The 55,573-nt window shown below is 40.6% G+C and carries 64 protein-coding genes, 2 tRNA genes and 2 pseudogenes (1 of these 68 cut by a window edge); 52 read left to right on the top strand and 16 right to left on the bottom strand.

Annotated elements, in window-relative coordinates:
* From dxs to RMB06_RS08250, 9 genes are all read left to right on the top strand, one after another.
* Positions 1–1,304, top strand: the 3' portion of a protein-coding gene (gene dxs, locus RMB06_RS08290; protein ID WP_039766860.1) for a 1-deoxy-D-xylulose-5-phosphate synthase. The gene continues 601 nt to the left of window position 1, outside the view; the window shows 1,304 of its 1,905 coding nt (coding positions 602–1,905); the start codon falls outside the window, past its left edge; it ends in the stop codon at positions 1,302–1,304.
* A 121-nt stretch (positions 1,305–1,425) separates the two neighbouring features.
* Positions 1,426–2,256 (top strand): inositol monophosphatase family protein, encoded by an 831-nt coding sequence (locus tag RMB06_RS08285; protein WP_002117045.1) that lies wholly within the window; start codon positions 1,426–1,428, stop codon positions 2,254–2,256.
* A gap of 405 nt (positions 2,257–2,661) precedes the next feature.
* A complete protein-coding gene (locus RMB06_RS08280) occupies positions 2,662–4,524 on the top strand; it encodes a DEAD/DEAH box helicase (RefSeq protein ID WP_016143582.1) in 1,863 nt (620 codons plus the stop codon).
* Positions 4,525–4,630: 106 nt separating this feature from the next.
* Positions 4,631–4,840 (top strand): hypothetical protein, encoded by a 210-nt coding sequence (locus RMB06_RS08275; protein WP_311079043.1) that lies wholly within the window; start codon positions 4,631–4,633, stop codon positions 4,838–4,840.
* Between the two features lie 90 nt (positions 4,841–4,930).
* Positions 4,931–5,749 carry an ABC transporter ATP-binding protein gene (locus tag RMB06_RS08270; RefSeq protein WP_002116999.1) on the top strand — a complete coding sequence of 273 codons (819 nt, stop codon included), beginning with the start codon at positions 4,931–4,933 and terminating at the stop codon, positions 5,747–5,749.
* Entirely contained in the window at positions 5,746–6,522 is a 777-nt protein-coding gene (mlaE, locus tag RMB06_RS08265) for a lipid asymmetry maintenance ABC transporter permease subunit MlaE (RefSeq protein ID WP_002117010.1), read from the top strand. Before RMB06_RS08270 ends, mlaE begins: the two co-directional genes overlap by 4 nt.
* Positions 6,522–7,202, top strand: coding sequence for an outer membrane lipid asymmetry maintenance protein MlaD (locus tag RMB06_RS08260; protein ID WP_005067241.1), 681 nt, complete (start codon positions 6,522–6,524; stop codon positions 7,200–7,202). Before mlaE ends, RMB06_RS08260 begins: the two co-directional genes overlap by 1 nt.
* Before the next feature lie 26 nt (positions 7,203–7,228).
* Positions 7,229–7,870: a phospholipid-binding protein MlaC gene (locus RMB06_RS08255; protein ID WP_002116826.1), complete on the top strand. Its 642-nt coding sequence runs from the start codon at positions 7,229–7,231 to the stop codon at positions 7,868–7,870.
* Between the two features lie 11 nt (positions 7,871–7,881).
* A complete protein-coding gene (locus tag RMB06_RS08250) occupies positions 7,882–8,169 on the top strand; it encodes an STAS domain-containing protein (RefSeq protein WP_311079042.1) in 288 nt (95 codons plus the stop codon).
* 72 nt (positions 8,170–8,241) lie between these two features.
* Here RMB06_RS08250 and RMB06_RS08245 read toward each other — a convergent pair whose 3' ends face one another.
* Positions 8,242–9,255, bottom strand: a complete 1,014-nt coding sequence (locus RMB06_RS08245) for a magnesium and cobalt transport protein CorA (RefSeq protein ID WP_002116978.1) — start codon at positions 9,253–9,255, stop codon at positions 8,242–8,244.
* 158 nt (positions 9,256–9,413) lie between these two features.
* Between RMB06_RS08245 and RMB06_RS08240 the strand changes: the two genes are divergently transcribed.
* The gene (locus RMB06_RS08240) at positions 9,414–9,995 is read left to right on the top strand and encodes a TIGR00730 family Rossman fold protein (RefSeq protein ID WP_311079041.1); all 582 of its coding nucleotides are present in this window, start codon (positions 9,414–9,416) and stop codon (positions 9,993–9,995) included.
* Between the two features lie 14 nt (positions 9,996–10,009).
* Complete coding sequence (locus RMB06_RS08235; protein ID WP_002116701.1) at positions 10,010–10,411, top strand: NUDIX domain-containing protein; 402 nt, start codon at positions 10,010–10,012, stop codon at positions 10,409–10,411.
* Between the two features lies 1 nt (position 10,412).
* Here RMB06_RS08235 and RMB06_RS08230 read toward each other — a convergent pair whose 3' ends face one another.
* Both RMB06_RS08230 and recG read right to left on the bottom strand, forming a co-directional pair.
* Positions 10,413–11,042, bottom strand: a complete 630-nt coding sequence (locus RMB06_RS08230) for a phosphoribosyltransferase family protein (protein WP_311079040.1) — start codon at positions 11,040–11,042, stop codon at positions 10,413–10,415.
* Positions 11,035–13,080 (bottom strand): ATP-dependent DNA helicase RecG, encoded by a 2,046-nt coding sequence (recG, locus tag RMB06_RS08225; protein WP_311079039.1) that lies wholly within the window; start codon positions 13,078–13,080, stop codon positions 11,035–11,037. The genes RMB06_RS08230 and recG overlap by 8 nt, the downstream gene beginning before the upstream one ends.
* Positions 13,081–13,100: 20 nt before the next feature.
* Here recG and RMB06_RS08220 point away from each other — a divergent pair, with 20 nt between their 5' ends.
* Together RMB06_RS08220 and RMB06_RS08215 are read left to right on the top strand one after the other, a co-directional pair.
* Positions 13,101–13,916, top strand: a complete 816-nt coding sequence (locus RMB06_RS08220; RefSeq protein WP_311079038.1) for an NAD-dependent epimerase/dehydratase family protein — start codon at positions 13,101–13,103, stop codon at positions 13,914–13,916.
* Between the two features lie 79 nt (positions 13,917–13,995).
* Positions 13,996–14,979: a putative solute-binding protein gene (locus tag RMB06_RS08215; RefSeq protein ID WP_002117028.1), complete on the top strand. Its 984-nt coding sequence runs from the start codon at positions 13,996–13,998 to the stop codon at positions 14,977–14,979.
* Between the two features lie 46 nt (positions 14,980–15,025).
* Here RMB06_RS08215 and plsB read toward each other — a convergent pair whose 3' ends face one another.
* The gene (plsB, locus tag RMB06_RS08210; RefSeq protein WP_311079037.1) at positions 15,026–17,599 is read right to left on the bottom strand and encodes a glycerol-3-phosphate 1-O-acyltransferase PlsB; all 2,574 of its coding nucleotides are present in this window, start codon (positions 17,597–17,599) and stop codon (positions 15,026–15,028) included.
* 276 nt (positions 17,600–17,875) lie between these two features.
* Between plsB and RMB06_RS08205 the strand changes: the two genes are divergently transcribed.
* Together RMB06_RS08205 and RMB06_RS08200 are read left to right on the top strand one after the other, a co-directional pair.
* Positions 17,876–18,748, top strand: coding sequence for an acyl-CoA thioesterase II (locus RMB06_RS08205; protein WP_002116924.1), 873 nt, complete (start codon positions 17,876–17,878; stop codon positions 18,746–18,748).
* Between the two features lie 109 nt (positions 18,749–18,857).
* Positions 18,858–20,123 (top strand): dicarboxylate/amino acid:cation symporter, encoded by a 1,266-nt coding sequence (locus RMB06_RS08200; RefSeq protein ID WP_311079095.1) that lies wholly within the window; start codon positions 18,858–18,860, stop codon positions 20,121–20,123.
* 45 nt (positions 20,124–20,168) lie between these two features.
* Here RMB06_RS08200 and RMB06_RS08195 read toward each other — a convergent pair whose 3' ends face one another.
* The 7 genes and pseudogenes from RMB06_RS08195 to RMB06_RS08165 all read right to left on the bottom strand — a co-directional run bounded on the left by RMB06_RS08195 (position 20,169) and on the right by RMB06_RS08165 (position 26,334).
* The gene (locus RMB06_RS08195; RefSeq protein ID WP_311079036.1) at positions 20,169–21,119 is read right to left on the bottom strand and encodes a metal-dependent hydrolase; all 951 of its coding nucleotides are present in this window, start codon (positions 21,117–21,119) and stop codon (positions 20,169–20,171) included.
* Between the two features lie 124 nt (positions 21,120–21,243).
* Positions 21,244–22,020 carry a ribosome biogenesis GTP-binding protein YihA/YsxC gene (gene yihA, locus RMB06_RS08190; protein WP_005067265.1) on the bottom strand — a complete coding sequence of 259 codons (777 nt, stop codon included), beginning with the start codon at positions 22,018–22,020 and terminating at the stop codon, positions 21,244–21,246.
* 100 nt (positions 22,021–22,120) lie between these two features.
* Positions 22,121–22,558, bottom strand: a complete 438-nt coding sequence (locus tag RMB06_RS08185; protein WP_032063095.1) for an Rrf2 family transcriptional regulator — start codon at positions 22,556–22,558, stop codon at positions 22,121–22,123.
* An 87-nt stretch (positions 22,559–22,645) separates the two neighbouring features.
* Entirely contained in the window at positions 22,646–23,410 is a 765-nt protein-coding gene (locus RMB06_RS08180; RefSeq protein WP_309165598.1) for a globin domain-containing protein, read from the bottom strand.
* A gap of 2 nt (positions 23,411–23,412) precedes the next feature.
* Positions 23,413–23,564, bottom strand: a pseudogene (locus tag RMB06_RS08175) (hypothetical protein).
* Complete coding sequence (locus tag RMB06_RS08170; RefSeq protein WP_017403247.1) at positions 23,554–25,101, bottom strand: helicase HerA-like domain-containing protein; 1,548 nt, start codon at positions 25,099–25,101, stop codon at positions 23,554–23,556. Before RMB06_RS08170 ends, RMB06_RS08175 begins: the two are co-directional and overlap by 11 nt.
* 42 nt (positions 25,102–25,143) lie before the next feature.
* Complete coding sequence (locus tag RMB06_RS08165) at positions 25,144–26,334, bottom strand: PLP-dependent transferase (RefSeq protein WP_032036725.1); 1,191 nt, start codon at positions 26,332–26,334, stop codon at positions 25,144–25,146.
* Between the two features lie 168 nt (positions 26,335–26,502).
* Between RMB06_RS08165 and RMB06_RS08160 the strand changes: the two genes are divergently transcribed.
* The 30 genes and pseudogenes from RMB06_RS08160 to RMB06_RS08015 all read left to right on the top strand — a co-directional run bounded on the left by RMB06_RS08160 (position 26,503) and on the right by RMB06_RS08015 (position 42,716).
* Complete coding sequence (locus RMB06_RS08160; protein ID WP_002116949.1) at positions 26,503–27,231, top strand: type 1 glutamine amidotransferase; 729 nt, start codon at positions 26,503–26,505, stop codon at positions 27,229–27,231.
* A 253-nt stretch (positions 27,232–27,484) separates the two neighbouring features.
* Positions 27,485–27,796, top strand: a complete 312-nt coding sequence (gene rpsJ / locus RMB06_RS08155; RefSeq protein ID WP_000070912.1) for a 30S ribosomal protein S10 — start codon at positions 27,485–27,487, stop codon at positions 27,794–27,796.
* Between the two features lie 58 nt (positions 27,797–27,854).
* The gene (rplC, locus tag RMB06_RS08150; protein ID WP_014207747.1) at positions 27,855–28,493 is read left to right on the top strand and encodes a 50S ribosomal protein L3; all 639 of its coding nucleotides are present in this window, start codon (positions 27,855–27,857) and stop codon (positions 28,491–28,493) included.
* 11 nt (positions 28,494–28,504) lie between these two features.
* Positions 28,505–29,107, top strand: a complete 603-nt coding sequence (rplD, locus tag RMB06_RS08145) for a 50S ribosomal protein L4 (RefSeq protein ID WP_002049755.1) — start codon at positions 28,505–28,507, stop codon at positions 29,105–29,107.
* Positions 29,104–29,424: a 50S ribosomal protein L23 gene (gene rplW, locus RMB06_RS08140; protein ID WP_002049693.1), complete on the top strand. Its 321-nt coding sequence runs from the start codon at positions 29,104–29,106 to the stop codon at positions 29,422–29,424. The genes rplD and rplW overlap by 4 nt, the downstream gene beginning before the upstream one ends.
* Before the next feature lie 11 nt (positions 29,425–29,435).
* Positions 29,436–30,260, top strand: coding sequence for a 50S ribosomal protein L2 (gene rplB / locus RMB06_RS08135; protein ID WP_002049686.1), 825 nt, complete (start codon positions 29,436–29,438; stop codon positions 30,258–30,260).
* A 13-nt stretch (positions 30,261–30,273) separates the two neighbouring features.
* Positions 30,274–30,549 (top strand): 30S ribosomal protein S19, encoded by a 276-nt coding sequence (gene rpsS, locus RMB06_RS08130; RefSeq protein WP_001138119.1) that lies wholly within the window; start codon positions 30,274–30,276, stop codon positions 30,547–30,549.
* Between the two features lie 11 nt (positions 30,550–30,560).
* Complete coding sequence (gene rplV / locus RMB06_RS08125; protein ID WP_001982638.1) at positions 30,561–30,890, top strand: 50S ribosomal protein L22; 330 nt, start codon at positions 30,561–30,563, stop codon at positions 30,888–30,890.
* A 1-nt stretch (position 30,891) separates the two neighbouring features.
* A pseudogene (gene rpsC / locus RMB06_RS08120) lies at positions 30,892–31,708 on the top strand (30S ribosomal protein S3).
* Complete coding sequence (gene rplP, locus RMB06_RS08115; protein ID WP_002049688.1) at positions 31,648–32,061, top strand: 50S ribosomal protein L16; 414 nt, start codon at positions 31,648–31,650, stop codon at positions 32,059–32,061. Before rpsC ends, rplP begins: the two are co-directional and overlap by 61 nt.
* The gene (gene rpmC / locus RMB06_RS08110; RefSeq protein WP_000849928.1) at positions 32,061–32,258 is read left to right on the top strand and encodes a 50S ribosomal protein L29; all 198 of its coding nucleotides are present in this window, start codon (positions 32,061–32,063) and stop codon (positions 32,256–32,258) included. The genes rplP and rpmC overlap by 1 nt, the downstream gene beginning before the upstream one ends.
* Complete coding sequence (gene rpsQ / locus RMB06_RS08105) at positions 32,255–32,512, top strand: 30S ribosomal protein S17 (RefSeq protein WP_002116661.1); 258 nt, start codon at positions 32,255–32,257, stop codon at positions 32,510–32,512. The genes rpmC and rpsQ overlap by 4 nt, the downstream gene beginning before the upstream one ends.
* Positions 32,513–32,604: 92 nt before the next feature.
* Positions 32,605–32,973 carry a 50S ribosomal protein L14 gene (gene rplN / locus RMB06_RS08100; protein ID WP_001982634.1) on the top strand — a complete coding sequence of 123 codons (369 nt, stop codon included), beginning with the start codon at positions 32,605–32,607 and terminating at the stop codon, positions 32,971–32,973.
* A gap of 9 nt (positions 32,974–32,982) precedes the next feature.
* The gene (gene rplX / locus RMB06_RS08095) at positions 32,983–33,300 is read left to right on the top strand and encodes a 50S ribosomal protein L24 (protein WP_002116820.1); all 318 of its coding nucleotides are present in this window, start codon (positions 32,983–32,985) and stop codon (positions 33,298–33,300) included.
* A gap of 15 nt (positions 33,301–33,315) precedes the next feature.
* A complete protein-coding gene (rplE, locus tag RMB06_RS08090; RefSeq protein WP_002116961.1) occupies positions 33,316–33,852 on the top strand; it encodes a 50S ribosomal protein L5 in 537 nt (178 codons plus the stop codon).
* Between the two features lie 9 nt (positions 33,853–33,861).
* Positions 33,862–34,167 (top strand): 30S ribosomal protein S14, encoded by a 306-nt coding sequence (gene rpsN, locus RMB06_RS08085; RefSeq protein ID WP_002049689.1) that lies wholly within the window; start codon positions 33,862–33,864, stop codon positions 34,165–34,167.
* 11 nt (positions 34,168–34,178) lie between these two features.
* Complete coding sequence (rpsH, locus tag RMB06_RS08080) at positions 34,179–34,574, top strand: 30S ribosomal protein S8 (protein WP_002049732.1); 396 nt, start codon at positions 34,179–34,181, stop codon at positions 34,572–34,574.
* 13 nt (positions 34,575–34,587) lie between these two features.
* Entirely contained in the window at positions 34,588–35,121 is a 534-nt protein-coding gene (gene rplF, locus RMB06_RS08075; RefSeq protein ID WP_002116801.1) for a 50S ribosomal protein L6, read from the top strand.
* A 14-nt stretch (positions 35,122–35,135) separates the two neighbouring features.
* Positions 35,136–35,486 (top strand): 50S ribosomal protein L18, encoded by a 351-nt coding sequence (gene rplR / locus RMB06_RS08070; RefSeq protein WP_002049741.1) that lies wholly within the window; start codon positions 35,136–35,138, stop codon positions 35,484–35,486.
* Between the two features lie 2 nt (positions 35,487–35,488).
* Positions 35,489–35,986 carry a 30S ribosomal protein S5 gene (gene rpsE, locus RMB06_RS08065; RefSeq protein ID WP_001141025.1) on the top strand — a complete coding sequence of 166 codons (498 nt, stop codon included), beginning with the start codon at positions 35,489–35,491 and terminating at the stop codon, positions 35,984–35,986.
* 6 nt (positions 35,987–35,992) lie between these two features.
* A complete protein-coding gene (rpmD, locus tag RMB06_RS08060) occupies positions 35,993–36,169 on the top strand; it encodes a 50S ribosomal protein L30 (RefSeq protein ID WP_000849088.1) in 177 nt (58 codons plus the stop codon).
* A gap of 3 nt (positions 36,170–36,172) precedes the next feature.
* Complete coding sequence (gene rplO / locus RMB06_RS08055; RefSeq protein WP_002116985.1) at positions 36,173–36,613, top strand: 50S ribosomal protein L15; 441 nt, start codon at positions 36,173–36,175, stop codon at positions 36,611–36,613.
* A 45-nt stretch (positions 36,614–36,658) separates the two neighbouring features.
* Positions 36,659–37,978, top strand: coding sequence for a preprotein translocase subunit SecY (gene secY / locus RMB06_RS08050; RefSeq protein WP_014207743.1), 1,320 nt, complete (start codon positions 36,659–36,661; stop codon positions 37,976–37,978).
* A gap of 20 nt (positions 37,979–37,998) precedes the next feature.
* The gene (gene rpmJ / locus RMB06_RS08045) at positions 37,999–38,115 is read left to right on the top strand and encodes a 50S ribosomal protein L36 (RefSeq protein WP_000867907.1); all 117 of its coding nucleotides are present in this window, start codon (positions 37,999–38,001) and stop codon (positions 38,113–38,115) included.
* Positions 38,116–38,221: 106 nt separating this feature from the next.
* Entirely contained in the window at positions 38,222–38,578 is a 357-nt protein-coding gene (gene rpsM / locus RMB06_RS08040) for a 30S ribosomal protein S13 (RefSeq protein ID WP_000090815.1), read from the top strand.
* A gap of 19 nt (positions 38,579–38,597) precedes the next feature.
* Entirely contained in the window at positions 38,598–38,984 is a 387-nt protein-coding gene (rpsK, locus tag RMB06_RS08035; RefSeq protein ID WP_001040166.1) for a 30S ribosomal protein S11, read from the top strand.
* 12 nt (positions 38,985–38,996) lie between these two features.
* Positions 38,997–39,623 carry a 30S ribosomal protein S4 gene (rpsD, locus tag RMB06_RS08030; RefSeq protein WP_000135204.1) on the top strand — a complete coding sequence of 209 codons (627 nt, stop codon included), beginning with the start codon at positions 38,997–38,999 and terminating at the stop codon, positions 39,621–39,623.
* Between the two features lie 17 nt (positions 39,624–39,640).
* Positions 39,641–40,648: a DNA-directed RNA polymerase subunit alpha gene (locus RMB06_RS08025; RefSeq protein WP_002116730.1), complete on the top strand. Its 1,008-nt coding sequence runs from the start codon at positions 39,641–39,643 to the stop codon at positions 40,646–40,648.
* Positions 40,649–40,666: 18 nt separating this feature from the next.
* Positions 40,667–41,044: a 50S ribosomal protein L17 gene (gene rplQ / locus RMB06_RS08020; RefSeq protein WP_002049717.1), complete on the top strand. Its 378-nt coding sequence runs from the start codon at positions 40,667–40,669 to the stop codon at positions 41,042–41,044.
* Between the two features lie 181 nt (positions 41,045–41,225).
* The gene (locus RMB06_RS08015) at positions 41,226–42,716 is read left to right on the top strand and encodes an NAD(P)/FAD-dependent oxidoreductase (protein ID WP_032006489.1); all 1,491 of its coding nucleotides are present in this window, start codon (positions 41,226–41,228) and stop codon (positions 42,714–42,716) included.
* A gap of 50 nt (positions 42,717–42,766) precedes the next feature.
* Here the strand turns inward: RMB06_RS08015 and RMB06_RS08010 are convergent, their stop codons facing one another.
* Entirely contained in the window at positions 42,767–43,939 is a 1,173-nt protein-coding gene (locus tag RMB06_RS08010; RefSeq protein ID WP_311079035.1) for an acyl-CoA dehydrogenase family protein, read from the bottom strand.
* A gap of 188 nt (positions 43,940–44,127) precedes the next feature.
* Between RMB06_RS08010 and RMB06_RS08005 the strand changes: the two genes are divergently transcribed.
* The 5 genes from RMB06_RS08005 to RMB06_RS07985 all read left to right on the top strand — a co-directional run bounded on the left by RMB06_RS08005 (position 44,128) and on the right by RMB06_RS07985 (position 49,675).
* Positions 44,128–44,385 carry a succinate dehydrogenase assembly factor 2 gene (locus RMB06_RS08005; protein WP_002117064.1) on the top strand — a complete coding sequence of 86 codons (258 nt, stop codon included), beginning with the start codon at positions 44,128–44,130 and terminating at the stop codon, positions 44,383–44,385.
* 6 nt (positions 44,386–44,391) lie between these two features.
* Complete coding sequence (locus RMB06_RS08000; protein WP_068530060.1) at positions 44,392–44,781, top strand: hypothetical protein; 390 nt, start codon at positions 44,392–44,394, stop codon at positions 44,779–44,781.
* A 770-nt stretch (positions 44,782–45,551) separates the two neighbouring features.
* Positions 45,552–46,640 (top strand): hypothetical protein, encoded by a 1,089-nt coding sequence (locus RMB06_RS07995; protein WP_014207738.1) that lies wholly within the window; start codon positions 45,552–45,554, stop codon positions 46,638–46,640.
* An 84-nt stretch (positions 46,641–46,724) separates the two neighbouring features.
* Positions 46,725–47,300: a rhombosortase gene (gene rrtA, locus RMB06_RS07990; protein ID WP_005078319.1), complete on the top strand. Its 576-nt coding sequence runs from the start codon at positions 46,725–46,727 to the stop codon at positions 47,298–47,300.
* 179 nt (positions 47,301–47,479) lie between these two features.
* Entirely contained in the window at positions 47,480–49,675 is a 2,196-nt protein-coding gene (locus RMB06_RS07985; protein WP_311079034.1) for a TRAP transporter large permease subunit, read from the top strand.
* 159 nt (positions 49,676–49,834) lie between these two features.
* Here the strand turns inward: RMB06_RS07985 and RMB06_RS07980 are convergent, their stop codons facing one another.
* From RMB06_RS07980 to rnr, 4 genes are all read right to left on the bottom strand, one after another.
* A complete protein-coding gene (locus tag RMB06_RS07980; protein ID WP_068613735.1) occupies positions 49,835–50,266 on the bottom strand; it encodes a hypothetical protein in 432 nt (143 codons plus the stop codon).
* Positions 50,267–50,277: 11 nt separating this feature from the next.
* Entirely contained in the window at positions 50,278–50,487 is a 210-nt protein-coding gene (locus tag RMB06_RS07975) for a YheV family putative zinc ribbon protein (RefSeq protein WP_002117042.1), read from the bottom strand.
* 40 nt (positions 50,488–50,527) lie between these two features.
* Positions 50,528–52,582, bottom strand: a complete 2,055-nt coding sequence (locus RMB06_RS07970; RefSeq protein WP_311079033.1) for a M3 family metallopeptidase — start codon at positions 52,580–52,582, stop codon at positions 50,528–50,530.
* Positions 52,583–52,716: 134 nt separating this feature from the next.
* Positions 52,717–55,134 (bottom strand): ribonuclease R, encoded by a 2,418-nt coding sequence (gene rnr / locus RMB06_RS07965; protein ID WP_005078314.1) that lies wholly within the window; start codon positions 55,132–55,134, stop codon positions 52,717–52,719.
* Between the two features lie 261 nt (positions 55,135–55,395).
* Here rnr and RMB06_RS07960 point away from each other — a divergent pair.
* Both RMB06_RS07960 and RMB06_RS07955 read left to right on the top strand, forming a co-directional pair.
* Positions 55,396–55,486: transfer RNA gene (locus tag RMB06_RS07960), tRNA-Ser, on the top strand.
* A 10-nt stretch (positions 55,487–55,496) separates the two neighbouring features.
* Positions 55,497–55,573 (top strand) — tRNA-Arg (locus RMB06_RS07955).

Below are 55,573 nucleotides of genomic sequence, written 5' to 3'. Positions count from 1 at the left end.
TAGCTGCAATTTGGGAAAAAGGCCATTTAGTTAATGTCGATGAACATGGCGAGGCGTATGTACAGCCACATCCGAAATGGACGTACAACTCTCGTTTACATCAATCGGCAACAGATGCGGCCGATAATTTATTTAAAGCGATTGGTTTTGATTACTTCGGTCCTTTCGATGGACATGATGTAAATCAACTTGTTCAAGTATTTAATGCTTTGAAAAAACGTAAAGGTCCACGCTTAGTCCACGTCTATACTAAAAAAGGTAAAGGCTTTACTCCGGCAGAAGCTGACCCAATTACCTATCATGCAATTGGCAAAATTAATGCAACTTCTGCAGGTAAAACACCACCAAAATATTCTGATGTATTTGGTCAATGGTTGTGTGACGAAGCTGCACAAGATGAACGTTTATTAGCGATTACCCCAGCCATGTGTGAAGGTTCGGGCATGGTTAAGTTTGCTAAAGAATTTCCAAAACGTTTCTTCGATGTTGCAATTGCCGAACAGCATGCAGTAACACTTGCAGCAGGCATGGCTTGTGAAGGGTTAAAACCTGTTGTTGCGATCTATTCAACATTCTTACAGCGTGGTTACGACCAGCTTATTCATGATGTCGCATTACAAAATCTTGATGTGACTTTTGGAATTGACCGTGCAGGCTTGGTTGGTGAAGATGGTCCAACTCATGCTGGTGCATATGACTATGCATATATGCGTACAGTTCCGAACATGGTCATCATGGCACCAAAAGATGAAAATGAATGCCGCCAAATGTTGCACACTGCCTATGCTTATAATGGACCAGCAGCAGTACGTTATCCTCGTGGTGCTGGGGTAGGCGTTGAAATTCAGCAAGAGCTAACTGCTATTGAGTTAGGTAAGGCAGAAGTAGTTGCTGAAATTAAATCTGCTTGTGATGAGCAGATTACGATTTTAGCGTTTGGTAGTCGCGTTATGGTTGCCATAGAAGCTGCTGAGCAGTTTGCACAAAAACATGATGTTGGCGTACGTGTTGTAAATATGCGTTTTGTGAAACCACTGGATGAAAAAATTATTCGTGATTTGGCTGAACATACACAATTATTTGTAACTGTTGAAGAACACGCAATTATGGGTGGTGCAGGCAGTGCGGTAAATGAGTTCATGGCACAAGAACAAATTGTGAAGCCTATTATCAATTTAGGTCTGCCAGATTTGTTCTTACAACAGGCATCACATGGTCAAATGCTACAAGATTGTGGGTTAGATGCTAAAGGTATTTTAAACTCAATTGAGCGAGCTTGGCTTAAGCTAAATCAGGTGGTTTAAGCCTTTAATAAAATTTTTGAAACATTTTTTCCCCTAAAGCGCATTCATTTGCTAAAATGTATGCGCTTTTATGCATTATTCTTTGTCAAAATCTTCAAATTTGTATTGTAGTGGGTGTTCAATGGAACCTATGGTGGTTATGGCTGCGCGTGCGGCTCAAACAGTTGGTCAAGAGCTTTTAAAAGCGCATCAAAATCGTCATAAACTCGATTTGCAAGTTGAAGAGAAAGGCATTGATGGCCCAGTAACACGTGTAGATCGTTATTTGGAACAATTGACGATTGATACATTACGTAAAAGTTATAAAAACCATAGCTTCTTAGGTGAAGAGTTCGGTTTGCAAGAAGGCAAAGGCCATGATGCAGACTGGTGCTGGGTAATCGACCCGCTTGATGGCACCCAAAACTTTATTAATGGTTTCCCTCATTTCTGTATTTCTATTGCAGTTCAGCATAAAGGCGTTACTCAACACGGCGTAATCTACGACCCAGTACGTGACGAATTATTCTCTGCAAGCCGCGGTCGCGGTGCGGTGATGAACCAACGCCGTATCCGTGTAAATGTAAAAGATACTTTAGAAAATACATTCTTGGCAGTAGGCCATCCTTACCGTGCTAAACGTGCTGGTGAGATTGTATCTTACGCAGAACAACACTTTGCTTCGTTATTAGCTGTTACTCAAGCTGGCGCACAAATTCGTCGTGGTGGTTCAGCTGCTCTAGATTTAGCATATGTTGCTGCTGGTCGTTTTGATGGTTTCTTTGAACTTGGTTTAAAACCATGGGATATCGCTGCCGGTGAGCTTATTATTAAAGAAGCGGGCGGTGTAGTGGTTGACGCACGTGGTGGTAATGAGTCTCTTGAAAACGGTCAAGTGCTTGCAAGTTCACTCAAAATGCTAAAACCTTTAATGCAAACTGTAGTTCCAGCTTGGGGTCAAGCTGCAAAATAATTTAATTATTTATAAATAAAACCCTCTATTATCAGAGGGTTTTATTTTTTAAGTAATTGGTAAATTTTACTTAGTTCAATAAATATGAAGAAAGTTGATTAAAACACATGACTTTTAATTTCTTTCTGCTATAATCCGCCCACGCACTTAAATTTCCGTTCATTACCTGAACATTCTGTTCTATTCATTGTAAGCGCACGCTGTCCATAGAGAGGACCATTTCTTGCGCCCCGATCGCTCAGCGATTCTTCAGGTTCGGCCGTAATCAAGCGTGCGTTTAGTCCACATCGTCGTTACTCGGATTGCTGCTGAAAAAACGTTTCAGCTAACTTTGCTTTGCCGCTTTGTGCCGATGTCTATTTTGTATTTATTAAAAATGGAGCACCCACTAGGGTGAAACTCTCTATGAGCAAAACTTTTGCCGAATTTTCTTTGCATGAAACCTTACAACAAGCGCTTGAAGGTTTAGGTTTTACTACCCCGACTCCTGTGCAAGAACAATCTATTCCTGCAGCTTTAGAAGGAAAAGACCTTCTAGTATCTAGCCAGACTGGTTCTGGTAAAACTGCGGCATTTTTATTACCGACATTACATAATTTAGCTGGTCAAGAAACTTTTGTTCCGTTCAAAGAACGTATGAAAGCTGTGACCCAACCTAACATTTTAGTTTTATGCCCAACACGTGAATTGGCTCAACAAGTTAGCCAAGATGCGATTGCTTTCGTACGTCACATGAAAGGTGTTCGTATTGCTGCAATCATGGGTGGTATGCCTTTTGGTAAGCAAATCCAACAACTTAAAGGCGCGCAAGTTATTGTTGCGACTCCTGGCCGTTTATTAGACTTAGTTAACCGTCGTCAATTAAAGCTAGACAAAGTTGAAGCTTTAATCGTTGACGAAGCTGACCGTATGTTAGACCTCGGCTTCTCTGAAGATTTAGAAGCGATCAGCGATTTAGCTGGTAACCGTCGTCAAACATTAATGTTCTCTGCAACTTTCGCTGACCGTATTATTCGTCTTGCTGAGCGTATGATGAATGAACCTGAGCGTATTGCAATTGAAACAGGTCACAGTACAAACACTGACATCACCCAAACTTTACACTGGACAGATGGTTTCGAACACAAGAAGAAACTTCTAACTCACTGGTTGGCTGATGAAACTCTTGATCAAGCGGTTGTATTCGCGAGCACTCAAGAAGATACAGATATGTTGGCTGAAGAACTTGCAGAAGCAGGTCACTCTGTAGTTGCACTTCACGGTGCAATGCCACAAACAGTTCGTAACCGTCGTTTACGTAGTATTCGTGAAGGTCGTGCAAAAATCTTGGTAGCAACTGACGTTGCTGCACGTGGTCTTGACGTACCGACAATTTCTCACGTAATTAACTTCGGTTTACCAATGAAACACGAAGACTATGTACACCGTATTGGTCGTACAGGTCGTGCTGGCCGTACAGGTCAAGCAATTACTTTAGCGACTTATCGTGAACGCGGTAAAATCCGTGCGCTTGAAGACTATTTAGATGCACGTTTAAGTGTTTCTGAAATTGAAGGCTTAGAGCCATCTCCACCTCCTGCTCGTTCAGGTCGTGATGGCGGTGGTCGTGGTCGTGGCGGCAACGGTGGTCGTGATGGTCGTCGTGGTGGCGGTTTTGGCGGTGGTCGTCGTTTTGAAGGCGAAAGCAACTTCAAACGCCGTGAAGGTGGTCGTGATGACCGTCCACGTCGTAGCTTTGATGACAAACCACGTGGTGAACGTCCATTCGGTGGTGAAGATCGTCCACGTCGCGAGTTCAATTCAGATCGCCCACGTCGTGAAGGTGGTTTTGAAGATCGTCCACGTCGTGAGTTCAACTCAGATCGTCCGCGTCGTGAAGGTGGGTTCAACGATAAACCGCGTTTTGACTCAAATGATGACAACCGTGGTAACCGCGTAGATTACAAACCACGTCGTGAAAATGGTTTTGGTGATCGTCCAAAACGTAGTTTCGGTGGTGAAGATCGTCCACGTCGTAGTTTTGATGATAAACCTCGTGGCGAGCGTCCATCATTTGGTGGCGAAGATCGTCCACGTCGTGAGTTCAACTCAGATCGTCCACGTCGCGAAGGTGGTTTTAACGATAAACCGCGTCGTAGCTTTGATGATAAACCACGTGGTGAGCGTCCAGCGTTTGGTGGCGAAGATCGTCCAAAACGTAGCTTCGGTGGTGAAGATCGTCCACGTCGTAGTTTTGATGATAAACCGCGTCGTAAATTCGACCGTTAATCAAAAGTTCGTTTAAAGAAAGGCCAGTAGAAATACTGGCCTTTTTTATTTTCCAGTTTTGTTATAAAATAACAAAGTGTGAATTGGTTCAATTTTTTATTAAATAATGAGTAAAAGTAAACGAAAAGAAACAATAGTGGCACAGTTGAAGAACTTATTAGTTCAGCACGGCTTGCCTTATCTTTTTATTGCACTTGTTTTGTGTAATGGGGTTTATTTTGCCTATGCTTTTATAACTGGAAGTTCTATTGAGCGGTTTCAAATTTCTGAATTAACCTCTTTTTACGAACATACCTCTTCTATTTCTACCAACTAAGTTAGCTTTGCTTTTGTCAAAATAACAACAAGTTTGCCAATTTTCAGTGTTATAGTATGCGTGCATAAAAGTGCAGGAACGATTGCCATTATGAATAATAAAACTCCTCTCTCGACTCAACCACTTATTGAAGTGAAAAATTTGAGTTTTAATCGAGGGGAACGCGTCATTTATGACAATATTAGTTTAAATATACGTCGTGGCCAGATTACGGCTATTATGGGACCTTCTGGTACAGGTAAAACAACATTATTACGTTTGATCGGTGGACAGTTAGTTCCTGATCAGGGCGAAGTTCTGCTCGACGGTAAAGATATTGCAAAAATGTCTCGTCAGGAACTTTTTTCAGCCCGTGCGCGTATGGGAATGTTATTTCAGAGCGGTGCTTTATTTACGGATATGTCGGTCTATGAAAATGTCGCATTTCCAATTCGAGCACATACCAAACTTCCTGAAAATCTAATTGCTGAACTGGTTGCATTAAAACTGGAATCAGTTGGTTTGCGTGGTTCTGAACAATTAATGCCTACAGAACTCTCAGGTGGTATGAACCGTCGTGTTGCTTTGGCACGTGCGATAGCGCTTGACCCTGATTTAATCATGTACGATGAACCTTTTGCGGGGCAAGACCCCATTGTAAAAGGTGTATTGACACGTTTAATACGTTCATTGCGAGAAGCTTTAGATTTAACCACAATTATTGTTTCGCATGATGTTCCCGAAACCCTTTCTATTGCTGACTACATTTATGTTGTAGCAGAAGGAAAAATTCAGGGGGAAGGGACGCCAGAAGAATTACAGGCATATGCTTCTCCATTTGTGCGCCAATTCTTAACAGGTTCGGCAGAAGGACCGGTTGAATACCAATTTAGTCATCAAGCCTATTTAGATAACGAGGTTCGTCCATGAATACGATTGCCTGGTTAGGTAGACTCGTTATTGAGCGGATTCGAGGGATTGGTGTTGCGGCACTAATGCTCTTACAAATTGTTTTTTCTTTTCCTTCATCTGGTGGGTTTGGACGATTTATTTACCAAATGCATCGGGTAGGGGTGATGTCTTTGTTAATTATCACTGTGTCGGGCCTATTTATTGGCTTGGTACTGGGTTTACAAGGATATTCAATTTTAGTGAACGTCGGCAGTGAATCAATGCTAGGCACCATGGTGTCTTTAACATTGCTGCGTGAATTGGCACCAGTGGTTGCTGCGTTATTATTTGCTGGTCGAGCAGGTTCTGCATTAACAGCAGAAATTGGTTCAATGAAGCAAAGTGAACAACTTGCCAGCATGGAAATGATCGGGGTTGACCCATTAAAACAAATCGTATCACCACGTCTTTGGGCGGGAGTGGTCAGTTTACCGATGCTAACTGTCATTTTTGCTGCGATTGGTATTGTGGGCGGTAAAATGGTAGGTGTCGATTTTCTTGGCGTCGATGAAGGCTCATTCTGGAGCGGTATGCAAAACAACGTGCAATTTGGGCATGATGTCGTAAATGGCATTATCAAAAGTATTGTGTTTGCTTTGTTATGTACATGGATTGCGGTATATCAAGGATATGCGTGTGATCCGACTCCAGAAGGAATCGCAACTGCAATGACGAGAACAGTTGTATATTCTTCATTATGTGTTTTAGGTTTTGATTTCGTGTTGACTGCGGTCATGTTCGGAGGGATTTAATGAAATCACGTAGTAGTGAGCTGGCCGTAGGTATCTTTGTTATTATCTTCGGTATTGCCTTGTTCTTTTTAGCCATGAAAGTTAGTGGCCTTGTTGGTACCAACTTAAATGATAGTTATACCATGAAGGCTCAGTTTGATAACGTCAATGGTTTAAAGCCTCGTGCTAAAGTAACGATGAGCGGTGTCACAATTGGTCGTGTTGATTCAATTACCCTTGATCCAGTTACGCGTTTGGCTACGGTAACCTTTGGTTTAGATGGAAAATTGACAAGTTTTAATGCTGAGCAGCTAAAAGAAGTTCAAAAAAATGCTTTAGATGAACTACGTTATAGTTCTGATTATACGCAGGCTTCTCCAGAGCAACAAAAAGCAATGGAACAGCAACTGATCAGTAACATGTCCTCCATCACCAGTATTGATGAAGATGCTTATATAATGGTTGCAACCAATGGTTTGTTGGGTGAGAAATATTTGAAAGTCGTTCCAGGTGGTGGTTTAAACTATCTTAAACGTGGCGATACAATTTCAAATACCCAAGGAACCATGGATTTAGAAGATTTAATTAGTAAATTTATTACTGGTGGTGGCGCAGGTAAAGTTGCCGCTGGTTCATCCTCAGCAGAAGAAAAAGCTCCTGCAAGTACCGACAGCAGTGCACAGCCGTCATTTGTTGAGTAAGAGTTTATTTGAAGGAGTGGTTCCAGGTGAATACGTTGTTTAAACAAACCCTGACAGCAAGTCTTTTGTCTACTATGATTGCAGGTACAGCTTTTGCTGCACCTTCAGAAGCACCACCTGATTTTATCAAGCGTGTTGCTGATGGCTTGATCGCTCGTTTAAAAGCAGATCATGCTAAGTTGCAGAACAATCCTGCTTTAGTAAAATCAATTGTACGTCAGAACTTAGACCCATATGTTGATTCACAAGCGTTCACTCGTATTGTGATGGGTACTTATGCGACGAATCAGTATAGTACAGCTGCACAGCGTGCTCAGTTTGAAACAAACTTCCGTAATACATTAATTGAAAATTACGGTAGCGCATTTGCTAAATATACGAATCAAAGCTATACCATGCGTCCTTACAAGGCAACTGCGGGTAAAAACCCTGTAGTGACATTGGACTTTAATCACAATGGTGAAAAAATTCCTGTTTCTTTCCAGTTGGCTGACAAAGGTACTCAATGGAAAATCCGTAATATCAATGTTTCTGGTATTGATCTAGGATTACAGTTCCGTAATCAGTTTGCTGCAACAGTGAAACGCAATGGCGGTGATTTAAATAAAGCAATTGCTACGTTCCAACCTGATGCAGACGCAGCTGTTAATCAAAACAAAAAGAAATAAGTAGGTGACGTGTGGTTCAGTATCTCAACCAACAATTGGTTGTTTCGGGAAAAATTGATTTTGAAAATACGGAACAACAGTATCAAGCAGGTTTGGCCATCATAAAGAAGCAGCAAAGCTTCCCACTTGTGGTGGATTTAACTGAGCTTGAGCATGGTAGTACTTTGGCATTGGCTGTTTTAGTTCAATGGTTACGAGAGACTCCAAAAAATACTGGTTTGCATTTTAAAAATGTCCCTGAAAAAATGCTGAAGATCATTCAAGCCTGTCATTTGCAGGATGATCTGCAAATGATCTGATGTTTTTGATGTAAAAAAGCACCTATATTTAGGTGCTTTTTTATGCTCGAAATTAGCATTTTATTACAAAGCTTAGATCCATTTTTTCCAGCGGAAATAAATGATCGGCCCAATAAAGAAACCCATAATAATCAGCAAAACAACGAAGAAACTGGTCGTACCATGTGCAAAAGGTAATACGTCTGTGTTCATACCGTAAATACTGGCAATAAGCATCGGAGGAGCTAACATACTTGGTAAGATCGAGAATCGACGAATCGTGTCATTCTGTTCTGTGTTAATGAATCCAGACGTCGTATCAAGTAAGAATCGTACTTTTTGGAATAAGAACGCATCATGTTCTACCAGTGAGCGCACATCTTCACTGAGCTCTCGAATGTCTGCATCATAAATATGACTGCCTAATGCACGTGGACGCGATAAGAAAGTAAGTACACGTCTTAAATCAATGAGACAAAGCTGCGCTTTCCCTAGCATGTCTTCTTGTTGAGCTAGGCGTGTAATCATGTCATCGAGATCTAGAATTTTTTCACGTTGGTGGTTATTAAGAACCTCGGTGGAGTATTTTTCTAAATCTTTGTGGATATCTTCTAAGATATCCGCAAGCTCATCGAGTTTTGCTTCAAGAAGGCCTAATAAAATCCACGTTGGATCTTTATAGTCCATGTCATAGTCATTTCGGCGAGCACGGGCACGAAAGGCACGAAACGCAACTAGTTTTTCTCCACGCATCGTAAAGAGGCGGTCTTTATGTAAAATGAAAGCTACGGTTTGCACCATGGCAAGCATATGTGATGACTCTTCAGCGTCTCCATCCACCTGATAATTTTTATTTTTCGTTAAAAAATAAGTACTGATGTGCAAAATACCGTCATCATCACGGTAAAATCGTGCAGAAGATGAAATGTCTTCAAGCGACTTTAGTGTTGGTAAATTTTGGTCATAGGCATCTAATACCCATTGTTGCTCTTCTTGCGAGGGTGCAATAAGATCAAGCCAGACTAATTCGGGATGTAGATCAAATCCACCATTGATGGTGGCATCTTCCAGACTTCCGCGTTCTGTGGCATAAAAGGCTTCAAGCATGTGTCTTTTTTCCTCACGCAGTCTGATGGAAATGGATGGGTGTATTTTAGACAAGGATTTGCCGAAAAACACTTGCCAATACGCTATTTTGCAAAAAAAAACTCTATCGATAGTTTAGTTTGTCAGCATGACAGTTCAATAAAACGGTTTTTTACACTATGAAATCAATTTGTATTTTCTGTGGTTCATCTCTTGGTTCAAACCCAATTTTCCAAAAAATTGCCCAAGCTACAGGCAAGGCTATTGCAAAACAAGGGAAGACCTTGGTTTATGGTGGTGGTCGCTCAGGCCTAATGGGTGTGGTGGCCGATAGCGCCTTACAAGCAGGTGGACAAGTCATTGGCGTGATCCCTCGTGCTTTAGTTGATCGTGAGTTAGCTCATCCGGGCTTAACCAGATTATATGTGGTTGAGAATATGCATGAGCGTAAAACCAAGATGGCGGATCTTTCAGATGGCTTTATTGCTTTGCCGGGTGGCGCTGGTACATTGGAAGAAATCTTTGAACAATGGACGTGGGCGCAATTAGGGATTCATCAAAAGCCATGTGCTTTCTTAAATGTAGCGGGCTTTTATGAAGATTTACTTAAAATGATTCAAGGAACGGTGGATAATGGATTCAGCCAAGCACGGTTCGTTGATAAATTGATCGCATCAGACAAAATTGAAGATATTCTTCAACAATTTGAGCAATATCAGGCTCCTGCTCCAAAATGGACAAACGCAGATGTCCAACCATAAACGAGGTTAAATAGGTGAAAACAATTACGGTCGCTGCCGCAGTGATTTTAAATGAGCAAAATCAGTTGTTGCTTGTAAGAAAGCGTAATACACACGCTTTTATGCAAGTGGGTGGCAAGCTGGAACCTAATGAGGCACCAGAGATCACCATGCAGCGAGAAATTTTAGAAGAAGTCGGAAGCTCTTGTGTGATTGAGCAATTTATTGGTCATTTCGAAACAGCAGCTGCCAATGAGCCAGATCATATTTTGGTGAGTCATTTATATCTTGTTCAGCTTGATCAGGCCCCTAAAATTGCAGCTGAAATTGCAGAAATGAAGTGGATAGATTTAAATGATTCGGAAACTCAACTTGCACCATTGACCCGAGAAATTGTCATCCCTTGGTGTGAAGAGTATTTATCTACAGTGCAATAGCTTAGCTCTTCGGCGTTGCTGCTAAGCATGCCGTATGAATGGATGTACAGCCTAATTGTTTAAGGGCTTGACTGAGCGCATTTACAGAGCTTCCCGTGGTTATCACGTCATCAATAATGAGAACACGGCGATAACGTCGTTTCTCTTGATGATGAGGTAAAAATTGTTGTTCTATATTTTCAAAGCGTTCTAGCCGAGTAAGTCCTTTTTGAGAGTGCTCGTTTAAGCGTTGAATTGGTTGCCAAACAGGTATTTTTAAGTGTTTGCTTAATATATTGGCGAGTACTAAGGATTGATTGAAACCACGCTCGATTAAACGTTGATTGGAAATTGGCATAGGTACGATCGCTTGTACCTTGGGAAATTTTAATTGTTTTAAAATTTCACCTAATAAGATCTGATAATGTAATTTTTGTTCATATTTAAACTGCTGAATAATCCGGTTAACCGGATAAGCATAATTACAAGCCACAAGAACAGAGTGATTATTACGTTGAATCGTTTGTTTAAGCCAAGGTAGCTGTTCCCAACAGTCTTTACAGAGCGAGTATTTTTCTCGCGTGCCTAACTCGCACAATGAGCAAGGTGAAAATAACTGAATAAGATGTTGGAAGTTTAAAAAATTAAACATAGGCGTAGCGAGGCGCCTCAGGAAGCCAACGTTTTAATAGAGCATCTGCCTGTTCTGGATAATCTTTTAAAACTTGCTGTGCCACATAGTGGGCTTGACTCAGTAGGTGATCATCTCGCTCTAAACGAGCCACTCTAAATCCCATATCTCCGGTTTGTTTAGTCCCTAATAATTCACCCGGTCCACGTAATTCCAGATCTTTTTCTGCAATCACAAAGCCATCATTACTTTCTCTTAAAATAGAAAGTCTCTCTTGTCCATTTTGAGAGAGAGGCGTTTTATATAAAAGTACGCAAAAACTAGCTTGAGCACCTCGACCTACGCGACCTCGTAATTGGTGTAGCTGAGAAAGCCCTAAACGCTCGGCATTTTCAATCACCATAATGGAAGAGTTAGGAACGTCTACTCCAACTTCAATCACTGTCGTTGCGATAAGAAGTTGTAATTCATTATTTTTAAATGCTTGCATGACGGCTTGCTTTTCATCAGCTTTCATTTTGCCATGCACCAAGCCAATGTTGAGCTCAGGAAAGCGCTCTTTCATCTCTTGGTAAGTTGCTTCTGCTGCTTGAGCATCTAAAGTCTCAGACTGCTCAACCAATGTGCATACCCAATACGCCTGTTTCCCATCTCTACAATTCGAAGCAATACGTTGAAGCACTTCCTCTCGACGATCAAGAGGAATGGCAACTGTTTGAATTGGGGTACGGCCTGGAGGTAACTCATCAATTATGGATGTATCCAAATCACCATAAGCGCTCATTGCTAGAGTTCTTGGAATAGGGGTAGCCGTCATTACAAGTTGATGTGGAGTGAACTGCTCAGCACCTTTATTGCGTAAAGCTAAACGTTGGTCTACACCAAAACGATGTTGTTCATCAATAATCACTAGCCCCAATTTAGCGAAGCCAACATTATCTTGAAATAAGGCATGTGTACCGACAATAAGTTCCGCGTGGCCTTCTTTAATCTGTTGTTCTGCTTGGGCACGGGCTTTACCTTTTTGTTTGCCAGACAACCATGCCACGGTAATACCTAATGGTTCAAACCAACGTTTAAAGTTTAAATAATGTTGTTCTGCAAGAATTTCAGTCGGAGCCATTAATGCAACCTGCCAATCTGCTTCTAAAGCATGGCAAGCGGCTACAGCTGCAACTAGGGTCTTTCCAGCCCCTACGTCGCCTTGTACTAGACGTAGCATAGGTTGATGTTGTTTTAAGTCATTTAAAATTTCTTTAGATACACGTTTTTGTGCATTGGTCATTTGAAATGGTAAAGCTTCTAATAGTTTTTTAGCTAATACTTTACTGCTTGAAAAAGCAGGTGACGCAATTTGACGAATATAAGCACGGCGATTAAGTAAACTAATTTGGTGTGCAACCAACTCTTCAAAAATAAGCCGTTGCTGAGCAGGATGCGAGCCTTGAGCCAATTGCAGCATGTTGGCATCAACGGGAGGCTCATGAATATAATATAAAGCCTCTTTAAGCGCATAGCCATTGGTATATTGCTTTGGGAGTAGCTCTGGTAAGGCATCACTATGATGCTTTAAAGCTTGTTTTACATATTCGCGTAATTTGGGTTGAGTTAACCCATCGGTACTTGGATAAATTGCTGTCAGCTGAGTTTTTGGTAGAGGTGTATGTTCATGAATGAGTTGAATTTCAGGATGATACATCTCAAGGCCGCGAGCACCTACACGGACTTCACCAAAAATACGTAAGCGATGACCGGGTTTTATTTTATCAGTCAGGTTTTTATAAATATGATAAAAGCGTAAGGTGACTTTACCGAATTCATCTTGCACCAAGGCTGCCATAGATTTTCGCTTTCCCGGAGGGAAATCAATTGATTTGACTTCTCCTTCGAGTAAATAGCTCCGCCCAACCACAAGTTGATTCATTGGAATAATCGTACTGCGGTCTTCATAATCACGTGGCAGATGAAACAGTAAATCATCTGTGGTAAAAATATTTAGTTTTTCGAGCAGGGCTGCTGAAGCCGATCCAACGCCTTGTAACTGATGGACTGAAGTCATGTCCCCTCAACGAGTTTTCTATGCATATATTATTTATCGGTTATGGTAAAACATCTCAGCGTGTTGCTAAACAACTATTTGAGAAAGAACATCAAATTACCACAATCAGCCGTAGTGTAAAAACGGATAGTTACGCAACACATCTTGTTCAGGATATTTTTTCGCTCGATTTAAGTGAAATTGAACCTGTGGATGTCGTATATATTTTACTTTCTCCAAACGAGAGTACGGTTGAGGGCTATCAACATACTTATGTAGATAGTATTGAACCGATTCGAGAAGCATTAAAAATACATCCAGTAAAAAAAATAATCGTTGTCTCTTCTACGCGCGTGTATGGTGAAAATGCAGGGGAGATCATTGATGATTTTAGTGAAATTCATCCAAATGATGCACAAGGCCATATATTGCGTAATATGGAGCTACTCTGGCAAAAATACTATCCAACTCAATCTGTAATTGTTCGCCCTACAGGTATTTATGGAACTTCCATTGCCCGGTTAAAAAAAATGGCTGAAAATCATCAAAGTTATCCAAATATACATTATAGCAATCGAATACATATTGATGATTTATCAAAATTTTTGGCTTTTATGGCTGATTACGAAAGTCATCAAGCAAGCTATATTGTGACTAATAATCAACCATTGCCTTTGCATGAAATTATTGTGTGGTTTCAAAAACAATTGGGATTGCCAGAATTAACTTTAGAATCAAACCAAATTTCAGGTAAAAGAATTTATGCAAAACATTTATCTACAACAGGTTTTCAGTTAGAACATCCGATTTGCTTTAATGACTATTTATTATGTTTAAATGTTCATAGCACTAAATGAAATTTTGATTAAACTTTAAATAAGAACATAAATACCTGATGAGGCAGTCAAATTGCCGATAAAGATAAAAAGGTTAAAAGTGAAAAAAATTTGTTTAGCTCTTATCTTGAGCGTAACAGCTGTTGCGAGTTGGGCAGAGGATCAGGTGTGGTGTGCCTATGATCCTATCGGGTCCCAAGGGGATATTACTCGCCGTTTAAATGACATTCGGCTATATGCCCAGCAATATCAAGTCAAATTTAAAGTAGTTACCTATCAAAAAGAACAGCAGGCCATACAAGCTTTTGATGATGGTAAATGTTCGGGTTTAGCTGCATCCAATTTCAATACTTATCGTTATAACCAATTTATGGGAAGTACCGCGGGTATAGGGCTTATTCCTAATAACCGTACGGCCAAAAGCTTTTTGCAGCTTTTAAATCATCCTACAATCGAGAAAAGGTTAGTTTCTAAGAATTATGAAGCTATAGGAATGATTCCAATTGGAACTGCTTACATGGTTCTAAAAAATAAGAACCTCTCTAGAGTCGCTCAATTAAGAAATCAGCGTATTGGAGTGCTACCCAACAATCCACCACAACAAGCACTGGTACGAAGTGTAGGTGCTCAGCCAGTTTATGTCGATTTATCTAACGCGATTGCGCAGTTTAAGCAAAATAAAATCGATATTATTGCTGCCCCAGTATATGGATTATTGCCGTATAACTTACAAAAAGAATTTGGACCAAATACTCAAGTTATTAATTTTCCTTTGGCATATTTCGGTGTCAATTTAATTATTAAGCCGCAAGCTTATCCTGCTAATTTTGGCCGGAAAATTCGAGGATGGTTTGTTCAAAATAGCCAATTGCTGACGAATCGTGCGACACAATGGGAAAATCATTTACCTGCTTATTATTGGGTAGATGTCTCTTTTTATGAGAAGCAAAGTTATGACGTAATGGTTGCCAAAATACGTAATCAGTACGTTCTTTCAGGTTATTACGATGCTTATTTCGTTCAGCTTATGAAGCGCTTACGTTGTATGGACGATCCACGTTATTTTGAATGTCCAATTCGCTAATAAAATAAAAGGCAACCGAAGTTGCCTTTTATTTTGACTGAAGACTTTAAGCTTTTTTGCGTTTTAAACGGCGTTTAGCTTGTTGAGATGCCATTGCTTCAAGAGCATCTTTTAATTCTTCGTCAGTAAAGGTGGTGATGTGCTGTAACATTTGTAAGGTTACTTCATCAAGCACCAACTGTGCGCCAGCAGCCATTTGACGGAAGTTGTCATCAAACTCAATTTGGCCTTGGTCATTGGTACGAATGTAATTTTGCTGCGTAAGTACTTTTAAGAAGCTTTGGAATAAAGCTTTATCGAAGAACTCTGGCGAATTAAATTCATATAGAACTGATAAACGTTGTCCTAATAAATGACTTAATTCTTCAACTTGTTTAGCAGAGATATTACCTGAACCACGTTGAGTAATGAGCGCAAGTGTCATGTAGTAACGCTCAAGACTTTGCTTAACTGGCGTTGCTAAAACAACAAGCTGATTATGCTCTTCTGTATTTGGCGCAGAGCTAATCAAGTTACCTTCATCGTCTTGTTGAATAAGGTTAGATTGAACTAGAGCATCTGCATATTGCTCAACTTGTGCTTTAAGCTCGCTGCTCTTCCATTTAAGGAATAACTCAGCTTTCAAGAATGGATAGAGCGTATAGATGACATTAGTTAAATCTGAACGACTGATTTTTCCATTATGCTCAACAAGCGATGCTACTAGAGAAGGTAAAACAAAGGCGTGCAAGATGTTATTACGGAAGTAAGTCAGAAGAACAGCTTGGTTATCTTCAATCGCAATAATATCGCCAAGCGCATGCTGAACGCGTTTAATGAGTTTAAGCTTTAAACCATACGCAATAATTTCTTTACCAGAAAGTGGCGTTACTTCCATACGTTGGTCATATGGGAAGTTTGATGCCAAGTTACGATAAGCTTCTAGCTGCTTAATACAAATTTCTTCATCAAGCGTATGCTTTGGAGTTGCAAGCAAAATAATAGAAAGTAAAGAAACAGGGTTAATCACCACAGCTCGGTTAATATTTTCTAAAATTGCATGTGCAGAGCTATTTACTGCATCTGAAACAGCTTGAGGAATTGGATCGTCATTTTTCTCAATGTAAATGTTTTCTGCATTATGTTGCTTAAGCAGATCATCAAGGAAAACGGGTTCACCAAAGTTTACGTGGACTTTACCAAAGATACGTTCAATTTTTCGTAAGGTTTTCACAATACCAAAAATAGATTCGGCTTCTTTTGGTTTACCTTGCATTTCGCCTACGTAAGTTGAGCCTTCCATGAGTCGTTCATAACCAATATAAGTTGGTAAGAAAACGATCGGTTTGGCACGGCCACGTAAATGGCTGTGAACTGTCATGGCAAGCATACCGGTTTTAGGCGGTAATAAACGTCCAGTACGTGAACGTCCACCTTCAATAAAGTATTCAAGAGGCGTGTTGCGTGACAAAATACTATATAGATATTCTTTAAATACAGTAGTGTAGAGTCCATTTCCACGGAAAGAGCGGCGAATAAAGAATGCACCGCCTCCACGTAAAAGCTGACCAACAAAAGGTAAGTTTAAGTTATCGCCCGCAGCAATATACGGAACCATTAAGCCACGTTTATAGATGACATATGACAATAGTAAATAGTCAATGTGACTGCGGTGGCACGGTGTATAGACAACTTCATAGTCTTTCGCTAGTTCACGAACGGTACTAAAGTTATGTACTTCTACGCCGTCATAAAGCTGGGTCCATAGGCGTGTTAAGGCAAGATCGGCAAAGCGCACTGCTGAGTGCGAATAATCCGATACGATTTCATTCACATAGCCAATCGCACGGCGTTCAGCTTCAAGCATGCTCACTTTTCCGCGAATACTTTCACGGCGGATTGCTTCTTGCACATCACGAGATTTAACAACCGATTGCATGACATTGCGGCGATCCGACAAATCGGGGCCTAACACGACTTCACGCTGACGGTCTAAATAATCATTTAACGTACTTACAATATAAGTTGCTGGTGAAAGATTTGGATAATGCTGCTGTGCATATTCAACCAATTCACGTAGCGATTGTGGTTCATGAAACTCTAAATAAGACTGACGACCATGCAAACCAATATTAACCAGTTGCTTAACTGTGCTTGGTGTTGCCCATGTGTCTGAAAATAATAATTTAAACCAAGAATCTTCTTTATCTGGCGAACGGCCCCATAAAACTGTAACCGGAACAAGCTCTATATCAAGTTCAGGGTTTTCTTGTAAAACTTCAATCAGTTTTATTAAACGCGGTGGAAAAGCATGAGGAGGCGGATTCAGTAAATTATTTTCATCATTGTGCTGTAAAAATAAAACTGATGCTTTTTCCTGATGAGTACCCACAATGAGTGGGTCTAACGCAGGTTTTAAATTTAAACGACGCGTTTCTCCATCAACCACTAAAGCATTGCTTCGAGAGTGGTTTTGTAAGACGTAACAAACCACTTTTTGGCGGTCAGTTTTTGCTTCTGTTTCTGTTGTTTCTGATACTGGTTCAGTAGGAACTTCCCCAAGAACATGTGGTGTTACCACGAGGTCAAGTAGTTTACTCGAAAGCCGACGATACATTTGACCAAACCCACTCTTGGACATAAGAACTCCTACTTCTTAAAGACAAATCCCAGCACCAAATGCAGAGGGTAATTATTTTGCGGCATTTATTAAAAAAAACAATATGCTACTTTCTTATAAATTATAATGCTTTTGGCATATTTTATCGTTAAAAATCGTATTTTTAGCTGTTATATGAGCAATCTTCGTCAGAAGTTGACTGATTGTTCCATGTTCAAATAGTTTTTTATGGCACAATAGATTCTACACATCTGTACTTTAATACGATTTTTTACCTGAAATATGAAGGTATCTCTCATGAATGCGTTAACCCAAGAACTTGTCGATCTTCTTACTTTAGAAAAGCTAGAAGAAAATATTTACCGTGGCATAAGCCGTAATCTTGTCGGTAAACGTGTCTTTGGTGGGCAGGTTTTGGGTCAGGCTTTACGTGCGGCATCTTATACAACCGATCGCCCAGCGCATTCTTTGCATGCATATTTTTTATATGGTGGCGATATTAATGCCCCAATTATCTATGAAGTAGACCGTTTACGTGATGGGAAGAGTTTCGTAAGCCGTCAGGTTCGTGCCATTCAACACGGACGAGTTATATTTTCGGCGATGGTTTCTTTTGCTAATCCAGAAGAAGGCTTGAACTATCAACATCAAGAGCCAGAGTATCCCGCGCCAGAGACTCTTAAATCTGAAAATGAGCTCAAAGAAGGTATTTTAAATTTCGTACCTGAAAATGTTCGTGCTAGCTTTATGCGTGAGCGCCACGTAGAAATTCGCCCAATTGATCCGGTAAATCCGTTTCAACCGCAACCTGAAGCTCCTTATAATGCGCACTATATCCGCACACATGACCGTATTCCAAAACAATTAGATGATATTGCTCTGCATCAAGCGATTGTTGCGTTTTATTCAGACTTTACCTTAATGACAACTGCTTTGAGACCGCATGGGCTTAGTTATATTTCTCCAAGTTTGCAGTGTGCAAGTATTGATCATGCCATTTATTTCCATCGTCCGCTGCGTGCCGATGAATGGATGCTTTACGATATGGAAGCAACCGTTAGCGCAGCTTCTCGCGGCTTAAACTTTGGCCGTATGTGGCAAAATGGCCAACTTGTATGCAGTACCGTGCAAGAGGGTTTAATTCGTTTGCGGGAAATTGAAACGCAATAAACTCATTTATAAAGCCATCTCATCAGATGGCTTTTTTATTTTTAATTGAAACGATGTGACAAAAAATTGCTCGTATGAAAAGCGAGCTCATGTCATATTTGCAAAAGGATTGCCAATTGAAAAAAATAATGCTGATATGAACTTAAACACACAAATTCTTATTGCGGCCATTTTAGGCTTAGCCTTTGGTTTTATATTAACGTTGTATCCCGATACTGCGTTTGTAAAACATAGTTTATATGGGTTAGGCATATTAAGTAGTGTCTTTATTGGGCTGCTTAAAATGTTGTTGGTGCCTTTGATTTTTAGCTCGATTGTTGTGGGTGTATCTAATTTGCAGGCGGGAGGGCAGTTAGGTCCAGTCTGGAAAATTACCTTTTTATGTTGTTTGACTACAACAACATTAGCTTTAATTTTAGGTATAAGTTGTGCTCATCTATTTGAAGTAGGGCGCGGTATAGATATCTCTATTTTCCAAACGTCTATGCAAAACTATCAGGCACCAGATAGTTTAAATCCTGCAAGTTTTTTCACTAATTTTATTCAAAATACATTAATCAATCCATTTAAAGCGTTTAGCGACGGTAACGTTTTAGCGGTTGTGGTGTTTGCGCTATTTGTTGGTGTTGCTTTAGTCCATGGCGGTGAGCGTTTTAAAAGTATTCGTGTATTAAGTCATCAATTTTTTGAAATGATGATGATGCTAGTCGGCTGGGTAATGAAGCTAGCACCTTTGGGTATTTTTGCCTTATTAGCAAAGTTAATGGCAACGGAAGATATTTCGGTACTCAGCCGTTTGGCTGAGTTTGCTGTTGTAGTGACAGGGACTACCATTTTTCATGGCGCTGTTGTTTTGCCGCTATTACTTTGGATTTTTGGCCGCATGAGTCCTTGGACTTTTTTCAAAGGAACACGTACAGCGTTAATTACAGCATTTGCAACCAGCTCTAGTTCTGCCACAATGCCTCTTAGTATGAAATGCGCACAAGAAAACTTGGGTGTTCGTCCGCAAACAGCTGGTTTTGTAATTCCTTTAGGTACACAGCTTAATATGGATGGCACAGCACTATATGAAGCAGCCGCTGCATTGTTTGTCGCAAATTTGGTGGGGCTAGACTTAAACCTGACACAACAAATTATTGTGTGTTTAACAGCAATGATTGCATCACTAGGGGCCCCTGGCATTCCAAGTGCTGGTATGGTTACCATGATTATGGTTTTACAGTCTGTAGGTTTACCGGCTGAAGCAATTGCAATTTTACTTCCGATTGATCGCCTATTGGATACGGTAAGAACAGTGGTAAATGTGCAGGGTGATATGATGATTAGCGTGGTTGTTGACCGTTATACAAAAGATAAAGATATCAGTGTCTAATCTCCTAAATAAAAAAGCAGGATTTTAAATCCTGCTTTTTTATTTTTAAGCCGCTTGTAACTCGGCTCTTTTTGCTGCTGGAGATTGAGATAAATAACTTACCGCATCTTCAGTACTGCCTTCCTTGACTGGATCATACCAAGGCATGAGGTAATCAATTTGTTGAGCAATCAGCCAAAATGGATTTGGCAATACTTGGTTATCTTTACGACTAACCTTAAGCCACTCTACAGCAACCCATACTGGGAAAAATCTAGATTTAGCAGCATCAGCAAAACGTGGATCTTGTTTCATAATATGAGCAGCGCCATCTACCCATAATCCAAGCACCAGTACAATCACTGCAAGGCTTAAATAGTAGCGTGGAATATATCCACCACCCAAATGACGGTATAAATCAAAAGCAACGGTACGGTGTTCAATTTCTTCTGAACCATGCCATTTTACCAAGTCAACCATTTCAGGGTCAGCGCCTAATTCTTCCCAACGCTTGTTATAGAGTGCATATTTCCCTAATACACAGGTCATATGCTCAACAGTTGCAATAACGCCTAAACGGAAAAGGTCCCATTGCCCCTGTAGAAATTGAGGGACTTCTTTGTCGAAAGGTTTATCTGCTAAGGCAGTGGTAAATAGATAATTCATAATGTCCAGATTTCGCTGGATATCAATATTACGTGCACTTAAATATTCTTTATTGGCCGAAGTATGCGCATTGGCATGCATAGCTTCCTGTCGGATAAATGCTTGTACATCCTGTTTAAGTTTTTCGTCTTTAATTTGCGGTAAAACTTTATTGTACAAACGGCAAAACCAGAATTCTCCGGCAGGCAAGATATTATTAATTTCATTAATAAAATAACTTGCGAAAGGCTGATTTGGAATCCAGTCAACAGGGGTATCTTTCCAGTCAAATTTTACTTTACGTGGAAGAATTTTATAGTCAATAGAAGAACCTAAAGCCTTGTTCTTCAAAAAAGATAACAATTTCATCATTTAGTCCTGATTTTTAACTCGATGAAGTTATAACGAGTATAAAAAAAGCCCCTACATTTGTGTTTAGCAATAGGGGCCAATTTGAAAATAAATTTAATGAAGAAATTGTATCTGTTTTGACGATTTACTCTTCAGCATCCTCATCTGAGGCTTCAGGAATCGCGTCAACGTCAAATTCTGGTTCTTGATCAAGCGTAAAATGCAGGCGTCCAGCCATAACACTTGCTAGCTCTTCTAAACCTAATTTATTAAGTGATGAGAAAAGTTGAATCGAGAAATCAAGCTTCATTTTCTTCAGTTGTTGCTTAACTTCTAATAGCACTTTGTTTGCAGGGCCACGATTAAGTTTGTCAGCTTTCGTTAAGAGAATATGAACAAAGAGATGACGTGAATAAGCCCACTCTAGCATCATCATGTCGAAATGCTGTAGAGGATGGCGAATATCCATTAGTAATACTAAGCCTTGTAAGCTTTTACGATGGATTAAATAGTTCTCTAATTCTTTTTGCCATACTCGTTTCATATCTTCAGGTACGGCTGCATAGCCATAGCCAGGAAGATCGACTAAACGTTGATCGGGATTGCCTAGACTAAAGAAGTTAATCATCTGAGTACGGCCAGGTTTTTTAGAGGCACGTGCTAGCTGTTTTTTATTGGTTAATGCATTGATAGCACTAGACTTACCGGCATTTGAGCGTCCTGCAAAAGCGATCTCGTAGCCACTATCTTCAACACAAAGTGCCAATTTAGGTGCACTCATTAGAAACTCAGCTTGGCGTAACCAGTTGAGTGATTGCACAGCATATGCCGTGATCGCTGGATCTGGTTTCTTTTCATAGCTGATCTTTTGCTTGGGTGCGAGTCTGGCTTTGGTGTCTTTCGATTTTTCACTACGACGCATAAAAAATAACTTTTTAAATGAGAGGGCTCGCGCCTAGTATAAAGGAGCTTGGGTATTCTTGCTAATTTTCAATAAGTCGACTTATCAAAATCAGTAGAGCTTAGATTTGTAAAAATGCAATAGGGGAGTTGGCAGGAGCAGATTTCGATTGCTGCAAAACTTCTCCGAGTGTGTATTGGTCTAGACTTTGATAAAAGCTTTCTAAAGCCTGATCTAAAATACCTTTTAAACCACAGTGACTGCGTAATACACAAGGTGGTGTATTACATTCAACAATTTGATTGTCGCCCTGTAATATTCGAACAATTGAACCTAAATTTGAGTTAAGTGCCTCTGGATTTAAGCGAATTCCGCCGCCTTTTCCACGAATGGTAATAATCCATTCCTGCTTGCCCATGAAGTGAACAACTTTAACTAGATGGTTTTGTGAAACATGCAAATCTTTCGCGATTTCTGCAATCGTGTAGGGTGCATCACTTGGGCGTGCAACATACATTAAGAGTCGTAATGCATAATCGGTAAATTTATTAAGCTGCATGATCACCAAAAATGGAAGAGATTAAAAGGATGATCATCTTAGCCTGAAAGTCTAAATAAGAAAACTTTCAGGCAAGAGGTTTTTACATTACAGCGTTAAAGGGGCTGAAACCTGTACTTGATCACCAACTCTATAATGCTCAAGTAGAATATTAGCAACTGAAAACTCAGTATGATTTTCTTCAGGCTGCACTTCAAAGTGATACGAGTTATCTTCTTGAGCTTCAGTAAATTTAAAAGCTTTCGGTTGTTCAAGTTGTTGCTCGGGAACTTGTACTTTAACTGAAATAAAGGCATTTGCTGGGCTAGTCAGTACGTCTTCATGGTCAGTTGCTTTTAAAGTGAAGCGTTTGCCAGATTCCAAAGGATCAATTTGAGTAATTTCAAATGAACGCCAGCCAGCCCATCCACCTTTTAAGCTTTCAAGTTGTTCGTATTTTTGTTTTTCAACACCAATCAAGATATCAGCCAACTGTAAGTATGCTTGTTTCCACGCTTCGATAAGCTCTGATTCGAAGGGCACGTTAAGTACTTCACTAATTGAATGAAGTAGGTTGTCCCCAACAATTGCATATTGGTCTGGTTGAATATCTAAGCTCACGTGTTTAGTAGTGATGCGTTCTACCGCTTTAGCTAGAACAGTAGGGTTCTCAATATTTTCTGCATAAGCAAGCACAGCAGTTGCAAGAGCACGTGGCTGACGTAAGCTGGTTTGGTCATCTAAATTAAAAACATTTTTTAATTCGGGGTTGTTATTAAGCATGCGCTTATAAAAGTATGTAGTCAGCGTAACGCCGTGTTCACGTAAAACCGGTACAGTAGATTTAACAAGTTCAATTTGTTGTGGAGTCATGGCTAGACCTTATTTATCTGGTTATATAAGATGTATTTAAAATACATCTTTAAAAAATTAATGGCAATAACTTTTTTATAAAAACCATAAAAAAATTAGGGGATATAAAATCCCCTAAAATTAACGTAATTTTTTTAATATTTCTATTTACCAAATAAAGAGCCGAGCAAGCCCCTTACGAGTTTTTGGCCGGTACTTCCTCCTAAACTGCGTGCAGCACTTTTGGCAAAAGTTCCCACAATGTCTTGTGTGAGTTTAGCTCGTTCACGGGCTGCTCTTTCTTCCTCTTTTAATTGCTCACGTGCCAAACGTTCCTGCTCTTTAGCTTGCTGTTTTGCTAAAGTTTCTTGTTCTTTAGCTTGTTGTTTTGCAAGTTCGGCGTCTTGCTGCTGTTGTTCGCGTTCAGCAACTTTATTCTGTAGCATTTCATAGGCACTATCACGATCTACAGCTTGTTCATAAACCCCAGCAATAATACTTTGCGAGATTAAAGTCTGACGCTCTTCTGGAGTGATCGGTGTAAATGCAGAGTACGGAGGCATAACCCAACCACGTTCTACAATCTGTGGTGTACCTTGCTCATCTAGACAGCTAATGAGTGCCTCACCAACACCAAGTTGGGTAATAGCTTCATCAACTTTAAACTCGGGATTAGCACGGAAAGTGTCTGCTGCGGTTTTTACAGCTTTTTGATCTTTAGGGGTGAATGCACGTAATGCATGTTGAACGCGATTACCAAGTTGACCAAGAACGCTTTCGGGTAAATCGAGTGGGTTTTGAGTAATAAAGTAGATACCCACCCCTTTGGAGCGGATTAAACGTACCACTTGTTCAATTTTGTCTTGTAGAGCTTGGCTGGCATTATCAAATAACAAGTGAGCTTCATCAAAGAAAAACACGAGTTTAGGCTTATCCATATCACCCACTTCTGGTAGCTGTTCAAATAACTCTGAAAGCATCCATAAGAGGAAAGTGGCATATAACTTAGGTGTATTCATGAGCTTGTCGGCAGCAAGAATATTGATATAGCCGTGTCCGTTTGCATCAGTTTGGATAAAATCCAGAATATTTAAAGCTGGTTCCCCAAAGAACTGTTCTCCACCTTGGTCGGCAAGAGCGAGTAAGTTGCGCTGAATGGCACCTAGGCTGGCTGGAGATAAATTACCATACTCGGCTTTAAACTCAGCTGCATGTTCACTCACAAAAGTGATCATGGCTTTTAAGTCTTTAAAATCGACTAAAAGTAAACCTTGGTCATCTGCAATGCGGAATACAGCAGATAAAACACCTTCTTGGGTATCATTTAAGTTTAGTATGCGTGCTAATAAAATTGGCCCAATTTCAGAAATGGTGGTTCGGATAGGATGACCTTGCTGACCAAATAAATCCCAAAAAACAACTGGATTCGCTGAGAATGGAACACTATCAATTTGTAAAAGTTTTAAGCGTTCATTAAATTTATCCGAAGCTTCACCAGCTTTTGCAAGACTCGAAACATCGCCTTTAGCATCGGCAAGAAATACCGGCACACCGATTCGAGAGAAACTCTCTGCTAGAACTTTTAACGTAACTGTTTTACCTGTACCTGTCGCGCCTGCAATAAGTCCATGACGGTTAGCAAACTGGGGAAGTAAAACAATTTCTTTTGATGTGTCCTTAATATTTTTAGCAATAACAATCGGTGTACCCATATATTTTTATCCTATGGTTTGAGTCACTATAATCTTGTCGTTTTACAGTTGTTTCAGTGCATTTTCGATATCTTGTATCAAATCTTGCGGATCTTCTAGTCCTATACAGAATCTAACCAATAATCCTTGTTGTAAATGTGTATTCTCAAGTTTTCTCATCATTTTTAAATCATAAAGCATAATCAGGCTAACGGGTCCACCCCAGCTAAAGCCGAGCTTAAATAACTCTAATGCATCGCAGAAACGACGTACTGCTGTAATGTCATATTCAGGTTTAAAAATAACACTCACTAAACCAGCACTTTGACCGTCTATGCAGATTTCTTGCCAATATTGATGGCCTGGTGAGGATTCATCACTTGGGTGTAGAACTTGTGCAAATTGAGGCTGGTTCTTTAGCCATTTAAGTAGAGTGTGAGCATTGGCTGACTGTTGTTCATAGCGTAAAGACATATGAGCAAGGCTGCGTTGAACTTGAGCTGCATCATCTCCAGAGATTGCGATGCCCAAAATAGCATGCGTACGGAATAAGCGGTGATGAAGTTTCTCATCACGAGTTACAATGCTACCCATTAAAATGTCACCACCACCACTTGGATATTTTGTTAGTGCGTGAACGGTTAAATCAACAGATAGATGTTCATCAGAAAAATTGAAAGCATTAAACGCAAGCCCCGCTCCCCAAGTATTATCTAGAGCAGTCAATACACCATTTTTTTTAGCTTTTTTGACTAGATTTTTAAGATCAGGAAATTCTAAAGTAACTGAACCTGCAGCTTCTAACCATAATAGTTTACTTCTTTCGGTGGGTTGAAAACTTGCAGCGTCAATGGGGTTATATACTTTAACAATAATGCCATATTGACTTTGTAGATAAGTTAAATGCTCTAGATTTGGACCGTAAATATTGTCTGGAACCCATACTTCGTCATTAGTGCTTAAAAATGCTGAGTTCACAATATTAATTGCGGATAGGCCACTCGGTGCAAGTAAACAATGCAAGCCACCTTCAATTTGCGCAATATTGTCGCCTAAGGTGAATGTGGTAGGGGTGCCATGTGTTCCATAGCTATAGTCATACTTATCAGTCCAATGACGATCAAAAAGGTGCGAAGTTGATTTGAAAATAATAGTTGATGCGCGAAATAAGGGAGGTTGCACTGTTTCAATGAATTGCGGAGCCTTTCTTGGGGCATGAATGAGACGAGTCTGGAAATCGTTATGCTTTTTCATAGTGCGTTATGTTTTAAATGATAAAGTTAGATTAAGAGAAATTTAAATTCTTCGCTAGATTTATAAAGTTTTGTAAGACGTTTCGTTACAGTAGACCTATAAAACAAAAACTTGGCTTTATTTTTGCAAAGACCACTACAACATTCTAACAACAATAGGTTTAAGCGCATGAAGTCGCATTTAAGAGTTCATTATTTTCAACATATCGCGGGTGAGGGGTTTGGGAGTTGTTATTCATTTTTAAAAGCTCACCACGCGACTATTAGTTCTACGGAGTTTTTTGCACTTCCGGTTGATCGGTCACTTGAAATAGAAGCTTTACCACAAATTGATGAGGTTGACTTATTATTAGTCATGGGTGGCACCATGAGTGTAAATGATGAGGCGAATTATCCATGGCTTAAGATAGAGAAAAGATGGTTGCGTCGTTATTTAGCAGCAGGAAAGCCTGCTATAGGTCTCTGTTTGGGTGGGCAGCTAATTGCTAATGCACTAGGCGCCGCAGTCAGTCGAAACCGCTATCAGGAACTTGGCTGGTCGACAGTTCAAAGGGTAGCAAATTTACCTCAAGACAGCTTTCCATTGCCTGAAAAGATAAAGGTGATGCAGTGGCATAGCGAAACATTTGAAATACCCAAAGGTGCTATACACTTAGCCGAGAATATAGCTTGTCGTAATCAGATGTATCAAATTGGAAAAAATGTGCTTGGTTTTCAATTTCATCCAGAAATGACACCAGCAACGTTAGAACTCTTGCTTGAAAATGAAGAAGAGCTATCTATTTTTAATGGGGAATATGTTCAGCCTGTGAGTGAACTGCAATATTCAGAAGCACAAAAATTTGAACAAGGTAATCAACTCTTAAATAAAGCGATTGAATTTGTCATAAATGCCTAGAGTGAGTTGAGAATACTAGGTTAAAGTGCGTTTTGAACAAAAAATAGAAAAAGAGAATTGCATAAGACTTAAACAATCGTTATAATGGGCGACCCTCAAAAGGAGGGGCATTTACTGCGAAGAAAGTAGTAAATGTGCATTACAGTCGTGGCATCGATCATGACCTTAGTGATTTTCACTGCCTTTGACACTTACCAATAGGTGAGATGCGTCAAGGGTGATTCTTTATATGTTTGGCTTGGAGTTTACTGGTATGTCTAACCAGAGAATTCGTATCCGTTTGAAGTCTTTTGATCATCGTCTGATTGATCAATCTGCTCAAGAGATCGTAGAAACCGCTAAGCGTACTGGCGCACAAGTTTGTGGTCCAATTCCGATGCCTACTCGCATCGAACGCTTCAACGTTCTTACTTCACCGCACGTTAACAAAGATGCGCGTGACCAGTACGAAATCCGCACCTACAAACGTTTGATCGATATCGTTCAACCTACAGATAAAACTGTTGATGCATTGATGAAATTAGATCTTGCGGCTGGTGTTGATGTTCAGATCGCTTTGGGTTAAGGCTTTCGGTTGATTAACTTCTAAGTTAATTAGGCCGCTTTTTTAGAGGTTTATGCACATGGCTATTGGTTTAGTCGGTCGCAAATGTGGTATGACTCGCATCTTTACAGATGCAGGTGTTTCTGTACCTGTTACAGTCATCGAAGTCGATCCAAACCGCATTACGCAAATCAAAACACTTGAAACTGATGGTTATCAAGCTGTTCAAGTAACTACTGGTGAACGTCGCGAATCTCGCGTAACTAACGCTCAGAAAGGTCACTTCGCGAAAGCTGGTGTTGCTGCTGGTCGTTTAGTTAAAGAGTTCCGTGTTACTGAAGCTGAGCTTGAAGGTCGTGAAGTTGGCGGTACTATTGGCGTTGATTTGTTCGCAGTTGGTCAAATTGTTGACGTAACTGGTCAATCAAAAGGTAAAGGTTTCCAAGGTGGTGTTAAACGTTGGAACTTCCGTACTCAAGACGCTACTCACGGTAACTCAGTTTCTCACCGTGTATTAGGTTCTACAGGTCAAAACCAGACTCCTGGACGCGTGTTCAAAGGCAAGAAAATGGCTGGTCACTTAGGTGATGAACGCGTAACAGTACAAGGTCTTGAAATCGTATCTATTGACGCTGAACGTTCTGTTTTAGTTGTTAAAGGTGCAATTCCTGGTGCAACTGGCGGTGACGTGATTGTACGTCCTACCATCAAGGCCTGAGGGGAAATACCGTGAATTTGAAAACTGTTTCCGGCTCTGCTGTTGAATTGTCTGAAGTTGCTTTCGGACGTGAATTTAACGAAGCTCTTGTACACCAAGTTGTTACTGCTTACTTAGCAGGTGGTCGTCAAGGTACTCGTGCTCAAAAATCACGTGCAGACGTTTCTGGCGGTGGTAAAAAGCCATTCCGTCAAAAAGGTACTGGTCGTGCTCGTGCGGGTTCTATTCGTAGCCCTATCTGGGTTGGCGGTGGTAAAACTTTTGCTGCTCGTCCACAAGATTGGTCTCAAAAAGTAAACCGTAAGATGTACCGCGGTGCAATGCAATGTATCTTAGCTGAACTTGTTCGCCAAGATCGTCTTGTATTAGTTGAAGAGTTTGCAGTTGCAGCTCCAAAAACTAAAGAATTGCTTGCAAAGCTTAACGACTTAAATGCTGCTCGTGCATTAATCGTTACTGACGCTGTAGATGAGAACTTATATCTTGCAGCACGCAACCTTCCGCATGTAGATGTGGTAGATGCAACTGCAATCGATCCTGTAAGCTTGATCGCGTTTGATAAAGTTGTGATGTCTGTAGCTGCTGCTAAGAAAATTGAGGTAGAACTCGGATGAACAACGAACGTATCTATCAAGTCCTAAAAGGACCAGTCTTCTCAGAAAAGGCACAAGTATTAGGTGATACTGTTGGTGTTCAAGTATTTAAAGTAGACATCAATGCTACTAAACTTGAAATCAAAAAAGCAGTTGAAAAACTTTTTGGTGTAGAAGTTGTTAAAGTTAACACAACTATTACTAAAGGTAAGACTAAGCGCTTTGGTCGTACATTGGGACGCCGTTCTGATGTTAAAAAAGCATACGTCACCCTGAAAGCTGGCCAAGATGTTGAAATGGCTGACTTGGGCGATACCGCTGAAAGCGCAGCGGAATAAGGACGAAAATTATGCCGATTCAAAAATGTAAGCCAACGTCTCCAGGACGTCGCTTTGTAGAGAAAGTGGTTCATGACCATCTTCACAAAGGCGCTCCTTACGCACCGTTGGTTGAAGCTAAAAAACGTACTGGTGGTCGTAATAACAACGGTCACATTACTACTCGTCACGTTGGTGGTGGTCATAAACAACACTACCGTATCGTTGACTTCAAACGTAACAAAGACAGCATCCCAGCTGTTGTAGAGCGTATTGAATACGATCCAAACCGTACAGCACATATTGCTTTGTTGAAATATGCTGATGGTGAGCGTCGTTATATCATCGCACCTAAAGGCTTACGTGCTGGCGATAAAGTACAATCTGGTAACGATGCTCCAATTCGTCCAGGTAACTGCTTGCCACTTCGTAATATGCCGATCGGTTCTACACTTCATAACGTTGAACTTAAAATTGGTAAGGGTGCGCAATTAGCGCGTTCTGCTGGTGCTTCTGTTCAGTTGTTGGGTCGTGATGGTTCTTACGCAATTATTCGTCTTCGTTCAGGCGAAATGCGTAAAGTACATGTTGAATGCCGCGCTGTAATTGGTGAAGTTTCTAACCAAGAAAACAACCTTCGTTCATTGGGTAAAGCTGGTGCTTCGCGCTGGCGTGGTGTTCGTCCTACCGTACGTGGTATGGCGATGAACCCGATTGATCACCCGCACGGTGGTGGTGAAGGGCGTAACAAAGGTATTCAACCTGTAAGCCCATGGGGTCAAAAAGCTAAAGGGTACAAGACACGTACCAATAAGCGTACGACTAAGATGATTATTCGCGACCGTCGCGTCAAGTAAAGGAATCTGACTAATGCCTCGTTCTCTGAAAAAAGGCCCATTCGTCGATGCGCACTTGTTCGCTAAGGTTGAAGCGGCTGTTGCTAGTAACTCTCGCAAGCCGATTAAAACTTGGTCTCGTCGTTCGATGATCCTTCCAGATTTTGTTGGTTTAACAATTTCTGTTCATAATGGTCGTAACCACGTTCCAGTAATTGTTACTGAGCATATGGTTGGTCATAAACTCGGTGAATTCGCGCCAACTCGTACCTATCGTGGTCACGGTGTTGACAAGAAATCTAAACGTTAATAGGTGTCATGATGGAAGTAACTGCTAAATTACGCGGTGCCGCTATCTCGGCACAGAAAGCACGTTTGGTTGCAGATCTTATTCGCGGCAAATCTGTTGCGCATGCTTTAAATATCTTAAACTTCAGCAATAAAAAAGCTGCTGTTTTAGTAAAAAAAGCATTGGAATCTGCGATTGCAAACGCTGAACACAATAACAGTTTAGATGTTGACGATCTTAAAGTATCTACGATTTACGTTGACGAAGGCATGAGCCTTAAACGTATTATGCCACGTGCTAAAGGCCGTGCAGATCGTATTACTAAGCGTACTTGTCACATCACCGTTAAGGTAGGGGTTTGATATGGGTCAGAAGGTTCATCCAATCGGTATCCGCCTAGGTGTTGTGAAACGTCATAACGCTAACTGGTATGCGAATCCGAAACAATACGCTGAATACTTGCTTAAAGATCTTCAAGTTCGTGAGTTTTTAACTAAAAAACTTAAGAATGCGATGGTAAGCAACATTCTTATCGAACGTCCATCAGGCGCTGCTAAAGTAACTATTAGCACAGCTCGTCCTGGTATCGTAATCGGTAAAAAAGGCGAAGATATTGAGAAATTACAGCGCGAACTTACCAGCATTATGGGTGTTCCAGCGCAAGTAAGTATCAACGAAATTGATCGCCCAGACTTAGATGCGCGTTTAGTTGCTGAAGCAATCGCTTCTCAATTAGAAAAGCGTGTAATGTTCCGTCGTGCTATGAAGCGTGCGGTTCAAAACACTATGCGTGCTGGTGCTAAAGGTATCAAAGTTGAAGTGTCTGGCCGTTTAGGTGGTGCAGAGATTGCTCGTACAGAATGGTATCGTGAAGGTCGTGTACCTTTACATACGCTACGTGCAGACATTGACTATGCAACTATGCGTGCAGAAACAACTTACGGTACGATTGGTGTTAAAGTTTGGATTTTCCGTGGCGAGATTTTAGGTGGCATGAAACAAGTCATGAACCCTGCTCCTGCTGAAGATCGTCCAGCTAAACGTGGTCGTGGTCGTGGTGAAGGTCAAGAGCGTCGTGGTCGTCGCGGTGACCGTGCTGCTGACAAGGGAGAATAATCCATGTTGCAACCTAAACGTACCAAATTCCGTAAGGTGCACAAAGGCCGTAATACTGGTCTAGCGCATCGTGGTAGTACAGTATCATTTGGTTCGATTGCAATCAAAGCAACTGAACGTGGTCGTATGACTGCTCGTCAGATTGAAGCTGCACGTCGTACTATTAGCCGCCGTATTAAGCGTGGTGGTAAAATCTTTATTCGCGTATTCCCGGATAAACCAATTACTCAAAAGCCTCTTGAAGTGCGTATGGGTAAAGGTAAGGGTAGCGTGGAGTACTGGGTTTGCCAGATCCAACCAGGTAAGATCCTGTACGAAATTGAAGGTGTGAACGAAGAATTAGCGCGTGAAGCATTTGCTTTAGCTGCTGCTAAACTTCCGTTTAAAACCACTATCGTGACTCGGACGGTAATGTAATGAAAACTAAAGATCTACGTGAAAAATCGGTAGAAGAGTTGAAAGCTTTGCTTGATGAGCAACAGCTTAATCAATTCCGTCTTCGTATGGCGAAAGCAACTGGTCAGTTGGGTAAATCGCATGAAGTGCAAGTTGCTCGTAAGACAATTGCTCGTATTAAGACACTCCTTACCGAAAAACAGGGGAACGGACAATGAGTGAAAAAACAGTCCGCACGTTAACCGGCAAAGTAGTAAGCGACAAAATGGACAAGTCTATTGTTGTTCTTATCGAACGCCGCGTTCAACACCCGTTGTATGGCAAATCAATTCGCCGTTCAACTAAGTTACACGCTCATGATGAGAACAATGTTGCTAAACTTGGCGATGTTGTGACCATTAAAGAAAGCCGCCCAATTTCTAAAACTAAAGCTTGGACTTTAGTGGAAGTAGTTGAAGCAGCTGCTGAGTAATTCGACGTTCTTGTTGCATCATCGGTCAATTTCGAGTACTCTTTGAGCCTTTCGAAATTGTGACCGGTGATGCTCGGTTTTGGAGTAGGGCAATGATTCAAACCGAAACTATGCTCGACGTAGCAGACAACAGTGGTGCTCGCCGCGTACAATGTATTAAAGTACTTGGTGGTTCACATCGTCGTTATGCTTCTGTTGGCGACATTATTAAAGTTACTGTAAAAGAAGCAATCCCACGCGCACGTGTTAAAAAAGGTGACGTGATGAATGCGGTTGTAGTTCGTACTAAATTCGGCATTCGTCGTCCAGATGGTTCTGTGATCCGTTTTGATGATAATGCTGCAGTTATCCTGAACAACAACAAAGCTCCGATTGCTACTCGTATCTTCGGACCAGTGACTCGTGAACTTCGTACTGAACAGTTCATGAAAATCATTTCATTGGCTCCTGAAGTTCTATAAGAGGCAATCATGGCTAAGATTAAAAAAGGCGATCAAGTTATCGTGATCGCAGGTAAAGAAAAAGGCAAACAGGGTACTGTATTGTCTGTTTCTGAAGACCGCGTTAAGGTTGAAGGCCTTAACTTAGTGAAGAAGCATCAAAAGCCGAATCGTGTAACTGGCGCTGAAGGCGGTATCGTTACTCAAGAAGCTTCGCTTCATATTTCAAACGTGGCAATTTTAAATGCTACAACCCAGAAGGCTGACCGTGTTGGTTACCAAGTGATTGATGGCGTGAAAACTCGCGTTTATAAATCAAATGGTGAATCAGTGGCGGTAGCGAAGTAATAGGTTGAAAAGGCAATGGCCAGACTTAAAGCACGTTACAACGAAGAACTTAAAGCGAAGTTACAAGAAGAACTTAGCATTAAGAACGTGATGGAAATTCCACGCATCACAAAAATTACCCTAAACATGGGTGTAGGCGCAGCTGCAACTGATAAGAAATTATTAGATGGCGCTGTAGTCGACATGCAATTAATTGCTGGTCAAAAACCAGTAATTACACTTGCTCGTAAATCTATCGCTGGTTTCAAAATCCGTGATGGTTGGCCGATTGGTTGTAAAGTTACTTTACGTGGCGACCAAATGTACGAATTCTTGGACCGTTTGATCTCAATCGCAATCCCTCGTATCCGTGACTTCCGTGGTTTCTCTTCGAAATCATTTGATGGTCGTGGTAACTACTCAATGGGTTTGAAAGAGCAAATCGTTTTCCCTGAAATCGATTTCGATAAGATTGATCGTATTCGTGGTATGGATATTACTATTACTACGACTGCTCGCACCGATGACGAAGGCCGTGCGCTTATGCGTGCATTCGGCTTCCCGTTCAAATAAGAGGTCGATATGGCTAAGAAAGGTATGATTAATCGCGAATTGAAACGCGAAAAAACAGTTGCTAAATACGCTGCAAAACGTGCTGAATTAAAAGCTACGATTGCAAACGTAAATGCAAGTGAAGAAGAGCGTTTCGAAGCGATGTTAAAGTTACAAGCATTGCCACGTAATGCATCTCCGGTACGTCTTCGTAACCGTTGTGGTTTAACTGGTCGTCCTCATGGTTACTTCCGTAAGTTCGGTTTAAGCCGTAACAAATTACGTGACACAGTAATGCAGGGTGATGTACCAGGCGTTGTTAAGGCAAGCTGGTAAGGAGCGACTAAATGAGTATGCAAGATACCGTTGCCGACATGCTAACACGTGTTCGTAACGCACAAATGGCTAAGAAACAAACTGTTTCTATGCCTTCTTCTAAGTTGAAAGTTGCAATTGCAAACGTACTTCAACAAGAAGGTTATATTTCAAATGTAGAAGTTGCTCAAGAAGAGACAAAATCTACTTTGACAATTACTTTAAAATATTTCGAAGGCAAACCAGTTATCGAAATGGTTAAACGCGTAAGCCGTCCAGGTCTTCGCCAATACCGTGGTAAAGATAAACTTCCAAGCGTTAAGCAAGGTTTAGGTATTGCAATTGTTTCTACAAGCAAAGGCATCATGACTGATCGCGCTGCACGTGCTGCGGGCGTTGGTGGTGAAGTTATTGCTTTTGTTTCTTAATAGGTGATTCCTCATGTCTCGTGTGGCTAAAGCCCCAGTAACTGTACCTAATGGTGTAGCAGTTACTCAGAACGGCCGGCAGGTCGAAGTGAAAGGCAGCAAAGGTACATTGTCTTTCAACCTGCATGCGCTGGTCGAGCTAAAACAGGAAGAAGGTAAACTTCAACTTGCTCCAGTTAAAGAATCGAAAGATGCTTGGATGCAAGCTGGTACTGCTCGCGCTGTATTGAATAACCTTGTTAAAGGGGTTAGTGAAGGCTTCGAACGTAAGTTGCAGCTAGTTGGTGTTGGTTATAAAGCTGCGGTTAAAGGTACTGTTGTAAACCTTAACCTTGGTTTTTCACACCCAATTGACTACGCTTTACCTGAAGGTGTAACAGCGGAAACTCCAACTGCTACTGAAATCATTTTGAAATCAGCAAACAAGCAGTTGTTAGGTCAAGTAGCGGCAGAAATCCGTGCATATCGTTCTCCTGAACCATATAAAGGTAAAGGTGTTCGTTATTCGGATGAAGTCATTCTTCGTAAAGAAGCTAAGAAGAAATAAGGCGCGAGGTTCTTATGAACGAAAAGAAACAATCCCGTTTGCGTCGTGCGAAAAGCACACGCTTGCACATTCGTGCATTGGGTGCGACTCGTTTGTGTGTAAACCGCACTCCGCGTCACATCTATGCTCAAGTTATTTCAGCAGATGGTGGCAAAGTTTTAGCACAAGCTTCAACTTTGGATGCATCTTTACGTAGCGGTACTACAGGTAATGTAGACGCGGCTACTAAAGTAGGCGCTTTAATCGCAGAGCGTGCGAAAGCAGCTGGTGTAACTAAAGTTGCATTTGACCGTTCTGGTTTTAAATATCATGGTCGTATCAAAGCCTTGGCTGATGCTGCTCGTGAAAACGGCTTGGAGTTCTAATCATGGCTAAAGTTGAACAAAACGAAGGTCTTGTTGAAAAGCTGGTTGCCGTTGATCGTGTAGCCAAAGTTGTTAAGGGTGGTCGTATCTTCTCTTTCACAGCATTAACTGTTGTGGGTGATGGTAATGGTCGTGTTGGTTTTGGTCGTGGTAAAGCTCGTGAAGTTCCAGCTGCTATTTCTAAAGCACTTGAAGCTGCACGTCGCAACATGATTACTGTAGACCTTGCAGGTACTACTTTACAACACCCTGTGAATGCTCGTCATGGTGCAAGCCGTGTATATATGCAACCTGCTTCTGAAGGTACTGGCGTAATTGCTGGTGGCGCTATGCGTGCCGTTCTAGAAGCTGCAGGTGTACATAACGTACTTGCTAAATGTTATGGTTCTACTAATGCTGCAAACGTAGTAAACGCAACTTTCAAAGGTTTGCGTGATATGACTTCTCCTGAGAAAGTCGCTGCGAAACGTGGTAAATCAGTAGAAGAAATTCAAGGGTAATCAATCATGAAAACGATTAAAGTTACCCAGACTAAATCTTCTTCACATCGCTTGAAAAATCACAAGCTTTGCTTACAAGGTTTAGGTCTGCGTCGTATTGGTCATACTGTAGAAGTGCAAGATACGCCTTCTAACCGCGGTATGATCAACAAAGTCTACTATATGGTTAGTGTAGAGGAATAAGCCATGACTCTGCGTTTAAATGAACTTGCGCCTGCAGAAGGTGCAAAACGTGAACACCGTCGTTTAGGCCGTGGTATCGGTTCTGGCGTTGGTAAGACTGGTGGCCGTGGTGTCAAAGGTCAAAAATCACGTAAAAGTGGTGGCGTTCGTCCAGGCTTTGAAGGCGGTCAAACTGCGATTTATCGTCGTTTACCTAAATTCGGTTTCACTAGCCAAATCGCTTTAAAAACTGCTGAAGTACGTTTATCTGAGTTAAGCAAAGTTGAAGGCGACATCGTTAGCCTAGAAACTTTGAAAGCTGCGAATGTTGTTCGTCGTGACCAAATTCGTGCTCGTATCGTACTTTCTGGTGAAATCACTCGTGCATTCACTGTTCAAGGTGTTGCATTGACTAAAGGCGCTAAAGCTGCGATTGAAGCAGCTGGCGGTAAAGTCGAGGAGTAATCTCGAGTGTCTATGTCTCCTAGTTCTTCAGGTCATGTCAACATGATGAAAGGTCAGCCATTTCATGTGAAATACCGTGAAATTATTCGCCGGATGAGTTTTCTAATCGGTGCATTGCTGGTCTTTCGACTAGGAGCGCATATTCCAGTACCAGGCATTAATAATGCTGCGTTAGAAAATTTATTTCATGCGAACCAAGGAACTATTCTTGGGCTATTCAATATGTTTTCTGGCGGTGCTTTAGAGCGAATGTCTATTCTTGCTTTAGGGATTATGCCGTACATTTCTGCGTCAATTATTGTGCAGTTAATGTCTACTGTAATTCCATCACTTGAAGCCTTGAAAAAGGAAGGTGAGCAAGGTAAGCGTAAAATTAATCAGTATACGCGTCAGGGCACATTGTTGCTTGCAGTGGTTCAAGCAGTTGGTATGTGTGCAGGTTTGATTGGTCAGGGTATTACTCTATCAGTTGGTCTTGCGTTTTATATCCCAGCAGTAACCTCACTTGTCGCTGGAACTATGTTCTTAATGTGGCTAGGTGAGCAAATCACTGAAAGAGGTATTGGTAACGGTATCTCAATGATTATTTTTGCAGGTATTGTCGCTGGTTTGCCTAAACTAATTATGCAATCAGTTTCTTCTGTAGATAATGGTCAGACAAGTTTAATTGGTCTTGTAATCTTTGGTCTTTTGTCTTTAGGTGTATTGGCAGCTATTGTGTTTATTGAAAAAGCACAACGTCGCATTCCAGTAAACTATGCGCAAAAACAACAAGGGCGTCGTATATTTACAGCACAGCAGACGCATTTGCCATTAAAAATTAATATGGCTGGTGTTATTCCTGCGATTTTTGCAAGTTCTTTACTCTTGTTCCCGGCAAGTCTTGGTCAATGGGTGGGAAGTGCAGATCCAAATGCTGGTTTTATTAAAAGCAGCTTACAAGATTTAGCTTTAGTATTGTCGCCTGGACAGCCTTTGTATTTGGTGCTCTTTGGTGCGTTAATTATCTTTTTCTGTTACTTTTATACGGCTTTAGTATTTAGCCCTAAGGAAGTATCAGAAAATCTAAAACGCAGCGGAGCTTATGTGCCTGGTATTCGCCCAGGTGAGCAAACTGCTCGTTACTTAGATCATATTCTTAATCGTTTGACGTTTATTGGTGCGATTTATATTACGGTCATTTGTTTAATGCCAATGATTCTACAAAGCTCTTTTGGGATTCCATTCTATTTGGGTGGTACCTCATTATTGATCGTAGTTGTCGTGGTTATGGACTTTATGGCTCAGCTACAAGCGCATTTAACATCTCATCAATATGATAATCAAACATTAATGAGAAAAACGACTGCTCATCCTAAGGGATAAGCGCACTTAGAGGTTTCATCATGAAAGTACAAGCTTCTGTAAAGAAAATTTGTGGTAGCTGTAAAGTTATCCGTCGTAATGGGGTTATTCGCGTAATTTGTAGCGCAGAACCTCGTCATAAGCAGCGTCAAGGTTAATCTAATCAAGACCTGTTGATTTCAGTAGGCGAATTGGGTTAATATCCGCCCCTCAAGATTTTTGTGGGGCGGTTGATTATCTCTACTGCCTTTTTGGAGAAAGTGAATGGCTCGTATTGCCGGTGTAAACATTCCGGATAACAAGCATGCTGTTATCTCCCTCACTTACATCTTTGGTATCGGTCGCCACACTGCTAAGAATATCTTAGCTGCAGTTGGTATTACTGAAACTACTAAGATCCGTGAGTTGGACGATGCTCAGCTTGATGCGATTCGTGCAGAAGTTGCTAAGGTTCCTACCGAAGGTGACTTACGTCGCGAAATTTCCATGAACATTAAACGTTTAATGGATTTGGGTTGCTACCGCGGCCTTCGCCATCGTCGCAGCTTGCCTGTCCGTGGTCAACGCACCAAAACTAACGCACGTACCCGTAAAGGTCCGCGCAAACCGATTAAAAAGTAAGATTTCTGGAAGCTAAAAGATGGCTAAAGATACTCGCACACGCAAGAAGGTCACTCGTACCGTCTCTGAAGGTGTTGCACACATTCACGCGTCTTTTAATAACACCATTGTTACGATTACTGATCGTCAAGGTAATGCATTGGCTTGGGCCACCTCAGGTGGACAAGGCTTCCGTGGTTCACGTAAATCAACTCCGTTTGCTGCTCAGGTAGCTGCTGAAGTTGCTGGTAAAGCAGCTTTAGATTACGGTTTGAAAAATCTGGATGTCCTTGTAAAAGGTCCTGGTCCAGGTCGTGAGTCTGCGGTTCGTGCATTAGGCGCAGTGGGTTATAAGATTAACAGCATTACCGATGTGACTCCAATTCCTCACAACGGTTGCCGTCCACCTAAAAAACGTCGCGTGTAAGGAGAAACATTCATGGCTCGTTATATTGGTCCAAAATGCAAACTCTCTCGCCGCGAAGGGACAGACCTGCAACTTAAATCTGGCGTTAAACCATTTGACGTCAAAACTAAAAAAGCTAACAAAGCACCTGGTCAACATGGTCAGGCACGCGGTGGTAAGCAATCTGAGTATTCACTACAATTACGTGAAAAACAAAAAGTCCGTCGTATTTACGGTGTGTTAGAACGTCAATTTAGTAACTACTATAAAGAAGCAGCTCGTGTTAAAGGCGCAACAGGTGAGAACTTGTTGAAATTGCTTGAAAGCCGTCTTGATAACGTTGTTTATCGCATGGGTTTTGGTTCTACACGTGCAGAAGCTCGTCAGTTAGTAAGTCACCGTAGCATTACTTTGAATGGTCGTCGTGTAAACATCGCATCTATTCAAGTTAAAGCTGGTGATGTAATTGCGGTTCACGAAGGTGCTAAACAACAATTGCGTATTAAAAACGCGATTGAGTTAGCTGCACAACGTGGTATTCCAGCTTGGATCGAAGTTGATCATTCTAAGCTTGAAGGTACGTTTAAAGCTGCACCAGATCGTTCTGATTTACCTGCTGAAATCAACGAAAGCTTGATTGTAGAATTGTATTCTAAATAATCCTTGAGGTAGCAATAATGACGCGTACTGCAAACGAGTTTCTAACTCCGCAAGCGATCAAGGTCGAAGCGGTAAGCGGGACCTCGGCAAAAGTGATTCTAGAACCTTTAGAGCGTGGTTTTGGCCACACTCTAGGTAATGCTTTACGTCGCATTCTATTGTCTTCTTTACCTGGCGCTGCTGTGGTTGAAGTAGAAATAGAAGGTGTCGAGCACGAGTACAGTACTTTAGAAGGCTTGCAGCAGGACATCGTCGAGCTCTTGCTGAACCTAAAAGGATTGTCTATTAAGCTGTTCGATCAAAATGAAGCATATTTAACATTAGAGAAACAAGGTCCTGGCGATATTACTGCTGCTGACCTTCGTTTACCTCATAATGTTGAAGTGGTTAACCCAGAACATTTAATCGGTACTTTAAGTGCTTCAGGCTCATTAAAAATGCGCTTGAAAGTTGCTCAAGGTCGTGGTTATGAAACATCTGATTCTCGTTTCCCTGAAGGTGAAACGCGTCCTGTTGGTCGTTTGCAATTAGATGCTTCTTATAGCCCGATTAAACGTGTTTCTTACACCGTTGAAAATGCGCGTGTAGAACAACGTACCGATTTAGATAAACTGGTAATCGACCTCGAAACAAATGGAACGGTTGATCCTGAAGAAGCAATCCGCAAAGCGGCAACAATCTTGCAACAACAAATTGCAATTTTTGTTGATCTTCAGAAAGACCAAACTCCAGTTGCTCAAGAGCCTCGTGAAGAAGTTGACCCAATCTTGCTTCGCCCAGTAGATGATCTAGAGCTTACTGTTCGTTCTGCTAACTGTTTGAAAGCAGAAAATATTTACTACATTGGTGATCTTGTTCAACGTACTGAAGTTGAGTTGTTAAAAACTCCTAACCTTGGTAAAAAATCGTTAACAGAGATCAAAGATGTTTTGGCATCGAAAGGCTTACAACTCGGTATGCGTCTTGAAAACTGGCCACCAGCTAGTCTTCGTATGGACGACCGTTTTGCCTATCGTAGCCGTTAATTAAGTAGGACTATCACCATGCGTCATCGTAATAGTGGTGTGAAATTAGGCCGTACAAGCAGCCATCGTAAAGCGATGTTCCAAAACTTGGCTAATTCTTTATTTGAACACGAGTTGATCAAAACAACTGTGCCTAAAGCTAAAGAATTACGTCGTGTTGCTGAGCCTTTAATCACTCTAGCAAAAAACGATACTGTAGCAAATCGTCGTTTAGCATTTGCTCGTACTCGTAATGCTGCAACTGTTGGTAAATTATTTACCGTACTCGGCCCTCGTTACAAAGAACGTAACGGCGGTTATCTACGTGTTCTTAAAGCGGGCTTCCGTGCTGGTGATGCAGCACCGATGGCTTACGTTGAGCTTGTAGATCGTGAAGTAAACACTTCAGCTGAATAATTGATTTTATTCAAAAAAGACCGGTTTTATACCGGTCTTTTTTATTTCTAGTCACAAAATAAATTATAAAAATGTCCTCAAGTGACATAAAAAAGTAGATAAACGGTCAAACTTGACATTGTGTATTGTCAAAATTGTGTTTTAATAAACTTATATTCTCAACAATGGGTATAAAAATAAAATGGAAAAGCAAGTTGATATTTTAATCATTGGCGCAGGTATTTCAGGAATCGGAATCGCTGCCCATTTGTCAAAAAATTCACCACAAAGACAATTCGAGATTTTAGAACGTCGTGAGTCTTTTGGTGGAACGTGGGATCTTTTCCGTTATCCTGGCATCCGTTCAGATTCAGATATGTCTACTTTTGGTTTCAACTTTAAACCATGGTGTAAAGCGAATGTATTAGCTGATGGTGCTTCTATTAAAGGATATTTAGGTGAAGTAATTAGTGAATTTAAATTAAAAGAAAAAATTCATTTTGGTCATCGCGTACTTTCTGCTAATTATGATTCGGCTTCAAAAAAATGGCAGGTTGTAGTCGAAGATAGCAATAAAAAACAGCAGACTTGGATTGCTAACTTTGTTGTAGGTTGTACAGGTTACTATAATTATGATCAGGGTTATGCGCCTTCTTTCCCAAATCAAGAAGCATTTAAAGGGCAACTCATTCATCCACAGCATTGGCCTGAAAACTTAGATTACACAGGTAAGAAGGTGGTTATTATCGGTAGTGGTGCAACAGCGATTACTTTAGTACCAGCAATGGCTAAAGGTGGGGCAGGTCATGTGACCATGTTGCAACGTTCACCAACCTATATTGCTAGTGTTCCTTCTATCGATTTCATCTATGAAAAAACGCGTAAATTTATGTCTGAAGAGGCAGCTTATAAATTTACCCGCGCACGTAACATTGGTATGCAGCGCGCTATTTATGCGTTGTCTCAGAAACATCCTAAAACTGTACGTCGTTTACTTTTAAAAGCAATTGAAGTGCAGCTTAAAGGTAAGGTTGATATGAAGCATTTTACGCCTTCATACAACCCTTGGGATCAGCGTTTATGTGTAGTGCCAGATGGTGACTTATTTAAAATTTTACGTGAAGGCAAAGCAAGTGTAGAAACTGATCAGATCGAGAAATTTACTGAAAAAGGTATTTTACTTAAATCTGGCAAACATCTTGATGCTGATATCGTTGTTTCTGCGACAGGACTACAAGTTCAGATTATGGGGGGAGTTCAGGCGACTCTTGATGGGAAGCCAATCAACTCATCTGAACATATGCTTTATAACGGCATAATGCTAAGTGATGTGCCGAATATGGCTATGATTATTGGCTATGTGAATGCCTCATGGACACTCAAAGTAGATATCGCTGCCGAATATATTTGTCGCTTATTAAACTATATGGACAAAAATAGTTATGATGAAGTGATTCCATCGGGTGATAAGACTGTGATGGAAGAAGATACCGTAATGGGTAAACTATCTTCAGGTTATATTAACCGTGCAGCACATGAACTTCCTAAACAAGGTAAGCGTGCTCCATGGCAGGTGACTAATAACTATTTAGAAGATAGAAAGTCTTTGAAAAATGCAAAATTTGAAGATGGCATTCTTCATTTTCATAAGCGTTCTGAAGCAAATGAGCGTAAACCAAAATTAGTATCTTAATTCGTATGAAATAAAAAAAGGGGCGTAATGCCCCTTTTTTTATGAAACTATTAAAGTGTTCTTGAAATTAATTCTTTCATGATTTCATTTGTACCTGCATAAATTCGATTTGCTCGATGATCAATGTATGCACGTGCAATTGGATATTCAAGCATATAGCCATAACCACCATGCAATTGAAGACATTCATCTACAATCTTTGAGAACATATCAGAAATTTTATATTTAGCAGCTGCGGCAGCTTCTACACTCAATTTTTCTTCAAGTTGTAATTCCATGCAACGATCTAAATATGTCCGGCAGAAATCGATTTCTGTTCTGAGTTCCGCAAGTTTGAAGCGCGTATTTTGAAATGCGCCAATAGGTTTACCAAATGCTTTACGATCTTTTGTATATTGAACAGTATGTGCAAATGCTGCTTCAGCACCTGCCTGACAAATAATAGCAACTAACATTCGTTCCCATGCTAATTCTTTCATGAGCATGATAAAACCCATACCTTCCATGCCTAAAAGATTTTCTTTAGGAACACGAACGTTATCAAAGAAGAGTTCGCAGGTATCTTGGCCTTTCATACCAATTTTGTTTAGAGGTTTACCTTTACTAAAACCAGCACGATTTGCTTCTACAATAATTAAGGATAAGTTCGCAGAACCTTTGTCACTATTACCAGTCTTACAAACGACTACTGCCATGTCGCATAAGTAGCCATTCGTAATAAAAATTTTAGAGCCATTAATGACATATTCATCACCATCAAGTACGGCGGTTGTTCTTACCGCTTGTAAATCTGAACCAGTGCCTGGTTCCGTCATTGCAATAGCAGTAACAACTTCTCCAGTTGCCATTTTGGGTAACCATTTTTGTTTTTGATCTTCATTACCAAAATTATTAACGTAATTAGCAACAATATCGGAATGTAGAGAAAAACCAGTACTTGAGTCCATCGCATACGCTTGTTCTTCAATAAGAATCATACTGTATAGACGATCTACCCCAGAACCACCATATTGCTCTGGCATTGTGGTGCAAAGAAGACCTAGTTCTCCAGCTTTATTCCAAAGATCTCGGTCAACATGTTGCTGTTTTTCATATTTTTCTATATTGGGAACGACTTCCTTTTCATAGAATTTACGCACTGTCTCACGGAAGGCTTCGTGTTCTTCATTGAATAATTGTCTTGGTAACATATTTGGAATAGGACGGATGGCACCAGATTGCATTTGTATTTCTTCCTTGGTTCAGGTGTGATGTTATGCCCTAAACATACGTAAGCATTTCATGCCCTACAATGTGATGAATGCTCAATTATGCGGATAAGATGATAAATTTGGTCAATTTGATATTTTTAGCGATCTTTAGGATGTGATCAGGTAAACTAGGCGCACTATCAACGCAGATGGGGACGTAAATGTCTGACGAAATGACCTTGGAAGAACGTAAAGTAATTTATCGAGCACGCCGCGGCTTAAAAGAAATTGACGTCTATTTTGACCCGTATGTAAAAAATTATTATTTAAAAGCTGATCCGGCTGAAAAAGCATTATTTGCAGAGTTGGTTGATCAAGAAGATCCAGATTTATTAGATTGGTTCATGGAAGTTTCTGAACCTCCACGTACTGAGTTACGTGAATTTATTTATAAACTAAAACAGTATGTGCATGGCTAAACTGTTTTGATAAAAGAATTAAATTTTGAGCTGAAATATAGCCGTGTCTCGGTAATATTTCAGCTTTTTGTTGGTTTGGGTTTAGCAATTTTGCTTTATCAGTTATTAACACCGATATGGTGGCTATGTGCTGTCATTCTTCTATTTATTGGTTTTATTTTCTTTTTAAAGCAAGCACAAATATCTCAAATTGAATATTTAGATCAAAAATTATGGTCGGTTGCGTATTTCTCGGAAAAAGAAATTTACCGCGCGGAAATTACTAAAATAATTGATTATCAGTTATTTGTGGTTATTTATCTTGAAGAAACTCCTACGAACATAGCTATTGTTTGGTTCGATCAGCTTCCTATTCAGCAGTGGAAAAGATTAAAAGTTTTAGAAAAGCTCTATTAATTGTTAGACAATTCTACAATTGTATATTTATTTAAAAATTATAAAAAACAAAAACTTAATAATTTTTTTCTTTATTAAACTTCAGATTGTCTAATTAAAATATAGAAAAAAGCCAAGGAAATATGATTGTCTGACAATTTCGCCTATGGGTAGCTATTTGATCGGTTAAAGTACAAACACCAACGTAAAGTGTGTCGGAGGTCTCAAAATGGAGATGCCAACATGGTCGTTCTTGGTCATTGCCATAATTCTGGCAGTGGTGATAGGAAGAGCAGGAACTTTACTCAGGGAACATCTTAACAAAGTTAGTTTTAACAAGGTTAAGAGACAGAGGATGCGAGGTCGTCGATCAGTCAATTATTAAAATTGGTTAATCGATTAATTTCATCAAGTGTCCAGTTTATAACTGGGTGCGATTGTAGTAAGGAGGTCTCTCATGGAGATTTCAATGTGGATGTTTCTGTTAATTGCAGTCGTTATGGCTGTAGTAGTAGGAAGAGCAGGAACTTTACTTAAGGATTATATAGAACAAAAATAATATAAGCCATTAAAAGCTTATCCCAGTTAATAAGTAGCATGTGCTGAACCGTCGCAATGCTACTTTTTTTTGCCTAAAATTTGTGTTTCCTCGAAAAACTGTCAATTTTATCTGCTGTGAAGTGTGTCAAAGTATAAGCGCTACAATTAGAGTAATTACTCTTTTATTCAAGATATGCATCTGCTAATGTACATCTGAAAAGGAAAAAACAAATTACATAGAGGACAGGAAGATGTCTAAAGTCCAAAAAATAAGCCAAGGTTTGGCGGTGAGTTTTCTTGCAGCTTCAGTTTTATCAGGTTGTTCATACGTCGTGAAAACCGGAGCAAATGTTGCTCTAGGTTTTACGGAAAAGCACGTCGTTCCACCTATTTTGGCAATGCAAGATGCTGAAATGGTATGTAATACCGGTAGTGCGTTAACGCCTGCAATCATGTCTACCAAAGGGATGGGTGCAGATCCGACACGTGTTGCAGTATTAATGTATGCAGCATCAGGTGTATGTGCGGAAAATCAAGCTTTAGAACAAGAACTGCGTTATTTACGTGCTTCAAAAGCAGGGCAGGTAACAGAAGCCCAAGATGCACGTATTGCACAGAAGCGTTGGGCAGCAATTGCAGCTGAACGTCAGTATACAGGCTATAAGTTATTTGCTGATCGTTGGGAATCTAAATATAAATATCACTTAGGTGACTCTTGCCCAACGATGCGTAATGATACTGATCAAACCGTTTATTTACTTGGCATGATCAGTGGTCTTCAGGCTGTGACCAACGATATTAACTCAGGCGGCGCAGTCAATGTTCCTAAAGATATCGCTGCTATTGTAGAGCGTGGCATGGTTTGTCTAGATAATGAAAAATTCTGGGGCGCCCCTAACGCAACACGTGCTGTTATTTGGACTTTATTGCCAGGTGCTGATGAAGGGAAACCTGATCCATACCAAACTTTAAAACAGTCAATTCAGATTGGTGAGAAAAAAGGTGTTCGCTTATCTCATGCCTTATATGCCGTAGCTGCCCAAGCAAGCGGTGATGATGCAAAAATCCGTGATGCATTAAGATCTTATGCGGCGTCTCAAGCTGATGACAAACCTGTCAATCCTAACTTTAAGTTAATTGATAGTATGGCTGGCCTTATTGTACGTGGTATCTCTGACCGTTACTGGACTGAACATACTGGTGTACGTACCGGAGATGATGGTATGTCTCATTTCTGGGATGATAAGAATGAAGGTGCAGCAGAGCTAGATGAGTTGTTTGATGGGGGAGCCGCTTCTGAAGTTCCTGCTGATTCATCTGCTCCACCAGCAGCGCAGTAAAGAATATTTGAAAGCCTAACTTCTTGCGAGTCTATTGTTAAGTTCTACAATAATCGTAAGAAGTTTAATTTCAAGGAGTGTGCCATGAAGGATCATGTACTGAATAGTAAAGTGCTTTTGGTCGCAGTGTGCATTTCCATATCTGCTTGTCTACAGGTGTTTCCCGATACTTTTATTTATTGGCGCGAAAGTTTACTTGGCGAATTCTGGCGTTTATGGACTGCACATTGGGTACACGTTGGATGGGTTCATTTCCTTTTAAATATGATGGCATTTGCCTGTTTACCCTTTATCTTTCCGCATACAAAAGCATGGCATCTTCTAAGTCTACTTTTGCTATTGCCACCTTTTATTAGTTTGGTGTTCTACTTTTATTTACCTTATATCGAAGCTTATGCGGGCCTATCTGGTGTCTTACATGGGCTATATACAGCGGTTGCTTTGGTCTATCTGCAATATCGTAAAGAGCGAAATTTCGCTTTGCTGGTTTTAGGGTTAATTATTGCCAAACTTATATGGGAAAACACTTTTGGGCAAACAGGGACCGCTCAGTTAATAGGGAGTCCAGTTTTAACTGAAGCTCACCTATATGGAGCAATTGGTGGCGCAATCTTTGGAGGATGCTATTGGCTTTTCCAGAGATTAAAAAAGAAACATTGACAATACAAACTGTTAAAAAAGAGATTTTAGTCATTCTTTATTAACAAAGTTTGATGCAAATTTGATCGTTGAATAAAGGGATTGGTAGAAGGGGGATGGATTTAACCCCTGACCAAGAAAAATTGCATGACTCAATTCTTTAATTTTTAGGGACTTGAGAGAACAAAATTGGAATATTTATGCAAGAACATCAAGAAAAAAGATCTGGATTAGGTCTGCTGGGTTATATCTGGAACGAATGGATCTCAACATTCGTCATCCTCATTCTGCTATTAATGACGCTAATTATTGGTACCGGGGAAATGATCCACGGACAATTATTACGTATCGGGGAACGTCTTTATGGCGACCCTGCTACAGGTATGCAATATTCTTTTTTGCGTGCTGAGCCTGAAAAGCCAACTTGTGATCGACATCCAAATATCGAGGCTCAAGTAAAAGAACAAATGAAAGCGAACGCGTCTGATGATTTTGCGAGTTTCTTTGGTGCAGCATCGGAAAGTGATGTCCGTGCATCACTACTCGCAGCGCAGCAACAATGTGATGAAAAATATCAGGCGTATGATAAAACTATTAAATATATCGAAGCTAACCCAGGGGTACGTACTTACCGTGCTATCGAGACAGGTTTCTTTGGTATTTTTAAATTTGGTACAGAGAACCGTGCCATTTTACTAGTCTTTATGGTGCTGATTTCTGCGATTACTGCATCGTTGAAATATCACCATATTGGCTTGCGTAATCCAGCAACAAAAATAGATTACAAAGTGTATTCCCTGTTTATGTTGATTGGTAATGCACTACTTAGCTGTTCTGTCATTAGTCAGTATCGTTCAGTCATAAATTCTGGGGTAACACCTACCTATGAAACAGTAACGATTTACTGGATCTGGATGATTCTATTTGTTGTTCTGACTTTAATTAGTTTGTATCAATTATTTGTTTCACCTCCACCAAAGCGTGAAGGCGGGAATATAGGCTTAGCCTTATTATCAGTGCCTTTATATGCTTACATGGCCCTAATTACAGGCATCGTATTTACGTTCTTTATGGATTACCCAATGGGGCAAGGTATTTACCTTGGTTTATTGGTTGAGTTCTCTGGTATCTTCTTAAACCTTGCCTTGTTTATTTGGGCAGGTATGCTTTTAACTCAAACACGCGTTATGGACTTGTTCCTTAATGTGCTTCGTCCATGGAACTTGGCACCAGAAACCTTAACTTGGTTAATTCTAATTGCTGCTGCTGTACCAACAGCTTATACAGGTGCATCGGGTATTTTCGTTATCGCAGCCGGTGCAATTATTTATAAAGAAGTCTGGAATGCGGGTGCTCGCCGTCAATATGCTTTGGCTGTGTCTGCAATGTCAGGTTCTTTAGGGGTAGTTGTACGTCCATGTCTATTAGTCGTTTTAATTGCAATGCTTGATAGCCGTCATGTTACGTCGGATGAGCTATTTGGGCATGGTATTTATGTATTTTGGTTAACTGCATTTATTTTCTTGGGTGTTTCACTACTCTTGGCTGAAGAAAAATTCCGTGTGAATTCACCAAAAGTTGCGATTCCGGGCATGATGCGTGCCTTTGTACCTGTAATTCCATACATCCTGATCACTGCTGTTGTTCTTGCAATCTATAAATATGCACTAGATACAGGAATGAATGAATTTACTGCACCAGTAATTTTGCCGTTAGTTCTGATCGCAATGATCTTGTACGACAAATTGGTTGCGACCAAAGAAGCGCCTGCAATCAATATTCATGAAGCGATTGTTCGTGAACACGAACAAAAATCACCATTTCTTCGTGCACATGATCCGCATAGCTCTCAATACCGTCTCGGTTTTGGTGGAGCACTTCGATTTGCGACCTCAGAAACTGTAGGCCATATCGGTGCTTTAATTATCTTGATGGCATTGTCCGCAAGTGTAGGTGGTTTAATTGAACGCTCTGAAGTAGTCGAATTATTACCGACTCATTTGGGCAGTATTTACATTTCACTTGCCTGTATTGCGCTATTACTTGCCATTATTGGTATGTGTACAGATCCATTTGGTGCTGTAATTTTAGTTGCTGCAACTATTGCACCTGTAGCATACGAAAATGGTATCCATCCAATTCATTTCTGGATGATTGTGTTGGTTGCATTCGAGTTTGGCTATGTGACACCACCAGTTGCCTTGAACCATCTCTTAACAAGATTATCTGTCGGAGATGATGAGGTGAATGCTGCTGATGCTGAAGCGAAAGAGAAATATACAAGCTTCTACTTCCGTTATGAGCGCTGGTTGCTACCAATTATTGTCTTGTTCTCATCATTGGTATTAGTGACTTATGTGCCATACCTATTTAAGTTATTCGATTGGTATAAATAACTTAATCAAAGTATTGGTTATACAAAAAAGCCTTCCTAAATGGAGGGCTTTTTTAATCAGTAGATTAAGTAAATTTAGAACAAGATGATTAGAATTATTTAAATTTGAAAAAAAGCTAAAGATGGTTAGCTTTAGCTTTTTTAAGAGTTCATTGAAAAACTATTGCTGTTTAAGCTGAGCTTCAAGCAATTTAACTTGTTCTTCTTTGAGTTTAGTTAGTTGATCCGCATCTGCATGCTGAGCTTTTAAGGTGGCTTCCTGATCTTTTAGCTGGCGATGAATATCTTCAAGTTTAGATACTTCTTCTTTTGCTAAAGACTCTTGTGCTGGGACAGGCTCTTTAAGCACATTTTCACTGACAAGTTGCTGAGAGCTTGCATTTTCAGCTAAGGGTTCAGAACTTGGTAATGGCTCAGCCGATTTCGGTTTAGTAGGAGCAGGAGTCGAGACAGGTTGTGGATCAACCAGTGGTGCTGACGACTCGGTTTTTTTAAAAAACCATTGCGCTGCAAAAAAAAGCACTACGAGAATGCTTAAGCCCCCAATTAAAATCCATAATAATTTTGAGTTTTGTTTTCTTTGTAGTGGCATGTTTAAGACCTTTAGTCGGGACGACGTGGCTTGAACTGTATTACCCCAATTTCATCCGGTTCAGCAGGTGTTTCAGGCTCATCAACATGAGTCGGACGATTTTCGCTATAACCGCATTCGATACATTCAATCCATTCGTCTTCTGCGGTGGTTAGCATGATAATCCGATCCATGGCTTCACATTTTGGACATTTTGCCCCAGCAATGAAACGTTTTTTCATCTTTATCACCCTAACCACACGATCAATTTAGGCCCATAGTTTAAGCGGTTTTGTTGTCATTCGTCCAACCTTGATGACGTAACAATGCGTCAATTTTAGGCTCGCGTCCACGGAAATTCACAAATGCCTCAAGCGCAGTGTCTTTTCCACCCACAGCTAGAATTGCCTGACGGAATTCTTTACCCGTTTGAGTATTGAAAATACCTTCATTTTCAAAACGATCAAATGCATCGCTCGCTAAGACTTCTGCCCATTTGTAAGAGTAATAACCTGCGGCATAACCGCCCGCAAAAATATGACTAAAACTATGTTGGAAACGGTTGTAGTCGACAGTAGGAACGACCGCATATTGCTTACGAATATCGTTTAAGGTTTGCTGAATTTGCTCACTGTTCAGGGCAGGTGTTTTGGTATGAATGGTCAAGTCAAATAATGCAAATTCAAGCTGACGTAAAGTTTGCATACCAGATTGGAAGAATCGAGCATTTAATAAAGCATCTAGTAATTCTTGTGGCAAAGTCTGTTTACTATCGATGTGTTCACTTAATACATCTAGACTTTCTTTATCCCATGACCAGAATTCCATAAACTGACTTGGTAATTCTACCGCATCCCAAGCAACACCATGAGTCCCTGCAACCGAGATATTATCTACTTCGGTCAACATATGATGTAAACCATGTCCGAACTCATGGAACAAAGTAATGACTTCATCATGAGTCAATAACGCAGGTTGGTCACCTACCGGAGGAGTGAAATTACACACCATATAGCAAATTGGTTTTTGTAAGCCATGAAGTGTTTGCATGCGCGAGCGGAAGCCATTCATCCATGCGCCACCACGTTTACCTGTACGTGCATAGATGTCAAAAAAGAAGCCACCAATCACTTGGCCTTGATCTTCTAATTCAAAATAACGTGCATCTGGATGCCAGACAGGTGCTTGTCTTTCAATAATGTTAATGCCGTATAGACGCTGCACAATCTGGAATAGTCCCTGAATAACTTTAGGTGCAGGGAAATAAGGTTTTAATGCTTCTTGAGATAAGTTGAATTGTTGCTGTTTAAGCTTTTCAGAATAGTAAGTTGTATCCCAAGGTTTAAGCTCATCAACACCATCTTGTTTAGCAATATCTTGAAGTTCGGCAACTTCTTGAAGCGCAGGAGCGCGCGCATGCTCTGCTAGGTCAACCAAAAACTCATGTACTGTTTTTACGTCTGGTGCCATTTTGCTTGCAAGAGAATATTCAGTATAGTTATTGAAACCAAGTAGTTTCGCCATTTCCTGACGAAGGCTCAAAATTTCTTCCATAATTTTGCTGTTATCAAACTCAGTTGGTTCAGACTGATCAGATGCTCGAGTCACATAAGCTCTATAAAGCTCTTCTCGCAATGCACGGTCATCTGCATAAGTCATGATTGCAAAATATGCTGGGAAATCTAGGGTTGCTACAGCTTGGTCAAGTTCACGTTGTTTGCCGTACTGTTTTAATAACTCAATATTACTTTCTGGAAGACCTTTTAGCTGATCTTCGGTAAGTGGTTTAAAGTAAGCTTGTGTTGCATCAAGTACGTGGTTTGAAAAATCAGAAGAAAGCTGTGAAAGACGCGCAGAAATCTCTGCATAACGTTTTTTCTCTTCACCCTCTAAGGCTACACCTGAAAGTTTAAAGTCACGTAAAGCTAGACGGATAGCACTTTGCTGTGCAGGGCTAAGAGAGCTATAACCTTGACCATCATGGATGTGTTGATAGGTTTGATAAAGCGCCGTGTGTTGACCAAGCTGAGTGTAATATTCACTTAATGCTGGTAATAAAGATTGATAGACTTCTCTCGTTTCTGCATTGCTCATTACAGCGTTTAAATGCGATAAAACGCCCCATGATTCACTTAGATTATTTTCAAGTGTATCGACTTGCTCAAGTACGGCAAGTTGCTGAGTTACATCTGTAGGTGCAGCCGTAAGAGTATTTAAAAATTCCTGACCTGCTTGGATCGCTTGTTGAATGTCTTGTTTTAAATTTTCTAATTCAATTTGGTCAAAACGCGGAGTTGGTAAAGTCGCTTGCTGTAAAGTCATTGCTAATAGCCACATTATTTTTTAAACATGGTATTAGATGTAGGTCCTCTCAGGCTGGAAATCAAGCTTAATGTGTAAAATAACCCTTTTTAAAAAGAAATAAGCCTCCTATTGGAGACTTATTTCTGAAGTGTGATAATTATTTTTAATTATTCAGCCTTTGATTTTGCATTCGACTTTTTCTTTTTAGGCTTAGATTTTTTCTTCACCTTTTCTGATTTAGTCTCGGCTTTTGCTGAGGTTTTCTTACCAGATTTTTTGGTGTAAGAACTTGGCTTACTTTTTTCTTTCTTTTTGTGAACAGGTCGCTCACCATCACTACTGACAGTTGGTTTACTGAAAACTTCTTCAGTCGCCTGCGTAGTAGTTTTAGTCGTACGAGGCGCACGGCTACGAACTACTCGGCCTGCATGGGTAACTTGCTTAATGAGCTGGAAGTCAATTTTACGTTCTTCCAGATTGACACCAGCGACCTGAATTTTAACTTCATCGCCCAAACCAAAGACTTGACCACGATTTTGACCTACTAGATTTTGACTGGCTTGGTCATAAATAAAGAAGTCATCGCCGAGTTGGCTAATATGAATCATGCCATCGACATATAAATCTTTCAGTGTCACGAATAAACCGAATTCGGTCACCGCACTTACAATACCAATAAATTCATCACCTAGATGCTGCTGCATGTAGTGACATTTCAACCACGTCGTTACGCTACGAGAAGCTTCATCAGCACGGCGCTCTGTTTGAGAAAAATGTTCACCTGCATCATCTAGTGCAGCACCAGAGAGTGGATAAGGCTTTTGTTTCAAGTGAGCTTTAATGGCACGGTGTAATAATAGGTCTGGGTAACGACGAATTGGCGAAGTGAAATGCGTATAAGCTTCATAAGCCAAACCATAGTGCCCTGCATTTTTTGCGCCATAATAAGCTTGCATCATTGAACGTAATAAGACGGCATGAATACTTGGTGCATCAATACGATCTTTAGTTGCTTCAATTACTCTTTGATAGTCTGCTTGAGTTGGTTGGTCAGGGAAGGGTAGACCCAGTAATTTAACAAAGTCTTTTACTTTCTGAATACGTGAGAACTCTGGAGCTTCATGCACGCGATACAACATTGGAACATCATGTTCTAATGCATATTCAGCCGCAGCAACGTTAGCAAGTAACATGCACTCTTCAATAAGTTTATGTGCTTCATTACGTGTACGTGGCAAAATTTCTTTAATCCCGCCTAGCTCATCAAAAGTCATGTAAGTTTCAATGGTTTCAAATTCCATTGCATGACGATCAGCACGTAAATTTTTCAAAATCTGATAAAGCTGGAAAAGCGTATTTAACGATTTATGAACATCACGATCTTTTGGAATCGCATCTGTTGCGCCGTCAAAATATTGTGCCACCTGTGTATAGGTCAAACGCGCTTTTGAATGCATCACTGATGGATAAAAATCGTAACCAGTTACACGGCCTGTACGAGAGAGTTTCAAGTCACAGACCATACATAAACGGTCTACATGAGGGTTTAGAGAGCATAAGCCATTTGACAATGCCTCTGGTAGCATCGGTAATACGAAATGCGGGAAGTATACCGAAGTACCACGTTCCTCAGCTTCTTCATTGAGGGCTGAGTCTAAGCGTACATAATGGCTAACATCAGCAATTGCGACAACTACACGATAACCGCCACCTGGACGCTTTTCTGCATAAACCGCATCGTCAAAATCTCGAGCATCTTCACCATCGATCGTAACTAATGCTAAATCTCGTAAATCAATGCGACCTTCACGGTCTTGAGCAGATGGTTCTTTAAAGCTTTCAGCTTCTTTTATAACTTCATCTGGAAATTCGTAAGGTAAGCCAAACTCAAGAATAGTCTGCGGAATAATAATTTCTGTATCAGCTTTGTCGGCCATAGACTGAATAATATGCGCCGTCGCAAATTCTTCACGAGTCGGATAACTATCTATTGCGACACGTAGCATATCGCCAACATTTGCTTCAGCATGCGTTACCAGTTCTTTTTCTAAAGGAATAGGCTGGTGCTGATTTGGATTGTTGGGCTGAATAAAATATTCGCCATCATGAACCGACAATTTACCAATTAATTGTTTAACACGATGTTGTAAAACTTCTGTGATAAAACCCCAAGGTTTGCCTTTACGGTCAACTGAAGTCTGTCGCACTCTAACTCGGTCACCGTTAAAGACTAAACGCAATTCACGTTCAGGAAGTAAAAGGTCACTTTGACCATCAATATGCGCTGTGCCTAAACCTTTACTATTGATATAAACAGTTGCTTCATAGGTCGGTTGATCTGCCACCAACTGAAATTTAAACCCGTCTTTCATGATTTGACCGTCACGAACCATAGCACTTAAGCGGTGACTGAGTGCTTCAATACTTTTTTGGTCATGAATATTAAAATGATCGACAAGTTCTGCATGAGATTGCGGTGTCTGCAATTGTTCCAATGTATCTAAAATAAGAGTACGGCTTGGAATAGGATTGTCATAACGTTCAGCTTCAGCTTTCGCTTCGGGGTCAGCCCAGTTTTTTGTCATGTCGTTTGGTTTCACGCTTGGCAGATAAGTTTAGCATAAGTCATGCAGACCCGAACTGCACGTTTAGGTTTGCAATAATGTGTTATGCACTACAGTATTTTGATGAAGAAATAATATCTATCTTAACAAGCGTTTGATCGAAAAAGACGAAAATAATGAGAAAATTGCTTAAAAAATAATTCATTGAACTAAAAAACAAGAAAATTTCACTATGATGACTTGAACAATAGGGTTTTAGTTTGTATTATGGCGGCTCGTTCCGGTGAGGTGGATGAGTGGCTGAAATCACTTCCCTGCTAAGGAAGCATACCTATTACTGGTATCGAGGGTTCGAATCCCTCTCTCACCGCCATTTACTTAATGCGCTCATAGCTCAGCTGGATAGAGCACTTGGCTACGAACTAAGGGGTCGGGAGTTCGAATCTCTCTGAGCGCACCA

This window comes from Acinetobacter sp. V104_13, from assembly GCF_031798995.1.
In the GTDB taxonomy this organism is placed as follows: domain Bacteria; phylum Pseudomonadota; class Gammaproteobacteria; order Pseudomonadales; family Moraxellaceae; genus Acinetobacter; species Acinetobacter pittii.
This window is presented reverse-complemented; position numbering and strand designations above follow the sequence as displayed.

Bases quoted from the DNA above. Each gene is read 5' to 3' on its own strand.
- rpmC (WP_000849928.1), top strand. From the start codon at position 32,061: ATGAAAACTAAAGATCTACGTGAAAAATCGGTAGAAGAGTTGAAAGCT.
- rplW (WP_002049693.1), top strand. From the start codon at position 29,104: ATGAACAACGAACGTATCTATCAAGTCCTAAAAGGACCAGTCTTCTCA.
- rpsE (WP_001141025.1), top strand. From the start codon at position 35,489: ATGGCTAAAGTTGAACAAAACGAAGGTCTTGTTGAAAAGCTGGTTGCC.
- rpsN (WP_002049689.1), top strand. From the start codon at position 33,862: ATGGCTAAGAAAGGTATGATTAATCGCGAATTGAAACGCGAAAAAACA.
- rpsS (WP_001138119.1), top strand. From the start codon at position 30,274: ATGCCTCGTTCTCTGAAAAAAGGCCCATTCGTCGATGCGCACTTGTTC.
- rplB (WP_002049686.1), top strand. From the start codon at position 29,436: ATGCCGATTCAAAAATGTAAGCCAACGTCTCCAGGACGTCGCTTTGTA.
- RMB06_RS07985 (WP_311079034.1), top strand. From the start codon at position 47,480: ATGCAAGAACATCAAGAAAAAAGATCTGGATTAGGTCTGCTGGGTTAT.
- RMB06_RS07970 (WP_311079033.1), bottom strand. From the start codon at position 52,582: ATGTGGCTATTAGCAATGACTTTACAGCAAGCGACTTTACCAACTCCG.
- RMB06_RS08015 (WP_032006489.1), top strand. From the start codon at position 41,226: ATGGAAAAGCAAGTTGATATTTTAATCATTGGCGCAGGTATTTCAGGA.
- rplQ (WP_002049717.1), top strand. From the start codon at position 40,667: ATGCGTCATCGTAATAGTGGTGTGAAATTAGGCCGTACAAGCAGCCAT.
- RMB06_RS08025 (WP_002116730.1), top strand. From the start codon at position 39,641: ATGACGCGTACTGCAAACGAGTTTCTAACTCCGCAAGCGATCAAGGTC.
- RMB06_RS07975 (WP_002117042.1), bottom strand. From the start codon at position 50,487: ATGAAAAAACGTTTCATTGCTGGGGCAAAATGTCCAAAATGTGAAGCC.
- rpsH (WP_002049732.1), top strand. From the start codon at position 34,179: ATGAGTATGCAAGATACCGTTGCCGACATGCTAACACGTGTTCGTAAC.
- RMB06_RS08245 (WP_002116978.1), bottom strand. From the start codon at position 9,255: ATGCTTGAAGCCTTTTATGCCACAGAACGCGGAAGTCTGGAAGATGCC.
- rpsQ (WP_002116661.1), top strand. From the start codon at position 32,255: ATGAGTGAAAAAACAGTCCGCACGTTAACCGGCAAAGTAGTAAGCGAC.
- rpsK (WP_001040166.1), top strand. From the start codon at position 38,598: ATGGCTAAAGATACTCGCACACGCAAGAAGGTCACTCGTACCGTCTCT.
- rpsJ (WP_000070912.1), top strand. From the start codon at position 27,485: ATGTCTAACCAGAGAATTCGTATCCGTTTGAAGTCTTTTGATCATCGT.
- rplF (WP_002116801.1), top strand. From the start codon at position 34,588: ATGTCTCGTGTGGCTAAAGCCCCAGTAACTGTACCTAATGGTGTAGCA.
- rplC (WP_014207747.1), top strand. From the start codon at position 27,855: ATGGCTATTGGTTTAGTCGGTCGCAAATGTGGTATGACTCGCATCTTT.
- rpmD (WP_000849088.1), top strand. From the start codon at position 35,993: ATGAAAACGATTAAAGTTACCCAGACTAAATCTTCTTCACATCGCTTG.
- RMB06_RS08230 (WP_311079040.1), bottom strand. From the start codon at position 11,042: ATGTTTAATTTTTTAAACTTCCAACATCTTATTCAGTTATTTTCACCT.
- RMB06_RS08205 (WP_002116924.1), top strand. From the start codon at position 17,876: ATGAATGCGTTAACCCAAGAACTTGTCGATCTTCTTACTTTAGAAAAG.
- RMB06_RS08275 (WP_311079043.1), top strand. From the start codon at position 4,631: ATGAGTAAAAGTAAACGAAAAGAAACAATAGTGGCACAGTTGAAGAAC.
- rpsD (WP_000135204.1), top strand. From the start codon at position 38,997: ATGGCTCGTTATATTGGTCCAAAATGCAAACTCTCTCGCCGCGAAGGG.
- RMB06_RS08195 (WP_311079036.1), bottom strand. From the start codon at position 21,119: ATGATGAAATTGTTATCTTTTTTGAAGAACAAGGCTTTAGGTTCTTCT.
- RMB06_RS08165 (WP_032036725.1), bottom strand. From the start codon at position 26,334: ATGAAAAAGCATAACGATTTCCAGACTCGTCTCATTCATGCCCCAAGA.
- RMB06_RS08260 (WP_005067241.1), top strand. From the start codon at position 6,522: ATGAAATCACGTAGTAGTGAGCTGGCCGTAGGTATCTTTGTTATTATC.
- rplE (WP_002116961.1), top strand. From the start codon at position 33,316: ATGGCCAGACTTAAAGCACGTTACAACGAAGAACTTAAAGCGAAGTTA.
- yihA (WP_005067265.1), bottom strand. From the start codon at position 22,020: ATGCGTCGTAGTGAAAAATCGAAAGACACCAAAGCCAGACTCGCACCC.
- RMB06_RS08185 (WP_032063095.1), bottom strand. From the start codon at position 22,558: ATGCAGCTTAATAAATTTACCGATTATGCATTACGACTCTTAATGTAT.
- mlaE (WP_002117010.1), top strand. From the start codon at position 5,746: ATGAATACGATTGCCTGGTTAGGTAGACTCGTTATTGAGCGGATTCGA.
- RMB06_RS07995 (WP_014207738.1), top strand. From the start codon at position 45,552: ATGTCTAAAGTCCAAAAAATAAGCCAAGGTTTGGCGGTGAGTTTTCTT.
- RMB06_RS08220 (WP_311079038.1), top strand. From the start codon at position 13,101: ATGCATATATTATTTATCGGTTATGGTAAAACATCTCAGCGTGTTGCT.
- plsB (WP_311079037.1), bottom strand. From the start codon at position 17,599: ATGTCCAAGAGTGGGTTTGGTCAAATGTATCGTCGGCTTTCGAGTAAA.
- recG (WP_311079039.1), bottom strand. From the start codon at position 13,080: ATGACTTCAGTCCATCAGTTACAAGGCGTTGGATCGGCTTCAGCAGCC.
- RMB06_RS08270 (WP_002116999.1), top strand. From the start codon at position 4,931: ATGAATAATAAAACTCCTCTCTCGACTCAACCACTTATTGAAGTGAAA.
- rpsM (WP_000090815.1), top strand. From the start codon at position 38,222: ATGGCTCGTATTGCCGGTGTAAACATTCCGGATAACAAGCATGCTGTT.
- rplR (WP_002049741.1), top strand. From the start codon at position 35,136: ATGAACGAAAAGAAACAATCCCGTTTGCGTCGTGCGAAAAGCACACGC.
- RMB06_RS07980 (WP_068613735.1), bottom strand. From the start codon at position 50,266: ATGCCACTACAAAGAAAACAAAACTCAAAATTATTATGGATTTTAATT.
- rplO (WP_002116985.1), top strand. From the start codon at position 36,173: ATGACTCTGCGTTTAAATGAACTTGCGCCTGCAGAAGGTGCAAAACGT.
- RMB06_RS08160 (WP_002116949.1), top strand. From the start codon at position 26,503: ATGAAGTCGCATTTAAGAGTTCATTATTTTCAACATATCGCGGGTGAG.
- rrtA (WP_005078319.1), top strand. From the start codon at position 46,725: ATGAAGGATCATGTACTGAATAGTAAAGTGCTTTTGGTCGCAGTGTGC.
- RMB06_RS08005 (WP_002117064.1), top strand. From the start codon at position 44,128: ATGTCTGACGAAATGACCTTGGAAGAACGTAAAGTAATTTATCGAGCA.
- rplV (WP_001982638.1), top strand. From the start codon at position 30,561: ATGGAAGTAACTGCTAAATTACGCGGTGCCGCTATCTCGGCACAGAAA.
- rplN (WP_001982634.1), top strand. From the start codon at position 32,605: ATGATTCAAACCGAAACTATGCTCGACGTAGCAGACAACAGTGGTGCT.
- rplP (WP_002049688.1), top strand. From the start codon at position 31,648: ATGTTGCAACCTAAACGTACCAAATTCCGTAAGGTGCACAAAGGCCGT.
- RMB06_RS08285 (WP_002117045.1), top strand. From the start codon at position 1,426: ATGGAACCTATGGTGGTTATGGCTGCGCGTGCGGCTCAAACAGTTGGT.
- RMB06_RS08280 (WP_016143582.1), top strand. From the start codon at position 2,662: ATGAGCAAAACTTTTGCCGAATTTTCTTTGCATGAAACCTTACAACAA.
- rplX (WP_002116820.1), top strand. From the start codon at position 32,983: ATGGCTAAGATTAAAAAAGGCGATCAAGTTATCGTGATCGCAGGTAAA.
- RMB06_RS08170 (WP_017403247.1), bottom strand. From the start codon at position 25,101: ATGGGTACACCGATTGTTATTGCTAAAAATATTAAGGACACATCAAAA.
- RMB06_RS08010 (WP_311079035.1), bottom strand. From the start codon at position 43,939: ATGCAATCTGGTGCCATCCGTCCTATTCCAAATATGTTACCAAGACAA.
- rnr (WP_005078314.1), bottom strand. From the start codon at position 55,134: ATGACAAAAAACTGGGCTGACCCCGAAGCGAAAGCTGAAGCTGAACGT.
- rpmJ (WP_000867907.1), top strand. From the start codon at position 37,999: ATGAAAGTACAAGCTTCTGTAAAGAAAATTTGTGGTAGCTGTAAAGTT.
- RMB06_RS08180 (WP_309165598.1), bottom strand. From the start codon at position 23,410: ATGACTCCACAACAAATTGAACTTGTTAAATCTACTGTACCGGTTTTA.
- RMB06_RS08240 (WP_311079041.1), top strand. From the start codon at position 9,414: ATGAAATCAATTTGTATTTTCTGTGGTTCATCTCTTGGTTCAAACCCA.
- secY (WP_014207743.1), top strand. From the start codon at position 36,659: ATGAAAGGTCAGCCATTTCATGTGAAATACCGTGAAATTATTCGCCGG.